Annotated in this window: 39 protein-coding genes, 2 tRNA genes and 1 pseudogene (1 of these 42 running past the window's edge); 23 read left to right on the forward strand and 19 right to left on the reverse strand. The window is 72.3% G+C overall.

Annotation, left to right across the window (positions count from 1 at the left end; translation table 11 throughout):
- Positions 1 to 86: the start of a CU044_2847 family protein gene (locus tag BU197_RS24965; RefSeq protein ID WP_188270560.1), read on the reverse strand. The gene continues 313 nt to the left of window position 1, outside the view; the window shows 86 of its 399 coding nt (coding positions 1-86); the start codon lies at positions 84 to 86; its stop codon lies beyond the left edge, outside the window.
- Between the two features lie 1,049 nt (positions 87 to 1,135).
- Positions 1,136 to 1,212, reverse strand: a tRNA-Pro gene (locus tag BU197_RS24970).
- Positions 1,213 to 1,824: 612 nt separating this feature from the next.
- Between BU197_RS24970 and BU197_RS24975 the strand changes: the two genes are divergently transcribed.
- Positions 1,825 to 2,397 (forward strand): DUF309 domain-containing protein, encoded by a 573-nt coding sequence (locus BU197_RS24975; RefSeq protein ID WP_188270598.1) that lies wholly within the window; start codon positions 1,825 to 1,827, stop codon positions 2,395 to 2,397.
- A gap of 388 nt (positions 2,398 to 2,785) precedes the next feature.
- On the opposite strand, the gene BU197_RS24980 is transcribed toward BU197_RS24975, so the two are convergent.
- Entirely contained in the window at positions 2,786 to 3,151 is a 366-nt protein-coding gene (locus BU197_RS24980) for a DUF488 domain-containing protein (RefSeq protein ID WP_188270561.1), read from the reverse strand.
- A gap of 29 nt (positions 3,152 to 3,180) precedes the next feature.
- Positions 3,181 to 3,783, reverse strand: coding sequence for a TetR/AcrR family transcriptional regulator (locus BU197_RS24985; RefSeq protein WP_188270562.1), 603 nt, complete (start codon positions 3,781 to 3,783; stop codon positions 3,181 to 3,183).
- Positions 3,784 to 3,931: 148 nt separating this feature from the next.
- Between BU197_RS24985 and BU197_RS24990 the strand changes: the two genes are divergently transcribed.
- The 6 genes and pseudogenes from BU197_RS24990 to BU197_RS25020 form a co-directional block, all read left to right on the forward strand.
- Positions 3,932 to 4,747 (forward strand): phosphatase PAP2 family protein, encoded by an 816-nt coding sequence (locus BU197_RS24990; protein ID WP_188270563.1) that lies wholly within the window; start codon positions 3,932 to 3,934, stop codon positions 4,745 to 4,747.
- A complete protein-coding gene (locus BU197_RS24995) occupies positions 4,744 to 5,913 on the forward strand; it encodes a DMT family transporter (protein ID WP_188270564.1) in 1,170 nt (389 codons plus the stop codon). Before BU197_RS24990 ends, BU197_RS24995 begins: the two co-directional genes overlap by 4 nt.
- A 498-nt stretch (positions 5,914 to 6,411) precedes the next feature.
- On the forward strand, positions 6,412 to 7,278 hold the full coding sequence (locus tag BU197_RS25000) for a GNAT family N-acetyltransferase (RefSeq protein ID WP_188270565.1): 867 nt from the start codon (positions 6,412 to 6,414) through the stop codon (positions 7,276 to 7,278).
- Positions 7,279 to 7,895: 617 nt separating this feature from the next.
- Positions 7,896 to 9,587: a S8 family peptidase gene (locus tag BU197_RS25005; RefSeq protein ID WP_223183538.1), complete on the forward strand. Its 1,692-nt coding sequence runs from the start codon at positions 7,896 to 7,898 to the stop codon at positions 9,585 to 9,587.
- Between the two features lie 197 nt (positions 9,588 to 9,784).
- A complete protein-coding gene (locus BU197_RS25015; protein ID WP_317452236.1) occupies positions 9,785 to 13,027 on the forward strand; it encodes an AAA family ATPase in 3,243 nt (1,080 codons plus the stop codon).
- Positions 13,028 to 13,214: 187 nt separating this feature from the next.
- Positions 13,215 to 13,925 (forward strand): annotated as a pseudogene (locus BU197_RS25020) (serine hydrolase domain-containing protein); the annotation flags it as partial.
- 151 nt (positions 13,926 to 14,076) lie between these two features.
- Here BU197_RS25020 and BU197_RS25025 read toward each other — a convergent pair.
- Together BU197_RS25025 and BU197_RS25030 are read right to left on the reverse strand one after the other, a co-directional pair.
- On the reverse strand, positions 14,077 to 14,919 hold the full coding sequence (locus BU197_RS25025; protein ID WP_188270567.1) for a family 1 encapsulin nanocompartment shell protein: 843 nt from the start codon (positions 14,917 to 14,919) through the stop codon (positions 14,077 to 14,079).
- Between the two features lie 6 nt (positions 14,920 to 14,925).
- Positions 14,926 to 15,909 (reverse strand): Dyp-type peroxidase, encoded by a 984-nt coding sequence (locus BU197_RS25030; protein WP_188270568.1) that lies wholly within the window; start codon positions 15,907 to 15,909, stop codon positions 14,926 to 14,928.
- A gap of 244 nt (positions 15,910 to 16,153) precedes the next feature.
- Here BU197_RS25030 and fdhD point away from each other — a divergent pair, with 244 nt between their 5' ends.
- Positions 16,154 to 16,993, forward strand: a complete 840-nt coding sequence (gene fdhD / locus BU197_RS25035; protein ID WP_188270569.1) for a formate dehydrogenase accessory sulfurtransferase FdhD — start codon at positions 16,154 to 16,156, stop codon at positions 16,991 to 16,993.
- A 172-nt stretch (positions 16,994 to 17,165) separates the two neighbouring features.
- Here the strand turns inward: fdhD and BU197_RS25040 are convergent, their stop codons facing one another.
- Positions 17,166 to 19,721 carry an ATP-dependent Clp protease ATP-binding subunit gene (locus BU197_RS25040; protein ID WP_223183520.1) on the reverse strand — a complete coding sequence of 852 codons (2,556 nt, stop codon included), beginning with the start codon at positions 19,719 to 19,721 and terminating at the stop codon, positions 17,166 to 17,168.
- Positions 19,722 to 20,300: 579 nt separating this feature from the next.
- The gene (gene recQ / locus BU197_RS25045) at positions 20,301 to 22,442 is read right to left on the reverse strand and encodes a DNA helicase RecQ (RefSeq protein ID WP_188270570.1); all 2,142 of its coding nucleotides are present in this window, start codon (positions 22,440 to 22,442) and stop codon (positions 20,301 to 20,303) included.
- Between the two features lie 218 nt (positions 22,443 to 22,660).
- Between recQ and BU197_RS25050 the strand changes: the two genes are divergently transcribed.
- The gene (locus tag BU197_RS25050) at positions 22,661 to 22,912 is read left to right on the forward strand and encodes an EF-hand domain-containing protein (RefSeq protein WP_188270571.1); all 252 of its coding nucleotides are present in this window, start codon (positions 22,661 to 22,663) and stop codon (positions 22,910 to 22,912) included.
- Between the two features lie 81 nt (positions 22,913 to 22,993).
- Here BU197_RS25050 and BU197_RS25055 read toward each other — a convergent pair whose 3' ends face one another.
- The gene (locus BU197_RS25055) at positions 22,994 to 23,287 is read right to left on the reverse strand and encodes a hypothetical protein (RefSeq protein WP_188270572.1); all 294 of its coding nucleotides are present in this window, start codon (positions 23,285 to 23,287) and stop codon (positions 22,994 to 22,996) included.
- 275 nt (positions 23,288 to 23,562) lie between these two features.
- Complete coding sequence (locus BU197_RS25060) at positions 23,563 to 24,066, reverse strand: carboxymuconolactone decarboxylase family protein (protein WP_188270599.1); 504 nt, start codon at positions 24,064 to 24,066, stop codon at positions 23,563 to 23,565.
- 114 nt (positions 24,067 to 24,180) lie between these two features.
- Between BU197_RS25060 and BU197_RS25065 the strand changes: the two genes are divergently transcribed.
- The 3 genes from BU197_RS25065 (at position 24,181) to BU197_RS25075 (ending at position 25,992) form a co-directional block, all read left to right on the forward strand.
- Positions 24,181 to 25,104, forward strand: coding sequence for a pirin family protein (locus tag BU197_RS25065; RefSeq protein ID WP_317452237.1), 924 nt, complete (start codon positions 24,181 to 24,183; stop codon positions 25,102 to 25,104).
- Positions 25,105 to 25,187: 83 nt separating this feature from the next.
- On the forward strand, positions 25,188 to 25,529 hold the full coding sequence (locus BU197_RS25070) for a GNAT family N-acetyltransferase (protein ID WP_188270573.1): 342 nt from the start codon (positions 25,188 to 25,190) through the stop codon (positions 25,527 to 25,529).
- A gap of 85 nt (positions 25,530 to 25,614) precedes the next feature.
- Positions 25,615 to 25,992 carry a hypothetical protein gene (locus BU197_RS25075; protein WP_188270574.1) on the forward strand — a complete coding sequence of 126 codons (378 nt, stop codon included), beginning with the start codon at positions 25,615 to 25,617 and terminating at the stop codon, positions 25,990 to 25,992.
- 108 nt (positions 25,993 to 26,100) lie between these two features.
- Here the strand turns inward: BU197_RS25075 and cynR are convergent, their stop codons facing one another.
- On the reverse strand, positions 26,101 to 27,033 hold the full coding sequence (gene cynR / locus BU197_RS25080; RefSeq protein ID WP_188270575.1) for a transcriptional regulator CynR: 933 nt from the start codon (positions 27,031 to 27,033) through the stop codon (positions 26,101 to 26,103).
- Between the two features lie 123 nt (positions 27,034 to 27,156).
- Here cynR and BU197_RS25085 point away from each other — a divergent pair, with 123 nt between their 5' ends.
- From BU197_RS25085 to BU197_RS31380, 6 genes are all read left to right on the forward strand, one after another.
- Complete coding sequence (locus BU197_RS25085) at positions 27,157 to 27,744, forward strand: carbonic anhydrase (protein WP_188270576.1); 588 nt, start codon at positions 27,157 to 27,159, stop codon at positions 27,742 to 27,744.
- A 130-nt stretch (positions 27,745 to 27,874) separates the two neighbouring features.
- Complete coding sequence (gene cynS, locus BU197_RS25090) at positions 27,875 to 28,345, forward strand: cyanase (protein ID WP_188270577.1); 471 nt, start codon at positions 27,875 to 27,877, stop codon at positions 28,343 to 28,345.
- Between the two features lie 107 nt (positions 28,346 to 28,452).
- The gene (locus BU197_RS25095) at positions 28,453 to 28,950 is read left to right on the forward strand and encodes a nucleoside deaminase (protein WP_188270578.1); all 498 of its coding nucleotides are present in this window, start codon (positions 28,453 to 28,455) and stop codon (positions 28,948 to 28,950) included.
- A 512-nt stretch (positions 28,951 to 29,462) separates the two neighbouring features.
- The gene (locus tag BU197_RS31115) at positions 29,463 to 33,809 is read left to right on the forward strand and encodes an AAA family ATPase (protein ID WP_317452238.1); all 4,347 of its coding nucleotides are present in this window, start codon (positions 29,463 to 29,465) and stop codon (positions 33,807 to 33,809) included.
- 163 nt (positions 33,810 to 33,972) lie between these two features.
- Positions 33,973 to 35,487 carry a guanine deaminase gene (gene guaD, locus BU197_RS25105; protein ID WP_188270580.1) on the forward strand — a complete coding sequence of 505 codons (1,515 nt, stop codon included), beginning with the start codon at positions 33,973 to 33,975 and terminating at the stop codon, positions 35,485 to 35,487.
- Positions 35,488 to 35,751: 264 nt separating this feature from the next.
- Complete coding sequence (locus tag BU197_RS31380) at positions 35,752 to 36,816, forward strand: 2,3-butanediol dehydrogenase (protein ID WP_188270581.1); 1,065 nt, start codon at positions 35,752 to 35,754, stop codon at positions 36,814 to 36,816.
- A 183-nt stretch (positions 36,817 to 36,999) separates the two neighbouring features.
- Here the strand turns inward: BU197_RS31380 and BU197_RS25115 are convergent, their stop codons facing one another.
- Together BU197_RS25115 and BU197_RS25120 are read right to left on the reverse strand one after the other, a co-directional pair.
- Positions 37,000 to 37,860, reverse strand: coding sequence for a DMT family transporter (locus BU197_RS25115; protein WP_188270582.1), 861 nt, complete (start codon positions 37,858 to 37,860; stop codon positions 37,000 to 37,002).
- A 379-nt stretch (positions 37,861 to 38,239) separates the two neighbouring features.
- A complete protein-coding gene (locus BU197_RS25120) occupies positions 38,240 to 39,217 on the reverse strand; it encodes a helix-turn-helix transcriptional regulator (RefSeq protein WP_223183540.1) in 978 nt (325 codons plus the stop codon).
- Between the two features lie 376 nt (positions 39,218 to 39,593).
- Here BU197_RS25120 and BU197_RS25125 point away from each other — a divergent pair, with 376 nt between their 5' ends.
- The 5 genes from BU197_RS25125 to BU197_RS25145 all read left to right on the forward strand — a co-directional run bounded on the left by BU197_RS25125 (position 39,594) and on the right by BU197_RS25145 (position 43,221).
- A complete protein-coding gene (locus BU197_RS25125) occupies positions 39,594 to 39,749 on the forward strand; it encodes a hypothetical protein (protein ID WP_188270584.1) in 156 nt (51 codons plus the stop codon).
- Between the two features lie 16 nt (positions 39,750 to 39,765).
- Positions 39,766 to 40,101, forward strand: coding sequence for a hypothetical protein (locus BU197_RS25130; RefSeq protein ID WP_188270585.1), 336 nt, complete (start codon positions 39,766 to 39,768; stop codon positions 40,099 to 40,101).
- Positions 40,102 to 40,286: 185 nt separating this feature from the next.
- The gene (locus tag BU197_RS25135) at positions 40,287 to 40,715 is read left to right on the forward strand and encodes a hypothetical protein (RefSeq protein WP_188270586.1); all 429 of its coding nucleotides are present in this window, start codon (positions 40,287 to 40,289) and stop codon (positions 40,713 to 40,715) included.
- Between the two features lie 234 nt (positions 40,716 to 40,949).
- The gene (locus tag BU197_RS25140) at positions 40,950 to 41,867 is read left to right on the forward strand and encodes a hypothetical protein (RefSeq protein ID WP_188270587.1); all 918 of its coding nucleotides are present in this window, start codon (positions 40,950 to 40,952) and stop codon (positions 41,865 to 41,867) included.
- Between the two features lie 169 nt (positions 41,868 to 42,036).
- Positions 42,037 to 43,221 (forward strand): cytochrome P450, encoded by a 1,185-nt coding sequence (locus tag BU197_RS25145; protein WP_188270588.1) that lies wholly within the window; start codon positions 42,037 to 42,039, stop codon positions 43,219 to 43,221.
- 124 nt (positions 43,222 to 43,345) lie between these two features.
- Here BU197_RS25145 and BU197_RS25150 read toward each other — a convergent pair.
- From BU197_RS25150 to BU197_RS25175, 6 genes are all read right to left on the reverse strand, one after another.
- A tRNA-Pro gene (locus tag BU197_RS25150) sits at positions 43,346 to 43,419 on the reverse strand.
- Between the two features lie 129 nt (positions 43,420 to 43,548).
- Entirely contained in the window at positions 43,549 to 44,127 is a 579-nt protein-coding gene (locus BU197_RS25155; protein WP_188270589.1) for a GAF domain-containing protein, read from the reverse strand.
- Positions 44,124 to 44,747 (reverse strand): GTP-binding protein, encoded by a 624-nt coding sequence (locus BU197_RS25160; RefSeq protein WP_188270590.1) that lies wholly within the window; start codon positions 44,745 to 44,747, stop codon positions 44,124 to 44,126. The genes BU197_RS25155 and BU197_RS25160 overlap by 4 nt, the downstream gene beginning before the upstream one ends.
- Positions 44,725 to 45,096, reverse strand: coding sequence for a DUF742 domain-containing protein (locus BU197_RS25165; RefSeq protein ID WP_188270591.1), 372 nt, complete (start codon positions 45,094 to 45,096; stop codon positions 44,725 to 44,727). The genes BU197_RS25160 and BU197_RS25165 overlap by 23 nt, the downstream gene beginning before the upstream one ends.
- Positions 45,093 to 45,533 carry a roadblock/LC7 domain-containing protein gene (locus BU197_RS25170; RefSeq protein WP_188270592.1) on the reverse strand — a complete coding sequence of 147 codons (441 nt, stop codon included), beginning with the start codon at positions 45,531 to 45,533 and terminating at the stop codon, positions 45,093 to 45,095. Before BU197_RS25170 ends, BU197_RS25165 begins: the two co-directional genes overlap by 4 nt.
- Before the next feature lie 7 nt (positions 45,534 to 45,540).
- Positions 45,541 to 47,712 carry an ATP-binding protein gene (locus BU197_RS25175; RefSeq protein ID WP_188270593.1) on the reverse strand — a complete coding sequence of 724 codons (2,172 nt, stop codon included), beginning with the start codon at positions 47,710 to 47,712 and terminating at the stop codon, positions 45,541 to 45,543.
- Positions 47,713 to 49,096: the final 1,384 nt, after the last annotated feature.

The following is a 49,096-nucleotide window of genomic DNA, read 5'->3' on the forward strand; positions in this document are numbered from 1 at the left end:
TTCACCGGACCCACCGCGGCATCCTCCGCCTCGACGAGAATCGAACCCCCGCCCTCCAACGGCACCCGCGCCAACTGCTGACCCATGCCACCCCTCCCAAACGCCGCCCCATGGCGGCCAGGGCCACACCGTAGTACTCGCATCGGTGTACAGCGAAACCGCGAACCCCCCAACAGACAGGGGTGGTTGGGCCGTTTCGACCGGCCGGTGGAAGAGCCGCACAAACACCACGCAGCGGGAACTTGTGCGCGCAGGCGCACACCGCCCGCATCCGCGTCGCGGCCGAGAACCGCGCGAAGGACAACGCAGTCGTCCTGGAACGGCCCGGCCTCGTCAGGCCACCACGCCTTCGGTCCTGCGGCCAGGAAGCCTTCTTCGAGGGACACGTCCACGTGTGTCGGCGTACTCGCCTATGTGCAGGGCTGCGTACGGATGAACATGCAGAGCAAGGAGACCCGTGAAGCGCGGGCGTCCTGGTTCGAGATGATGGAGCGGCGTCTCTTCGCTCTTTCCATCAGACCGGCTGGACCGCGATTCTCCATGGCACCGGCACCGAGATCGGCCGCATGGTGCGTGTGGAGGGTTGGGACCAAACGTCCGGGACGGCCCTGGTCGTCGATCCCAAGCGTGGTGCCTGCGCCCGGTGACGGACTACGAGGACTTCTCCCACTTGGAGCGAGCTGATCAGGCCGTGGCCGCGATACCTGGCGGACGGTGGCGGGTGCACTGGAAGGACGAGGGCCCCGGGGGGGGGGACGCCGCTGACGGAACAGGTACGGGCCTGGCTCATCGCGTCGCAGGGGCGGGCCACGGCCATCACGGTCGAGGCTCAGGGGCACGTCGACGATCCCGATGGCGCCGACGCTTCATCCCGCCGGGCGAGGACCCGGTGTCCTGATCGCAGCAGCCGGCCAGGCGCCCGGCAGACGGCGGTCCGTACGGACCGGCCCGCGTGGCTGCGACCACCGCGCGACCACCTCCACCGGCTCCGCGCCCTCGCGCCACCCGCCGCCAGTACCCTGGCGAACCGGCCCCGGACCGAGTATGCGACCACACCGCGACCACCACGCCCCCAGACGCACGAAAGGCCGCCCTCTCATAGATGAGAGAACGACCTCCGACCTGCGTTTCCGCGTGGTCGGGACGACAGGATTTGAACCTGCGACCCCTTGACCCCCAGTCAAGTGCGCTACCAAGCTGCGCCACGTCCCGATGCTCGCGTCCGTGGACTCGCGTCCTCGTCGGCTTGCAGGGAAAACATTACCTCACTCCGGAGGGTGCGATGACGCACGGGCTGTCACAGGGTCCGGATGGCCAGGTCCGCGCCACAGGCGATGGCCTGGGAAGTCACTTCGGCGAGGGCGGTCGGGCAGCCGCGTGGTGTGGGCGAGGTCCAGGCGGGCGCGGGCCTCCTCGTAGCGGGAAAGTGAGGCCGGCAGATAGGTGCCGGCCTCGGCGAGGAGCCCTTCGGTCTCTTCCAAGGCGGCGAGATGGTCGAGCGCGCTCTGGAGGAGCCGACAGGTCAGGTGGAACGGAACCTGAGTGACGATCCCGACACCTCATTCGGCCGACACGGTGCACCGGTCCCCGCCGAGACGCCGGATCTTGGCGAGCAGCACGGTCTTGCCCGCGCCCGCCTCACCCTCCCCCTGCCTGCCCGCCTCCCCCCCCTGTAGACGAGGACACTGCCGGTGGGAGTGAGGATGCCGGGTGGGGCGCTCACCACCGGAGACAGGCGAGGCGGAGACAGGCGAGGAGGGGTCCGTGTCCGAGGCCGCGCTCGGGTCCGTATCCGGGTCCATGCTCCAGTCCGTACCCGGGTGCATGCTCGGGACCGCCGGGCCCAGCGGGTCTGACCGTCCCGGGGGCCACAATGGGTGGGTGAACCCCACAGCGAGTGACCGTGGCAGGGACCGGGACGAGACGGGGCGGGCGCGGAGCGCGCGGCCTCGTGACGGTCTGGGCCGGCCGCTGCCCTACGGGTCCCCCGGCGTGCCTCGGCAGCCCGAAGGAGTGGTGCGCGAGCCCGGCGAGACCCTGCGGGAGGCGCAGCGGCTGCTCGACGCGGGGATGCCGTTCCACGCGCACGAGGTCTTCGAGGACGCGTGGAAGTCGGGGCCCGGGGCGGAGCGGGATCTGTGGCAGGGGCTCGCTCAGCTCGCCGTGGGTTTGACGCACGCGGCACGGGGCAACGGGCCCGGCGGGGCGCGGCTGCTGCGCCGTGGCGCCGACCGTCTCGCGAGCGGCCCGGGACGCACGGCCGCCGTGCCGTACGAGGTCGACGTCGAGGGGCTGGTGGCATGGGCCCGCGCCCTGGCGGACCGTGCCGAGGTCGACGCCGCGCCTTCCGTCGATCCGGTCGCCGCCGCGCCTCGGCTCCGCCGCGCTCTTCCCTGAGACGCGGCCGCCCGGCGCGGGGCGCCGTACCTCTCCGCCCCCGTCACCCCCCGACTCCCCAGCCGCACCACACCTTCCCTGAGGCCCGGCCGCCCGGCGAGGCGCCGTACCTCTCCGCCTCCGTCGCCATCCCCACCGCCCCCCCCAGCCGCACCACCCCCTCCCTGAGGCCCGGCTGCCCAGCGAGGCGCCGCGCCTCTCCGCCACCCCCACCGTCTCCCCAGCCGCACCAACCCTCCCTGAGGCCCGGTCACCGGGTGGGCACGACGCCCCGCATCAGTCGCACCACGCCCCCCTGAGGCGCAGTCGTCCAGCGGGAGGGCTACTGCTCCGATCCGCCGCCGCCGCACCACGCACCTTCCCCGAGGCCCGGCCACCCGGCGGGCGGCTACCCCTCCAGTTCCCGCCGCAGGACCGTCGTGTGGCTCACCGACGGGTCCTTGGCCGCCGTCAGGAGGGTGATCGTCCCCTTCGCCGCGAGCGTCCGCAGCCGGTCCAGCGCGGTGGCGGCGTCGGGGGCGGTCAGCTCGGCCTCGTAGCGGCGGCGGAACTCCTCGTACGTGCCCTCCGGGCCGTGGTACCAGCGGCGGAGTTCGGTGGAGGGGGTGAGCGCCTTCGGCCATTCGTCGATGTGGGCGTCGGTCTTGGCTAGTCCGCGCGGCCAGAGCCGGTCGACGAGGACCCGTACGCCGTCGTCGGGTGAGGGGGTCTCGTAGATGCGGCGGACACGGACGTCGTGGCGGTGTGCGGGCATGGTCCCAGGGTGCGGGACGGCCCGGGGTCTCACCCGTCGACGCGCAGTGCCGGAAGGAGGACGGCGTCGACGAAGGCCCTGATGCCCGAGACGTCGGCGAAGCGGTCCTCGAAGAGCCGTTCGACGCGGAGCATGCCCATGAAGCAGGGGGCGATGAAGGCGATGGCGGGATTGTCGGCGGCGACCTCGCCGCGCTCGACTCCCCGGGCCACGATCGTCTCGATGGCGGCGACCTCGGGGGCGATGACGGTCTCGCGGAGCGCGGCCCGCAAGTCGGGATGCTGGATGTACGCCTGGGCGACGGCTTCCATGAGTTCGGCGTCGCGCTCGCGGTGGGAGGCCGCGATGCGGCCGGCCTCGCGGAGGTCCCCGGTGAGGGTGCCGGTGTCGATGCCGCCGAAGACGGAGCAGCGGCTCCGGGCGAGCGCGGCGGTGACGAGCCGGGGCTTGGTGCCCCACTGCCGGTAGAGGGTGGCCTTGCCGCACTTGGTCCGGGCCGCGACGCCCTCCATGGTCACGGAGTCGTATCCGCCCTCGCGCAGGAGGCCGAGCACAGCCTCGTGGATCTCCGACTCGCGCTCCGGCGTGATCTTGCTACGGCGGGCTGCGGCGCTGGCCGCCTCTGTGGACATCGACCCCTCCCGGACACCTCTGTCTGCACATACGAGAGTAGGGGGTGCACAATCGAGACGCAAACGTATCGAGACGCTTGCGTCTCGATGAATTCACCTCTAGGCTCACTCCGTTTATTGACGTTTTGACGGATTAGAGGGCCGCGCGATGACTGGCGGGATACGCGGGATACGAGGACCACGTCCTGCGGGGACAGGGGGGAAGCTCGACGGCACCACCCGGCCGCCCCTCCTGCGCGAGCTGCTGCTCGTCACCACGCTCTTCCTCGTCTACAAGTTCGGCCGGCTCTTCGCCAACGGGCACGAGAGCCTCGCCTTCCGGAACGCCGACCGCGTCTGGGACGCCGAGCGCGCGCTCCACCTGCCGGGCGAGGGCGCGATCCAGCAGCTCCTGCTGCACGGCGAGACCCTGATCCGGACCGCGAACACGTACTACGCGGCCGTGCACTTCCCGGCCACCCTCGCCTTCCTGGTCTGGCTCTATCTGCGCCGCCCCGCCCACTACCTCTGGTCCCGCCGGGTCCTCGCGCTCGTCACCGGCGCCGCCCTCGCCCTGCACCTGCTGATGCCGCTCGCGCCGCCCCGGATGCTGGCCGCCAGCGGTCTCGTCGACACCGCCCGTGTCTACGGCCCCTCCGTCTACGCGGCCACGCCCGAGACCGACTCCATGGCCAACCAGTTCGCCGCCATGCCCTCGCTGCACTTCGGCTGGGCCCTGATGGTCGCGATCGGCCTCATCGCCGCCACCCGCTCGCGCTGGCGCCACCTGTGGCTGCTGCACCCGCTGTTCACGCTGCTCGTCATCGTCGGCACCGCCAACCACTACTGGTTCGACGCGCTCGCCGCCGCCACGCTCCTCGGCCTCGCCCTGCTCGCCGTCCGCGCCCCCGCCCGCAGTACGGCGCCGCCGCCCGTGCCGCACGCCCTCGGCGCGCCCCCCCTCGCGGCCGGAGCCCTCCGATGAGCCCCGCCCTCGGCACCGTCCTCGCGGTGCTCCTCTCGCTCGTCTCCGCCGTCGGGTACGCGCTCGCCGCCGTCGCCCAGTCACGGCTGGCCGCCGCCTCCCCCGTCCAGGACGGGCGCGGGGCGCTGCGCGCGCTGCTCGCCCGGGGCAAGTGGTGGGCGGCCGTCGGCCTGAACGCCGCCGGAGCCCTCGCCCACGTCGCCGCCCTGCACTACGGACCGCTGACCCTGGTCCAGCCGCTCGGCGCGCTGACCCTCGTGGCGGCGCTGCCGCTCGGCGCGTACGCGGCACGGCGCCGGGTGACCAGGACCGAGTGGCGCGGTGCGCTGTGGACCCTGGGCGGCCTGGTCGGCCTGGTCGCCGTGACCGGGCCCACCGCGCCCGGCGAGGCGCTCTCCCTCGTCGAGTGCCTCGTCGTCGCGGCGGCCACCGCGCTCCTCGTCGCCGCGCTGGCCTCGGGCCGGGCCGGGGCTCCCGGGCGGCCCCGGCGCGGCCTCGGCCACGCGACGGCCTCCGGAATCGCCTCCGGCGTCGCCTCCGCCCTCACCCAGACCCTGACGTCCGCGCTCGCGCTCGAACTGCCGGGCCGTGAGCCGACCTGGTGGCAGACCACGCTGCTCGCGGTCCTCATCTCCGGCTTCGCGACGGGCGGCCTGCTGCTCTCCCAGGCCGCCTACCGGGGCGGCCTCGCGGCTCCGCTCGCCGTGGTCAACCTCTCCAACCCGGCCGCCGCCGCCGTGATCGGCGTCGCCCTCCTGGGCGAGACCTTCCGGGCCGGAGTCTGGGGCTGGCTGGTCGCCGCCACGGCCGCGCTGGTCGCCGCACGGGGAGTGATCCTCCTGACGAAGAGCGGCGGCGAGGCGGGGGCCGGTGCGGACGGGTCCACGCGTGCGGACACGGCCACGCGTGCGAGTGAGTCCACGCATGTGGGCGTGGGCGTAGGTAGGGGCCTCGACCTTGACGACCTCGCTGTGGCCGGGCTTACGGATGCGGAGCCGGCCACGGACACGCGTACCGCCTGGCAGGCGCGGGCCGTACCGACGCCCCGCCCGGCCGGTCAAACCGACCCCGACCGGGCGACCGGCGACCGGGGCATCGGCGGCGCGGGCCTCACCGGGCTGATCCTGCCGGACGGGGAACCCGCGCCCGCACCGGTCGGAGGCTGAGCCCTCAAGGACCGGGAGCTTGGGGGCTTCCGGTCCTCAGGGCCTGGTGGCTCGGGCCCCGGATCTCGGGGCTCGGATCTCGTGGCTCGGATCTCGTGCCGCCCGTCCAGGACCTCGGATCTCGGGCCTCGGATCTCGGGTCTCGCGCCCAAGGCCCCGGATCTCGGGGCTCGCGCCGCCCGTCCAGGGCCCCGGATCTCGGGCCTCGGGCCCCTGATCTCGCGCAGCCCGTCCAAGGCCCCGGATCTCGGGCCCAGGGAGGAACCCGGGCGCCTGGACAGTCCCGAGGCTCCGGGGTTCCGGGGTCCTGGACGGATGTCGCGGGATTCCCGGGCCCCCTCCCCGAGGCGGCCGGAATCGTTCGGTCCGAGGCGGGGGCAGGGCTCCACGGCGCTATGCTCGGCGCGCTTTGTCCGGGTTGGGCGTCGGCGGTGCGTGTCGGCCTCGTGTGCCGACCGGACGTCCGCCGCCCGTTCCCGGCTGTCGAAGGAATCCCCCATGGCCTCCGTCTCCTCCGGCTCGTTGTCCGTCTCCCCCGCCACGGTCCAGGACTGGGAACTCGTCCTCTCCTGGGCCGCCGACGAGGGGTGGAACCCCGGCCACTCCGACGCGCGCGCCTTCTTCGCGCAGGACCCGGACGGCTTCTTCCTCGGCCGGCTGGACGGGGAGCCCGTCTCGGCGATCTCGGTCGTCACCTACGACGACGCGTACGCCTTCCTCGGCTTCTACCTCGTCCGCCCCGAACTGCGCGGCCTCGGCCACGGTCTCGCCACCTGGCGGGCGGCGCTCGCGCACGCGGGCGGGCGGTCCGTCGGGCTCGACGGGGTCCCCGCGCAACAGGACAACTACCGGCGCTCCGGCTTCGCCACCGCGTACCGGACGGCGCGTTACGTGGGCGAGGTCCCGGCGCCCGACCGTCCGGCGGCCGGGGTCGTCCCCGCCGAGCGGGTCGATCCGGCCGCCCTCGCCGCGTACGACAACGCCTGTCACCATGCCGACCGGCCGCGTTTCCTCGCCGCCTGGCTCGCGGCACCGGGACACCGCGCGCTCGCGCGGGTGACCGACGGGCGGCTCACGGGGTACGGGGTGGTGCGCGCCGCGCAGGACGAGGCGCGGATCGGGCCGCTGTTCGCGGACACCCCGGGCGACGCGGCGGTGCTGCTCGACGCGCTCGCCGCCGAGGCGCGGGCCCTAGGCTCGGCCCGGATCGCGGTCGACATGCCCGAGTCGAACCCGGCGGCCGCCCGGCTGGCCGAGGAGCGGGGGCTCCTGCCGACCTTCGAGACGGCCCGCATGTACACGGGGCCGGTCCGTCCGGTGGCACGCGAGCGGGTCTTCGGCGTCACCACCCTCGAACTGGGCTGAGCCGACAGCCCTGGGGGACGGGACCGCCGGGGGGGGCGGGGCCGGACCTCCGGGGGCGAGGGGCGAGGGGCAGGGGGCCGAGGCGCAGGGGCGAGGCGATCCAGAGACTCCGGCCCCTGCCCTCGCCCCGCCTCGCCTCGCCTCGCCTCGCCTCGCCTCGCCTCAAGAACCGTCGCCCTCTCCCCTTCCCCCTCCTCCCCCTCCGCGTCCCCCGCGAGTGGACAAGGGTTTTCCCCGTTTCGGGTTGGCCACCCCGTTCCCTACTGTCCTGCGCACCGGCGGATATCATCCCCCGAGCGCACCGTGACAGGTGCATGCGGAGGGTGGTGTCCGCCGGTGACGGCCTTGACCCGGGTCGTCGCGCCGGTGGCGGCGCATGGGCCCCCCAAGCCCAGGGACCTGCGGAGCGTGACCCCATAGCGCCCCGCGCGTCCCGCGCCGCCGCCACCGCACCGCGTCGACGTCGTACTCGAAAGGGCCACACTTTGAACGGTTCCAGGCGGAGAGTCATATCCGTGGTCGCGGGCGCCGCGATCCTCGGTGCCGCTGCCACCACCTCCGGGGCGTCCGCCGTCGCCTCGGGTGCCTCCCCGAAGCCCGTTCCGGCTTCGCAGACGATGCGGGCGCTGCCCCGCGCCCCCGTCGAGAAGGTCATCGTCACCTACAAGAACCGGACCGCCGAGGCCGGTTCCAACACCGCCGCCCAGAGCGACACGGCGGAGAAGGCCACGAAGACGGGCCGGAAACTCTCCTTCGAGCGCCGCCTCTCCGGTGGCGCCTCCCTCGTCCGGCTGGGCGGCGCCGCCACCCCGCAGGACGTGAACAAGGTCATGGCCGCCTTCCGCGCCGACCCGTCCGTCGCCTCCGTCGAGCCCGACATCCGCGCCTACGCGATGGCCGTCGCGCCGAACGACACCGAGTACGCCAAGCAGTGGGACCTCCTGGAGCCCACCGGTGGCATGAACGTTCCTGCGGCCTGGGACAAGACGACCGGCTCCGGAGTCACCGTCGCCGTCATCGACACCGGTTACGCCGCCCACTCGGACCTGGCGGCCAACATCGTCGCCGGGTACGACTTCATCTCCGCCCCCTCCGACGCCCGCGACGGCAACGGTCGCGACGCGGACCCGAAGGACGAGGGCGACTGGACCGCCGTCACGGGCGAGTGCGGCGACGGGGCTCCTCCCTCGCCCTCCTCCTGGCACGGCACCCATGTGGCCGGCACCATCGGCGCCGTCGCGAACAACACCAAGGGCATCGCGGGCATCGCGTACCACGCGAAGATCCAGCCCGTGCGGGTGCTCGGGAAGTGCGGCGGCACGTCCTCCGACATCGCCGACGCCATCACCTGGGCCTCCGGCGGCAGCGTGCCGGGCGTCCCCGCCAACGCGACCCCGGCGAAGGTCATCAACCTGAGCCTGGGCGGCTCCAGCAACACCTGCCCGAGCGTCTACCAGAACGCGATCAACGGCGCCGTCACACGTGGGACCACCGTCGTCGTCGCGGCGGGCAACAGCAACGCCAACACCTCCGGGTTCACCCCCGCCAACTGCGCGAACGTCATCACCGTGGCGTCGACGAGCCGCGAGGGCAACCGGTCGTACTACTCCAACTTCGGCACCGCCGTGGACGTGGCCGCGCCCGGCGGCGAGACCCGCCGCTCCCTCGACACGCCCGGGACCGTCACCACCCCCCAGAACGGCATCCTCTCCACCCTGAACGCGGGGGCGACCACCTCGTCGAGCGAGACCTACAAGCCCTACCAGGGCACCTCGATGGCCGCGCCGCACATCGCCGGGCTCGCGGCGCTGCTCAAGTCGGCCAAGAGTTCCCTCACCCCCGGCCAGATCGAGGCCGCCATCAAGGCCAACGCCCGGCGGATCCCCGGCGCCTGCACCGGGGGCTGCGGAGCGGGCATCGCCGATGCGGCGAAGACGGTCGGCGCCGTCACCTCCCCGTCGACGGGCACCTTCTTCACCAACACCACCGACGTCGAGATCCCGGACAACACCACGGTGACGTCCCCGATCGCCGTCACCGGCCGGCCCGGCAACGCGCCCACCGTCCTCAAGGTCGGCGTGGACATCAAGCACCCCTGGCGCGGGGACCTGGTCGTCGACCTGGTCGCCCCCGACGGCACGGTACGCAACCTCAAGGCGTCCTCCCCCTCGGACAGCGCCGACGACGTCGTCGCCACCTACACGGTCGACGCGTCGGCCTCGGTCGCGGCGGGCACCTGGAAGCTCCAGGTCCGCGATGTGTCCACGGGTGACACCGGCTACATCGACGCGTGGAGCCTCACCTTCTGACCCACCCCCCACACCAGCGTCACCGCTGGTCAGCGACGTGCCCGTGGCCTCTGCCACGGGCACGTCCCGGTTCCGGGACGTTCGGGCGGTCCCACGGGACCGTCCGCATCCCGGACAGAAGGCCTGGACTCCGCCGTCCGGCTCCGTATCCTCTGCCCAGGGCCACGGGCCGGGCCCCGGGGCGGAGGAGATGGACAGTGTCGACAGCTCCGCACCCCGTTGCCCGTCCCGGCGGTACGGCGGCGCGCCCGGCGCCCGTCGGCCGCGAAGAACTCCTCAGCCGCCTCGAACACGCCCTCGCCACCCGGGGCCGGGCCCTGCTCACCGGCCCCGCCGGGGTCGGCAAGACGGAGATCGCGCTCGCCGCCGCCACCCGCGCCGAGGCACGCGGCGAGACGGTGCTGTGGCTGGCGCCCCTGCCGGCCGACCGCGCGATACCCGGGGCGTCGGCCGCCGCGCTCGTCGCCTCGGTCGCCTCGGCGACACCCCCGCCGGGCCCCGCCGAACCCTCAGGGGTCTCCGCCGAACCCTCAGGGATCCTTGCCGCGCTGCCCGGACCCCAGCGCACGGCAGTCGCCATGCTCTGCCGCGAAGCACCCCTCACGCCGGACGGCTGGGACCCGATCGCGCTGCGGCTCGGCATCGCCCAGATCCTGCGCGCCCTGACCTGCCGGGGGCCCGTCCTCCTCGTCGTCGACGGCGTGCAGCACATGGACCCGGAGAGCGCCGACCTGCTGCGGTCCGCCCTCCAACTGACCCCGCCCGGTCTACGGGTGACGGCCGTCGAAACGCCGGAGCCTTACGCGGAAGCCCGCGAGCCGTACGCGAGAGCCCGTGAGCCGCATACGGGAAACCGCGATCCGTACACGGACGTCCCTGAGCCGTACGCGGGGAACCTCACGCCGTACGCGGAAGCCCGCGAGCCGTACGCGGGGAACCAGACGCCGTACGCCGCGAACCCCGAGCCGTGCGCCGCGCACCCCGAGCCGTTCAGCGGGCGCCCCGAGTCGTACGCCGGGGCCCTCATCCTGTACCCCGGGAGCCCCGAGCCCTACGCCGGAACCCGCTCTCCGCGCTCGGAGACCCTGACTCCGTACCCCGGGAACCCCGAGCCGTCCGTAAGGGACCCTCGGGAGAGCCACGCGCCACGCCGCCCCTACCGCGTTCCGCACCGGGCCGAGGACCCGTACGCCTCCCGGCTCTGGGTGCCGTCCGAGGCGGACGTCCTGCTCGTGCCGCCGCTCCAGGCCGATCAGATCGCCGAACTCCTCATCCACCACAGGCTGCCCTCCCGGATGGCCGGCCGCATCCACCGGGCCAGCGGCGGCAACCCCCGGCTGGCGCTGGCCGTGGGGCGCTCGCTCGCCGACGCCAGGACCCCCCTGCACCACGCGGAGGCGCTCACCCTCTCCGGTCGTGCCCGCGACCTCGCCCGGCAGCTCCTCGGCGCCGCGCCGCCCTCCGTACGCGAGACGCTGCTGCTCGCCGCGCTCGCGCTGCGCCCCTCGGCGACCCTGGTGCGCCGGGCCGGGCGGCCCCGCGCCGAGGCGGATCTGACGGCGGCCGAGCGAGCCGGGCTGATCTCACTGGCCGAGGACGGCGCGGTGTCCTTCACCGCCGGGCTGCTGCCCTCCACGCTGACGCACGACGCCTGCTGGGCGGAGCGGAGCGCCGGGCACGCGGCCCTCGCCCGGGTCGTGGACGATCCCGTCGAGGCGGTACGGCACCGGGCGCTCGCCGCCGACGCCCCGGACGAGGAGCTGGCCGCCGAGGTCGCGGCCGCCGCCGACGTGGCCCGGCGGCGGGGAAACAGCGCGCTCGCCGCCGAACTGGCCTTGCTCGCCGCCGAGTCGACCCCGGTACGGCACGGCGCCCGGCGGATCGCCCGACTCGTGGACGCCGCGGAGGAGGCGGCCCGCGCGGCCCGCGCCGACCTCGCCATGCGCGCCGCCACCGATCTGCTCGCCCGGGACGCGGCCCCCTCCGACCGGGTCAGGGCGCGGCTCGCCGTGCTCGACACGGCCGGTCAGGGTCTCACCGGTCTCGACGAGATGTACGCGCACGCCATGGAGGACTCGGAAGGGGACACCGCTCTGCGGGCAGCCGTACAACTGCGGCTCTCGCTCAAGTACGTTCTGGCGGACGGCGATCCGGAGCGTTCCCGTACCGCCGCCGTCGCATCGGCCGCGCTCGCCGCCTCGATGGGCGACTCCCGCCTGACCGCGCAGGCTTTGACCGTTCAGGCGCGAATGGAACGGGCCCTCGGCGCGCCCGAAGCGGAGACGGTCCTCGCCCGCGCCCGCGCACTGGAGTCGGCCGAGGGTCCGCCCGGCATCCACAACGCCGCCCGCATCCTGACGATTCGTCACGCCCTGTACGACGACCGGCTGTCCGAGGCCCGCGACGACATCGGCACGCTGCTTCCGCTGGTGCGGCGGCGCGGTGCGGTGGAGGACGCGATCGAGCTTTCCCGCACCCTCGCCGAGATCGAGTCCAGGACCGGCCCCTGTCCGGCCGCTCTCGCGCACGCCGGACAGTCCCTCGCCCTCACCCTGGAGGCGGGGCTCTCGCCCGGTCCCGCCTGGTACGCGCTGGCGCTCGCCGAGACCGCCGCCGGGAGCTTCGCACGGGCCGCGAGCTATGCCCGCCGCAGCGTCCAGGCATCGGAGGAGGAGGGGGACCGGGTCTTCCTCTCGCGCAGCCGGTACGCGCTCGGCCGGGTGCAGCTCGTCAACGGGGACGTGGCCGCCGCCCTGGAGAACCTGCGTCGCGTCCAGGCCGACGAGCGCGCCCAGTCGACCGTGGACCCGTCGATGCTGCGCTGGCACGAGGAACTGGCCGAGGCGCTGCTCGCCCATGACGCGGGCGACGAGGCCGCGGCCCTGCTCGACGAAGTACGCCCGGTGGCGGCCCGGTTGGGCCGGACGACGGTCCTCCTCGGCTGCGACCGGGTGCACGCGCTGTGCCTCGCGGCGGAGGGGCGTACGGACGAGGCGGCGCGGCTGCTCACCCGTACGGCGGAGCGGTTCGGGGCTGCCGGGCTTCCCCTTGAGCGGGGACGGGCGCTGATCGCGCTGGCCCGGGTGGAGCGGCGCAGACGGCGCAGGTCGGCGGCGCAGAGCGCGCTGCACGAGGCGGCGACCGTGTTCGAGCGGGTGGGGGCGGCGCCGTGGCTGGCCCTCGCGAGCGAGACCCCGGCGGGCACGGCGCCGGAGAGCCCCGGGACCGGCTCCGGTGGCGAGGCGATTCCGTCCGCGCTCGCCGCCCTGACGGAGGCGGAGATACGGCTCGCCCGGCTCGTCGGACAAGGCGCGAGCAACCAAGAGGCGGCGGCGAAGCTGTACTTGAGCGTGAAGACGGTGGAGGCACGGCTCACCCGCATATACCAGAAGCTCGACGTACGCTCACGATCCCAACTGGTGACGGCACTGCGCCCGTGAGGGACGCTCCCGTCCACGCGGGTCGCTCCCGTCCACGCGGGTCGCTCCCGTCCAGGCGGGCCTCTTCACGCGCGGTCTCGATCTTGGCGAGAATCTCCGGCCGTCCGCTCATGCCATGGGACCATCGACCGTCCCTTCCGTACGCACCCCGCTCCGCCCCCTTCCGTCTCCCTGCCGAAGGCCGCCCATGCGCCCCGTTCCCACCTGCGTCCTCGGCAGCGGCAGAGCCCCCCAAGTCCTCTATGGGCACGCTCTCGACGCGTTCGTCCCGATCGGGTCCCTGACGAAGACGCTCACCGGAACCGCCCTCGCGCGGCTGGCCGCCGAAGGGGTACTCCGGTTGGACGACCCCGTGGAGCGGTTCCTGCCCACGCCCCCGGGCACCGGCATCACCCTGAGGCATCTCGCCGAGCACACGTCCGGCCTGCCACGGCTTCCTCCGCGCGTGGGACGGCGCGACCCGTACGCCGCCTTCGACGCCGCCGCCCTCCGTTCCGTCCTGGAAGGGCTGAACGGGCTGGTCACCACCGCCCCCGGCCGTACCGAGCTGTATTCCAACCTCGGGTACGCCGTCCTCGGAGCCGCGCTGACCTCCGCGGCGGGCATGCCCTACCAGGAACTCGTGGACCGCTGTGTCCTCGCCCCTCTGGGCATCACCGAGATATCCGGCGCTCCCCCGGCGGACAGGCGGCTCCACAGCCGCGGGCTGTTCGGCCGGCCGCTTCGTCCCTGGACGATGACGGGCGCGATTCTGCCCGCCGGCGGGCTCTGGGCCACGCCCCGGGCCGCCGCCGACCTGGTGACCGCGCTTCTTGTCGAGCGGAGACTGGGTGAGCCCGCGCTGTCCTGGCAGAACTCCGGCACCCTGTTCTGGCACAACGGCGCCACCGGTCACGCCTCGGTGTTCGCCGGTGCCCTGCCGGACGGTGGTTGGGGGCTGGTCCACCACCTCACCCGGCGATCCGGCTCCGTGACGCCTCCGCCGGGCGGTCGGACGGGCGGGGCAGGCAGGCAGGCGGGGCGGGGCGGGCCGTCGGGTGGCCTGATTCTCAGGGGGCGAGGACCACCACGGCTTCGTCCGTGTAGGGGAGGAAGGTCAGCGTCTCCTGGAAGTAGAGCTGGACGCTGTGTGCGTCGTGGCTCGTGTAGCCGATCGACAGGTCCTGTCCGAGGCGGAGTTCGAAGTCGCCGCCCCGGGTGGAGAGGACGAAGCCGCCGCTGAGCGCCGGGGCCCAGATCGGCGAGCCGTCGAGCATGCGGGCCAGGTGAGCGGCGATCGGGTAGCCGTGGTCGGAGGTCTCGCTCACCGCGCGGTACTCGTCCGGGCCGAGGAGCAGCGCGTACGGCCCGTCGACACCGGCGAGACGCAGCTCGGTCAGCGCCCGGCTCACCGCGTCGGGGTAGTCGCTCGGCTCGGCGGGCAACTGGACCACCGGGTTGGAGGAGCGGGCGCGCAGCCCTTCGATGCCGGCCGCTTCGTAGCCGTCGAAGATCGTCCGGTCCTCGACGAACGCCATCGCGCGGGCCGCGTCCTTGACGGGCTGCCAGTCGGAGTCCTTGGAGCCGCGCTCGACGTCGTCCACGGCGGCCCGGTCGACGGTGAACGGCACCCGGAGTTCGACCAGCGGCTTCGACTCGCGCAGCCGTGCCGTGACACCGGGGGCGGGCGGGGTCATGTCGGCGAGGTGGCCGGTGCCGACGGCGGAGAGCCCGGGTCCCGCCGGGTCGGGGACGTCGACGACCCGGCGCCCCGCGACATGCCGGCGGAAGGTGCGGCGGGCCTCCTCCTCGATCTCGGCCCAGGCCGCGGGGGTGATCGGGGCGAGTTCGCGGTGCAGGTTGTTCGTGGTGAGTCCGTGGTGGACGTGGCTCGTGGCCTCAGGGGGCGTCATGAGGGCTCAGGCTCCTTTCAGGCCGCCGATGCCCAGGGTGTCTCCCTGGGGAGCGGCGGACGGCGGCGCGGCGGGCAGGTCGTCGAGGAGGTCGGCGCTGGGGACGAAGAACAGGCAGCCGGTGACGGCCCGGGAGAAGTCGAGGATGCGATCGGTGTTGCCCGGGGGGCTCCCGAGGAACATGTTCCGCAGCATCTGCTCGGTGATGCCGGGGTTCCGCGCGTACCCGATGAAGTAGGTGCCGTACTCGCCCTGCCCGACCTGGCCGAACGGCATGTTCGCGCGGACGATCTGCTGGGAGACGCCGTCCTCGTCGGTGACGGTGTTCAGGGCGACGTGCGAGTTCGCCGGTTTGACGTCCTCGGGCATCTCGACGTTCGTCGCCTTGGTCCGGCCGATGGCCTGTTCCTGCTGTTCGACGGTGAGCGCGTCCCAGGCCGCCATGTCGTGCAGGTACTTCTGGACGATGACGTAGCTGCCGCCCCGGAAGCCGGGGTCCTCGTCGACGATGTGGACGGCTCCGGTCGCGGCGGCGCCCATCGGGTTCTCGCTGCCGTCGACGAAACCGAGAAGGTCGCGCTCGTCGAAGTAGGTGAAACCGTGCACCTCGTCGACGACGCTCACGGCGCCGCCGAGGCGGTCGACGATCAGCCGGGCCAGCTCGAAGCAGAGGTCCATGCGCCGGGACCGCAGATGGAAGAGAAGGTCACCGGGGGTGGCGGGAGCGCGGTGCCGGGGGCCGTTCAAGGCGGGGAAGGGGTGCAGTCCGCGGGGTCGGGGGCCGCCGACGAGCCGGTCCCAGGCGTCGGAGCCGATCCCGGCGACGCTGACGAGTCCGGCGTCGCGCTGCCGGAAGGAGACGGAGCGGGTCAGACCCGACAGCTCCTGGAGCGCGTCCCGCACCGCGGCCTCGCCGCCGGGGTTGACGGTGAGCACCAGGAACACGGCGGCCTGGGTGGGTGGCGTGATGACGGGCTGAACGGCGACCATGACACTCCCGGGCACATGATGATCAACAAGCACCATAAAAGCATAGAAAGTGACAGAAAGAGACAGGGTCAGCGTAGGCGCGCGGGATCCGGTGTGCAGCCCGGCGGTGAGCCCCGCGAGGGACACCGGCCCCCGTGGCCGGGGTGGGCCGTCGGCGGGCCGCGTGGCAGAGTCGTACGAGGCCGCCGGGAGAGGCACGCCCACCACCACACCCGGGGCAGCGCTCCGAGGAGAGGAGCAGACCATGGGTCGAGTGACCGTACGGCGACGCGTCCTGCGCGTGCGGGCGGGCGAGGCCTCCTACCGCCCGGACACCCTGGCCGCCGAGGAACCGATGGAGATACGCGTCGGCGGACGGGCGCTGACCGTGACGATGCGCACCCCGGGCGACGACTTCGACCTCGCGGTGGGGTTCCTGGTGAGCGAGGGCGTGGTGCACAGGGCCGCCGACGTGGCCGGAATCCGCTACTGCGCGGGCGCCACCGCCGACGGCGGCAACACGTACAACGTCGTCGACGTGGCCCTGGCTCCCGGGGTCGCCGCCCCCGACGCCTCCTTGGAACGCAATTTCTACACGACCTCCTCGTGCGGTCTGTGCGGCAAGGCCAGCCTCGATGCCGTGCGCACCACGGCCGCCTGGTCGGTCGCCGACGACCCGCTGCGGGTCACGGCGGAGACCCTCACCGCCCTCCCGGACCGGCTGCGCGCGGCCCAACGGGTCTTCGACACGACCGGGGGACTCCACGCCGCCGGACTCTTCGACGCCACGGGCGAGCTGCTGTGCCTCCGGGAGGACGTCGGCCGCCACAACGCCGTCGACAAGGTCGTCGGGCACGCCCTGCGCGAGGGCCTGCTGCCGCTGCGCGGATCGGTCCTGATGGTGAGCGGCCGGGCCTCGTTCGAACTCGTACAGAAGGCGGTGATGGCCGGAATCCCTCTGCTCGCGGCCGTCTCCGCACCGTCGTCCCTCGCCGTGGACCTCGCCGAGGAGAGCGGCCTGACCCTGGTGGGCTTCCTGCGCGGAACGTCGATGAACGTGTACGCGGGCGGGGAACGGCTACTCGTGACGGACCCGACGCACTGAGCGGGGGCGGGGCCGGACCCGTATCCGGGTACGGGTCCGGGACCCCTTAGGGGTATGGGTACGGGTGCGGGTGCGGGTGCGGCCCAGGGTCGGGTCCGGCTGCGGCCCGAGCGTCGGACCAGGTGACCGTAGGGGTCCCGGGCTGGTCGGCCAGGGTCCCCTACCGCTCACGTCAGGCCGCCACTCCGCTCTCCGCCGCCTCGCCGCCCTCACCGGCCGCCGCTCCCCCGCCGCCGTCCGTCGGCTCGGGCTTGCGGACCGTGCAGTGCAGCGAGTCGTCGAGGACGTCGGCGACGATGGTGTCCCCGGGATCGGCCTCGCCGCCGAGCAGCAGGGAGGCGACGCGGTTGTCCAGCTCGGTCTGGATCGTGCGGCGCAGCGGACGCGCGCCGAACTCCGGTTGGTGCCCGTGGGCGACGAGCAGCTTCTTCGCCGCCTCGGTGACCTCCAGGGTCATGCCCTGTGCGTGCACCCGGTGCTTGCTGCGCTCAAGGAGGTGATCGACGATCTCCGACAGGTCCGCCTCGGTGAGGCTGTGGAAGACGATGATCTCGTCGATGCGGTTGAGGAACTCGGGCAGGAACCGGCCGCGCAGCTCCTCCATCAGCTCGTCCTTCAGATCGGCGGCGTCGCCCTCGTGCGCGAGGATGCGATGGGCGCCGATGTTGGACGTCATGATGACGACACAGTGCCGGAAGTCGACCGTACGGCCCTGTCCGTCGGTGAGGCGTCCGTCGTCGAGGATCTGGAGCAGCGTGTTGAAGACGTCCGGGTGCGCCTTCTCCACCTCGTCGAAGAGGACGACGCTGTACGGGTTGCGGCGTACTTTCTCGGTCAGCTGCCCTGCCTCCTCGTACCCCACGTATCCGGGAGGCGCACCGACCAGCCGGGCGACCGTGTGCTTCTCCTGGAACTCGCTCATGTCGAACCGGATCATCCGGTCCTCCTCGCCGAAGAGCAGTTCGGCGAGGGTCTTGGCGAGTTCGGTCTTGCCGACGCCGGTCGGCCCGAGGAAGAGGAAGGAGCCGACGGGACGGTTCGGGTCGCCCATGCCCGCGCGGCTGCGGCGGACCGCCTCGGAGACGGCGGTGACGGCCTCGTCCTGACCGACGATCCGCGCGTGCATCTCCTCTTCCAGCCGGAGGAGCTTCTCCTTCTCGCTGGCCGTGAGCTGGGAGACCGGGATGCCGGTCCGCCGGGAGACGATGTCGGCGATGTCGGAGGCGGTGACCGAGACGACGCCCTCCCGGCGCTCCTCGATGCCCGCGAGTTCGCCCTCCACGTCGGCGATGTGCCGCTTCAGTTCGGCCGCCCTGTCGAAGTCCTCGGCGGCGACGGCCTGGTCCTTCTCGCGCCGCAGCTTGGCCAGGCGGTCCTCACGGCTGACGACCTCGGTGGAGCGGCCCGCGCCGCGCAGCCGTACGCGGGCGCCCGCCTGGTCCATCAGGTCGATCGCCTTGTCGGGCAGGAAGCGGTCGCTGATGTACCGGTCGGAGAGTTCGGCCGCAGCCGTCAAGGAGCCGTCGGCGAACCGGACTTGATGGTGGGCCTCGTACGCGTCCCGCAGCCCTTCGAGGATCTGCACGGTCTCCTCGACGGTGGGCTCCGGGATGAGGACGGGCTGGAAGCGGCGCTCCAGGGCCGCGTCCTTCTCGATGTGCTTGCGGTACTCGTCGATCGTGGTGGCGCCGACCACATGCAGCTCCCCGCGCGCGAGGGCCGGTTTGAGCATGTTGCCCGCGTCCATCGAGCCCTCGCCCGTGGCGCCCGCGCCGACGACGGTGTGGAGTTCGTCGATGAAGACGATGATGTCGCCGCCCGCGTTCTGGACGTCCTCGATGACCTTCTTCAGACGTTCCTCGAACTGGCCTCGGTACTGCGCACCGGCCACCATGCCCGACAGGTCGAGGGAGACGACCCGTTTGCCCTTGAGGGTGGCCGGGACCTCGTCGGCGACGATCCGCTGGGCCAGCCCCTCCACGATGGCGGTCTTGCCGACGCCGGGTTCGCCGATGAGGACCGGGTTGTTCTTGGAGCGCCGGGAGAGGATCTCGATGGTCTGCTCGATCTCCTCGGCACGGCCGACGACCGGGTCGAGCTTTCCCGCCCGCGCCTCCTCCGTCAGATCGCGTCCGAACTCGTCGAGGGTGGTGGCCGGTTGCTTCTGTCCGGTCGGGGCGGCGCCCTCGGGGCGGGCGGCCCGGTCCGCGAGGCCGCGGAGCTTCTTCACGTCGTGGTCGTCCGCGCCCAGAAGGCGACCGGCTCCCGAGTCGGAGTCATCGAGGAGCGCGGCGAGGATGTGCTCGGGGCCGATGTACGACACGCCCGCCTGCTGCGAGCGCCCGTAGGCGGCGGCGAGGGTGCGCTTCGCCGCCGGAGTGAGTCCGGGCTCGGATGAGGGTTCGCCGGACTCCCTGGGAAGGACTTCGTCGAGCTGGGCGGCGAGTTCCTCGGGGTCGATGCCGACCTGGGAGAGGAGCCGGCGCGAGGGGTCGACCCGTGTCGCCGCCCACAGCAGGTGCTCGGTGTCGAGATCGGAGGTGCCGTCCTCCGCCGCCTTGCGGGTGGCCAGGCTGAGCAGCTCGCGCGAGGACTCGGTCAGCAGCCGCCCGATGGGGACGCGCTGCACGGCCGGGGGCGACGACGCGGGCGACATCCCGAAGAACCGGTTCAGCATGTCACTAAACGGATCGGACGAACCAAAGGGTGAACCGAACGCCATCGACATGTCTGCTCCAGGGAGGCGGAGGGGGGATCGTACCCACTCAAACCCGGCGAAACGGGCTCCGCAACCGGAATGCCTCCCGGGGGTTTCCCCGGCGTGGGGCCTGGCGGACGGCCCAGCGGGAGGGCGGACGGGAGGGCCGGCGGGGCCCCCTTGAAGCCTTCGGAGGTCTCCTGGAAACCTGCGCCTCCGGGGAGGACACCGAGGTGTTCGGACCATGACCGTGGCGCCAGGGGGGGCACCTCCATGGCGCTCGGACGATGACCGTGGCGCTCGGGAGCACGCCCCAAGGCGCTCGGGAGCACGGCCAAGGCACTCGGACGATGACCATTCCGCCTGGGGCCCCGTCCCTGGCGCCCTGAAGCCCTGAAGCCCTGGCTCCCTGGCTCTACGGGACGACGCGTACCCCGCCCCGCCCGGCCAGCCCAAAGGCCCGACCTGTCTGACCCGCCGCGCCCGCCCGGCGAGACCCGAACACCCGGGCGCCCGGCGGGCCCGGCCCCCTGCCCACCCCGGGCTCCCGGCCCGGTGTGCGGACCAGGCCGCCCGGATCCGCCCCAGAGACGTACCCGCCCCCGGTGGTTACCGCCAGTCGTCCCAGGGCGGCGGCTCCTCCGCCCCGTCCAGGTCGTAGGGCGGCTCCTCGTCGTACGGAACGTCGTCCGGGAAGGCCCCAGATCCGGAGACGGGGGCCGAGGTCCTGCCAGTCGCGGGACCGGCTCCCTGGGCGGCTCCGGAACCGGCGGCGGCTTCCGGAGCCGTCCCGCCGAAGGCGACCCCTGCGGAGGCGACCCCGGCGGAGGCGACCCCTGCGGAGGCGCCGACGGGAGACCCGGCGGAGGCCCCGGCAGAGTCACCCGCGCTCCCCTCGGCACCGAGTTCCGCGAGCGCGCCCAGCACCCCTTCCCCGTACTTGGCGAGCTTCGCCTCGCCGACGCCGCCGACCGTGGCGAGGTCCGCCACCGAGGTGGGGAGCAGCGTCGCGATCTCCCGGAGCGTCGCGTCGTGGAAGACGACGTACGCCGGGACGCCCTGCTCGCGTGCGGTCGCCGCCCGCCAGGTCCGGAGGGCTTCGAAGACCGGCACGGCGGCGGGCGGCAGGTCGACGGGGACACGGGCGCTCTTGCCGGTGCGCGAGCCGGATTCCTTGCGGGCGGAGGCGGCCGGTGCCTTCTCCTTCCGCATGGTGACCGTACGGCGGCCGCCCAGGACCTCGCCGCTGTCGTCGGTGAGGACGAGCGTGCCGTAGTCGCCCTCCACCGCGAGGAGCCCCTGGGCGAGCAGCTGACGGACGACGCCCCGCCACTCGCCGGTCCCCAGCTCCGCGCCGACGCCGAACACGGAGAGCCCGTCGTGGTCGAACTGGATGACCTTCGCGGTCCGCTTGCCCTGGAGGATGTCGATGATCTGACCGGCGCCGAACTTCTGGCGCCGTTCCTTCGCCAGCCGCCACACCGTGGACAGCAGTTTCTGCGCGGCAACCGTGCCGTCCCAGGATTCGGCGGGGGTCAGACAGGTGTCGCAGTTGCCGCAGGGCTTGCCGGTCTGGCCGAAGTAGGCGAGCAGCCGCACCCGGCGGCAGTCGACGGTCTCGCAGAGCGCGAGCATCGCGTCGAGGTGCTGTGCGAGGGAGCGCCGGTGCTGCTCGTCGCCTTCGGAGCCGTCGATCAGCTTGCGCTGCTGGACGACGTCCTGGAGGCCGTACGCGAGCCAGGCGGTGGCCGGTTCGCCGTCGCGTCCCGCGCGGCCGGTCTCCTGGTAGTAGCCCTCGACGGACTTCGGCAGGTCGAGGTGGGCGACGAAGCGCACGTCCGGCTTGTCGATGCCCATGCCGAAGGCGATGGTCGCCACCACGACGATGCCGTCCTCCCGCAGGAACCTGGACTGGTTCGCCGCGCGCGTCCGGGCGTCCATGCCCGCGTGGTAGGGCACCGCCGGGATGCCGTTCTCCACGAGGAGGGCGGCCGTCTTCTCCACCGAGGAGCGGGAGAGGCAGTAGACGACTCCGGCGTCGCCCTCGTGCTCGGTCCTGATCAGTTCGAGCAGCTGCTTCTGCGGGTTGTTCTTGGGGACGATGCGGTACTGGATGTTGGGCCGGTCGAACCCGGCGACGAAGTGCCGGGCGTCCTCCAGACCGAGACGGCCGGAGATCTCCCGGTGGGTGGCTTCGGTGGCCGTCGCCGTCAGCGCGATCCTGGGGACCTTGGGCCAGCGCTCGTGGAGCATGGACAGGGCGAGGTAGTCGGGCCGGAAGTCGTGGCCCCACTGGGCGACGCAGTGGGCCTCGTCGATCGCGAACAGCGACACCTTGCCCCGGTCGAGGAGCCGCTGGGTGCCCTCGGTGCGCAGCCGCTCGGGGGCCAGGTAGAGCAGGTCCAGCTCGTCGGCGAGGAACGCCTGCTCGACGGCCTGCCGCTCGTACGTGTCCTGGGTCGAGTTGAGGAAGCCGGCCCGCACGCCGAGCGCCCTGAGCGCGTCGACCTGGTCCTGCATGAGGGCGATGAGCGGGGAGATCACCACGCCCGTGCCGTCCCTGACGAGCGCCGGGATCTGGTAGCAGAGGGATTTGCCCCCGCCGGTCGGCATCAGGACGAGGGCGTCGCCACCGTCGACGACCTGCTCGATGATCTCCCGCTGCTCCCCTCGGAAGGAGCTGTAGCCGAAGACGCGTTGGAGCACCCGCTCCGCGTCGGAGATCTCGGAGGATTCGTCGGTGAGGACCATTCGTCCAGCCTATAGGCCGCCAAGGACACTCCGGCGGCCTCGCCGAAACCTGTGGAAAACGTCCCGAAGGAACCTGAGGACGACTTCCCGGGGGGCGGCCCTCGGGCCGTTCCGCCGGGCAACCCCTCGGGGTGCGTACGACGTCTTCCTCTCCGGCAGGTCCCGGCCGTGCGGGCCGCCACGACACCCCCTGCCGGGGGAAACAGGAGCAGGAGACCATGAGCGACAAGGCCCGTGTCCTCTTCGACGCGCTCGACCTCGACCAGGACGGCGCTCTGATGCGTACCGAGGTCATCAGCGCTCTCCGGGCCAAGGGCCCGACCCTCGCGGCGCGGGGTGTGATCCCCTTCTGGGGCGTGGGGAGCGAGGACGACTCTTCGGCGCTGTTCGACGAGGCCGATCTGAACGGCGACCGGATGCTGAGCTTCGAGGAGTTCGCGACGCTGGTCGACCGCCGTTTCGGCTGGTGATCCGAACGGCCCCGAGGGGCGGCGCCGCGAGGGTGGCGCCGCCCCTCGGGGCCGACAGGCACGGCCGACGGCCGGGCGGGGTCAGGTGCTGATCGCGGGGAGGAGCCCGGCGACCGGCGCCGCCTGGTCGGTGAGCTGGTGGAGCTGGTGGAGTTCGTGCAGTCGGCTGAGTCCGCCGAGCTGCTGCCGGACCGTGGGGAGCTGCCCGCGCGACTCGGCGGGGATCCCGGTGCTGGTGATCGCGTCGAGTTCGGCGATCGGGCTGATCGGCGGGCCGAGCGGGCTGGTGACGGCCTGCGCCTCGGCGGCGCCTCCGAGGCAGGTGAAGGCGGCGGCCACGGCGAGGAGCGAGGTGATGCGTCGTGTAGAGGTCACACCCTCACAACGGCGCGCCGGGCCGTCGGACACGGCCGCCGCCCGTCCCGACCGCTTGAAAGGACCATCACACCGCATCCCGTAGGGGCCAGGGGCGCCCCGTACGGGTTGCCTTCACGCCCCGCTGGGGGAACACCCGCGCCCCTTACGGGAGGGCCGCGATGCCCCGGGCAAGAGGGTTCCTCCTACGGGGGCCTTCCCACCCCCATGGAGAAAGCCCACCTCCCCTACGGGAGCCCCCCCCGCCCTCCCCGTACGGACGGACGCACACGCCCCTACACGCGCGCCCCCACCTCCCGTACGGGAGCCGCCGTGTCCCGTACGGGGTGCCTGCTGAGGATCGAGACGCGGTTGAAGGCGTTGATGGCGATCGCCACCCAGATGACGGCGGACAGCTCGTCCTCGTCCAGGACCGTGCGGGCCTCCGCGTAGGCGCGGTCCTGCGCGAGGCCGTCCGCCGGGTGGGTGGTGGCCTCCGCCAGGGCCAGTGCCGCCCGTTCCCTGGGGGTGAACAGCTCGGTCTCGCGCCAGGCGGGGAGCACGCCGAGGCGCCGGGTCGTCTCGCCGGCCCGGAGCGCGGCCCTGGTGTGCACGTCGAGGCAGTAGGCGCAGCCGTTCAGCTGGGACACCCGGAGGTTGACCAGCTCGACGAGCACCCGGTCGAGACCGGCCTCCGCGGCGGTGGCGCGGACGGCGTCGGCGGTCCTGACCAGTGCCTGGTAGGCCGCCGGGTTCTGCTTGTCGAGGTAGATCCGGTGGCCGTCGGGGGCCGGTGTCATGTCGCTCACGATGCACTCCTTCGGCGGGCCCGTGCGCTTCACGGGTTCTGGGGCTATGATCCCCCATAATTGTTGAAAACGAAACTACACCGCTTGATGTGAAAGGGGTCGGCCGTGTCCGACACGGAGGTCGAGATCCTCACCGCCCGGGACGTTCCGCTCGGCGGACCGCGCGCCATGACCGTACGCCGCACCCTGCCCCAGCGCTCGCGGACCCTGATCGGCGCGTGGTGCTTCGCCGACCACTACGGCCCCGACCTGGTCTCCGAGTCCGGCGGCATGGACGTGGCGCCGCACCCCCACACCGGTCTACAGACGGTGAGCTGGCTCTTCACCGGGGAGATCGAGCATCGCGACAGCCTGGGCAGCCACGCGATGGTGCGGCCCGGCGAGCTGAACCTCATGACCGGCGGCCACGGCATCAGCCACACCGAGGTCTCCACCCCCGGCACCACCGTCCTGCACGGCGTACAGCTGTGGGTGGCCCTGCCCGACGCGCACCGGCACGCGGACCGCGCCTTCCAGCACCATGCCCCCGGGCCGGTCCGGATCGACGGCGCCGAGCTGCGCGTCTTCCTCGGCAGCCTGGCCGGGGACACCTCCCCCGTCCCCACCTTCACCCCGCTCCTGGGCGCGGAGATCCTGCTCGACGCCGGGGCCACCGTCACCCTGGACGTCGACCCCGCCTTCGAGCACGGTCTGCTCGTCGACGAGGGGACCGTACGCCTCGCCGGGACGGTCGTGAACGCCGCCGAGCTGGGTTACGTCGACACCGGGCGCACCGCGCTGACCCTGACCAACGAGTCCGGCCACCGGGCGCGGGCCGTTCTCCTCGGCGGCACCCCCTTCGGCGAGCGGATCGTCATGTGGTGGAACTTCATCGGCCGCACCCACCAGGACATCGTCGAGGCAAGGGAGGAATGGGAGCGGGAGTCCGACCGTTTCGGCAGTGTCGACGGCTACCCGGGCGACCGGCTCCCCGCCCCCGCCCTCCCGAACGCCTCCCTCGCCCCGCGCGGCAATCCGCCCCGCGCCTGAGCCGCCCCGCCCCCTGCTTTCCCCCACCCCACCCGTTCCCCCCGCGACTCCCCTACGGGTTTCCCCTTACGAAAGGCACCCTCATGAGCGAGCAGACCGGCGCCCCCGTCGTCCGGAACGTCGACGCCCGTCACCGCTACGAGATCCTGGTCGACGAGCAGCGCGCCGGCCTCACCTCGTACCGGGACCGCGACGAGCAGCGGGTCTTCTTCCACACGGAGGTCGACGACGCCTACGCGGGGCAGGGCCTGGCCTCGATCCTGGTCGAGCAGGCGCTGACCGATGTCCGTGCCCTCGGCAAGCGGATCGTCCCGGTCTGCCCCTACGTGGCGAAGTTCCTGAAGAAGCACGAGGAGTTCGCGGACATCACGGACCCGGTGACCCCCGAGATCCTGAAGTGGCTTGAGGAGCGGCTGGCCCGCTGACCCGGCACGGAGGGGAACCCGTAGGGCCCCGATAATGGGCCCCTACGGGTTTCGGCCCGGCCGACCGGGAGGAACGGAAGCACCGATGGCATGGACGGCGGGCCGACGCGTACGGCTGACGAAGGATCTCAGGCTGACCGGCCCGGTCGCCCTGGACGACGGGACGCCCGCCGGATTCCTGGCCCTGGGCGCGGGCGCCGAGGGCGCCGTCGAGCGGGTGCACACCCTCGAACGGCAGCCGAGCGAGGCGGCTCGCGAGTACGAACGCCTCAAGGCCCTTCTCGACTCCTACGGGCAGCAGATGCCGCCGGAGAGCAGGACCCGCCTGGCCGAGCAGGTCACCGCCCTGGAACCCGCGTGGGCCGCCTTCCAGCGCGAGAAGACCCGGGTGACCCTCCGCGTCCGCTTCGACAACGGCTTCGTCCTCGACGAGACCCCGGAGGACGCCTTCACGGCACTCTGACCCGTACGGGCTCCCCCGGCGCCTTCCCGTACGGGCCCCACGGCCTCCCCTACGGGACCCACGACCTCCCCCGTACGGGATCCCGGCCCCCTGCGGCCGTTCGGCCCCTCAGGGCCCGCTCGGGTGGTTCACCGGGGCGGGGCTGTAGCCGCGTTCCCGGACGAGGGCGTGGGTCAGCTCGGTGAAGGCGCGGGCGGCGGCGCTCTCGTAGGCGTCCGCACGCCGCAGAAGAGTGACCGTACGCGTGGGCAGGGGCGGGTCGAGGGGCGCGGGGGTGAGGTGGGGGTGGTCGTGGGCGACGGCGTCGGGCAGGACGGTGGCCAGCGGGGTCCGCTGGACGATCTCGACGAGGGCCTGGACGGAGTTCGCCTCGATGGCGATACGCGGGCTGACGCGGTGCCGCGAGAAATACGCGTCGACGTGACCGCGAGTCGCGAAGTCACCGCTGAGAAGCGCGAGTTGCCGATCGGCGATCTCTCCCACCGGCAGCGGTGACGCCTGGTCGGCGGCGGGCTCGCGGCAGCCGGTGACCAGACCGAGGGTCTCGGTGAACAGCGGGGTGGCGGCGACACCGGGAAGGTGCGGTCCCGCGAAGGCGATGCCGAGATCGAGGTCGTCGGCGAGCAGCGCCGCCTCGATGCGCCCCTGTGTCATCTCCTCCAGGGAGAGGCTGACGCCGGGGTGGCGGGCGTGGAGCCCGGCGGTGAGCGGACCCGCCAGATAGGCGGTGAACGTGGGGGTGATCCCCAGGCGCAGATGGCCGCGCGAGAGGTCCTGGACGTCATGGACGGCCCGTTCGGCGGCGGCCAGATCCCGCAGGGCCCGTTGGGCGTGGTCGACGTAGACGGCACCGGCGTCGGTGAGCCGCACGGAACGGCCGGTGCGGTCCAGGAGCTGCACGCCGAGGGTCCGTTCCAGCTGCTTGATCTGCTGCGAGAGCGTGGGCTGCGAGATGTGCAGCTCCTCGGCGGCGCGGGTGAAGTTGCCGTGATCGGCCACGGCGAGCAGATAGCGCAGGTGACGCAGTTCGATGAGGGCCATGATTCGACTATAGATGGGATCAATAGCTCTTATGCGTAATGACTCTTGGACACTATAGACGCAGGTCATGCATGGTTGTTCTCACCAGCCCGCAGGGGCCGATCACCCCCGAAAGGAGTGACCATGCAGGACCTCACCGATGGCGTCGCCCGCTTCCAGGAGGACGTCTTCCCCGCGAAGGCTGAGCTTTTCGCCCACCTGGCCACACATCACGCCCCGCACACGCTGTTCATCAGCTGTTCCGACGCCCGCGTCGTCCCCGAGCTGATCACCGGCGCCGAGCCGGGCGACCTGTTCGTCATCCGTACGGCCGGGAACCTGGTCCCCGCCTACACGCCCGGCGCCGACGGTGTCGCGGCGAGCATCGAGTACGCGGTCGCCGCGCTCGGCGTGCGGGAGATCGTCGTCTGCGGTCACTCCTCCTGTGGTGCGATGACCGCCCTGGCCGAGGGTCACGACCTCTCCGGCGCCCCGGCGGTCGCCGACTGGCTGCGGCTCGCGGACTCGTCCGCCGCCCGCACCGCCGCGACGGGTGACGTCCTGGCCCTGGTGCGGCAGAACGTCCTCGCCCAGCTGGCGAATCTCGCCACCCACCCGTCGGTCGCCAAGGCCCTCACGGAGGACAAGGTCACCCTCCACGGCTGGGTCTACGACATCCCCACCGGCCGGGTCGAGGACCTCACCGCCACCGGCTCCGCCGTCGCCGCCTGACCACGGCCCTCTACCGCCACCGGACCCGCTCCCCTCCAATGGACGGAACTCCGTCCCCACGGGCAGAGCCCCTTCCCATGGCCGGAGCGGCACCCCATCCGTCACCGACACCACAAAGGAAGCACCGATCATGACGCAGTCGCAGTTCTCGCAGACCGCCCGTGAGGCCCTGGCCGACCAGGCCGTCGCCGCCAAGGCCCGCAAGGGCCTGTCCTGGAAGGAGATCGCGGAGGCCTCCGGCCTCTCGGTCGCCTTCACCACCGCCGCCGTCCTCGGCCAGCACCCGCTGCCCGAGGAGTCCGCCAAGGCCGTCGCCGACCTCCTGGGGCTCGACGACGACGCGGCACTGCTCCTCCAGAGCATCCCGGTCCGCGGCTCGATGCCCAACCGCATCCCCACCGACCCGACGATGTACCGCTTCTACGAGATGCTCCAGGTCTACGGCACCACGCTGAAGGCCCTGGTCCACGAGGAGTTCGGGGACGGAATCATCTCCGCCATCAACTTCAGGCTCGACGTGAAGAAGGTCGCCGACCCCGAGGGCGGCGAGCGAGCCATCATCACTCTCGACGGCAAGTACCTGCCCACCAAGCCTTTCTGACGTCCAGCCAGAAGCGCCACAGCACCGCAGGCGCGGGTGGGCCGGAAACAGCTCCCTCCGGCCCACCCCCTCCCCCGCCCACTCCCTCGCCATCCCGGAGGCTTCCCGTGGACTTCGCCCAGCGCACCATCGACATCGCCCGGCGGAACGTCGCCGAAGGCGGCCGGCCGTTCGCGACCGTCATCGTCAAGGACGGCGAGATCCTGGCCGAGAGCCCGAACCTGGTCGCCCAGACCAACGACCCCACCGCCCACGCGGAGATCCTCGCCATCCGCGAGGCCTGCACCAGGCTCGGCACCGAGCACCTGACCGGCACCACCGTCTACGTACTCGCCCACCCCTGCCCCATGTGCCTGGGTTCGCTGTACTACTGCTCGCCGGACGAGGTCGTCTTCCTCACCACCCGCGACGCCTACGAGCCGCACTACGTCGACGACCGCAAGTACTTCGAACTCGACACCTTCTACACCGAGATCGCCACCCCCTGGCAGGACCGCCGTCTCCCCATGACTTACGAAGCCCGCGACGAGGCCGTCGAGGTCTACCGCTTCTGGCAGGAGCGCAACGGCGGCGAGCGGCACGTGGCGGGCGCGCCCACCAGGTAGGCCCCGCCGAGCCGCGGCCACCACTCCCGTCCGCACGCCACCCGCCCCCATCCGCACCCCATCCGCACCCTCCTCCCCACTGCCAGGCGCCGGTTCGACCGGCGTCGTGGCGTTCCCCGGCCGACCGAGGCAAACCGGCCCACCGGACCGCCGACGGCCCCTTTAATGGGTGGCGTTCGCGTGAACGTGTGATACGCGTCACGATGGCCCGGACAGGATACGGACGTGAAGTGGTCGAGCATCTGACGATGATCCGGTCGCAGCGACGGGCCTCGGCCCTCGTCGGAACAGTGGCCGTATCCCACTACGCGCAACCGGCGGGTGCACGCCGTTTGCTTCCCGACCTCCCCGAAATCGCCCCCGTCCGCGACCGGTTCACCGGCATCGCCCGGGACCGACTCGGGTTCGACGACGCCCTCTCCCTCGACGGGGAGCGTGCGGAGGGCTCGGAGGGAGCGGGGCGCGCGGGGAGCCAGGGGTACACGGGAGGCCAGGGGGGTGCAGGGGGCCAGGTGGGTGCAGGGGGCGCCACCAGCGCGCGGGTGCGGTCGGGGCTCGACGCGTTCCTCTCCCACGGCGCCGAGCGGAAGATCCTTTACTGGGCGGGGCACGGCTACGACCTCGGCCCCCTCGGCTACTTCCTGGCCTGCGAGGACTCCTGTACCGACGGCCGGTTCGATCCGGGGCGCGCGATCGCCCTGACCGAGCTGGTCGACCGACTGCTGAGCCCCGGCGCCTCCTCCCACATCCTGCTGGTCGTCGACATCCGCCTCGCCGCCGGGAAGTTGCCGGGCGCTCTCGACCGCGCCCTCTCGGCCGGCCGGGAGCGCGTCGGCCGTGCACGACGGGACGGAGGGGGCGGATTCGCGGCCGTCGCCACGTGTGGATTGGGCGCGGTGGCACCTGGGAGCCGTTGGGTCGACTGGCTCGAAGAGGCCTTGTCCGTACCGGAGTTCGTCGCGGGGGACCGCTCCCGTCCCTTCGACCCGGCCGCGCCGTACCTGCCGGTGCCGTATCTGCTGGAGGCCCTGGACGGTGCCGCCACGGCCTCCGGCATCGACGAGCCCGACAGGCTCCCCTCGTACCGTGAAGTACGCGCCCTGCCAAACGACTTCCTCGACAACCCCTACCGCGCGGAGCCCCGGCGCGCGGAGCCGACCACGGCGGTCCTGCGCGACCGGTCCCCCTGGTTCGGCGCCGAGCGGTTCGGTCTGGAGGACGACGGCGGTCATCCGCGCCGCCACTTCGCCGGGCGGCAGGGCTCCCTGGACCGGGTGGTGCGCTGGATGGACACCCACCCCCGAGGGCTGCTCGTGGTCACCGGACCCCCGGGCAGCGGCAAGACCGCCCTCCTCGGGCGGCTCGCGCTCACCTCCCTCCCGGCGTGGCGTGACGGTCAGCGGCCGGAGCTGCCGTCGTCCGCCCTCCCGCGCACGGGCACGATCCACGCGGCGCTTTCCTGCCGGGGCCGGTCCCTGCACTCGCTCACGAGCGCCCTGTGGCAGGTGCTCGCCGGGCTCGACGGCATGGCCCCGCCACCGGCGGGCCCGGCGACGCCGGACCGCTGCCACCGCGCGGTGGAGCGGCTCGTCGGCACCTCGGGCTCGCTGAACCTGCTCTTCGACGCCCTCGACGAGGCCCTTCCCGAACAGGCCCACGAGATCGCGCGCCGCCTCCTCAATCCGCTCGCCGCGCTCCGGGGCGTCCGGGTGGTCGTGGCGACCCGCCCCCGGCCACGGCGCCGGGCCACCGTCCAGGGTGCGGAGGAGAGCCTGACCGACGCGCTCGACCAGAGCGTCGCCCCGCTGGTCCTCGGCGACGACGAGGAGGCGGGCGAGAGCATCGCGGGCATGGTGGCATCGGTGCTGGCCGAGGCACCCGCGTACCACCGCGAGGAGGACCGGGCGTGGATCGCCCGGACGGTCGCCGCCCGCAGCCGGGGTTCCTTCCTGGTGGCCCGGCTCGCCGCCCGTTACCTGGCGCGGCGGCGCTGGGCCATGACCGGGACCGAGCTGGCCCGCTGGATGGACGAGGGCCGGATGGACCTCGGCAAGCGGTTCGGCGAGGAGATCGGGCACCTCGCCGGACAGCGCGGTGCCGAGCGGGTCGAGGAGATGCTGCGCCCGCTCGCCGTGGTGCAGGAACCGGGGCTCGCCCGGCGCGGCCCCTGGCTGGCGCTCGCCAACGCCCTGCGAGACGAGGGAAGTTCGGAACTCACCCCGGCCGATCTGCACCGGATCGGGATCGGCGCGGGCGGTGACCTCGTCGCACGGCAGCTGCTGCCCGGCGGCCAGGACGTCTCCTTCCATCTGGCCCACCCGGACTACGGGCCGCAGTTGCTGCGGCGGGCCGGACTCGACCCGGCCGAGGCGCACTCCAAGGCCGTCGCCGCGCTGCGCGAGCGGGCGGCGGAGGGCTGGCGGCACGCGGACACGTACACGCTCGGGCTTCTCGGCGCCCATGCGGCCGAGGCGGGACCCGGTCATCTGCGGGCCCTCTTCGAGGACATGGAGTTCCTGGTACGGACCGACCCCGCCGTCATGGTGCCGCTCGCCTCCGCGCTCGCCCGCGACTGCGACGGGGCGGCGCTCTACGCGCGCGTCGGCGAAGCCTTCCGAGACCTCGGCGTGCCGGAGCGGCGGGCGCTGCTGCGGGCCACCGCGTTCGTGAGCCACCGGGAGACCACGTACGCGCTCCTCGACCGGGACGAGGACTTCCTGCCCTGGCAGGAGTACTGGACCGATCAGCCGCCCGAGCCACTGGAGTGGCGGCTGCCCGCGCCGCTCGGCGGGGCGCACACCCTGAGCTGGACCGCCGACCCGGACGAACAGCGGTCCGGAAACCGTCTCGTGGCAGGCGGTCGCGGTGAAGTCCTGCTCCTGGAGCCGGAGTCGGGACTGCGGCTGCTGACCCGTCGTACGCACGGATCCGAACGGTCCCGGGGCGAAACCCTCGCGGAGGTACGGGAGGTGGGGGCGGGTCCGTACCGGACGACCGTCGCCCGCGACGACCGCGCCGTCCACTTCTGGCGGTCGGACGCGCGGCGGCCCGAGTACGCCTACCGCTGGGGCGGCGCGGTGCGGACGCTCGCGGCGGTCGAGCGGGGCACGGAGACGCTGGTGTGGGCCGCCGACGGGCGGCACCTGTGGATGTGGCGCCGCCGGCACGACTCCCCGGACGGGCAGGACGAGGGCCTGGCCGACATCCGCGTGGCCGACACCGAACGGCTCGCCGCGCTGGTCCTCGGCCGTCGGGTGTTCCTCCTCGCGGCGGGCCGACGGGCCGTGCTGCACGAGGTCGACCTCCGGGTACGGGGCGGCCGGGGGCTGCTGCGTGCCGGTATCGACCTCGGGGCGCTGGCCCATCCGGCGGTGGCGGCGTGCGCGCTCGACGTACCGGCGCCGGACGGGCGCCGGCAGGGCTGGCTCGCGGTGGCGGACGGCGGGCGGGTGTCGGTGTGGCTGTGCGAGACGGACGACCGGGCGGGCGGCGCGCCTCTCGACGCGTCCCCGGTGCACGTCTTCGCCTCGGCGGCCCGGGGGTTGACCTTCGGGCGGTACGGCGACGTGACGCTCCTGGCCGTACAGGAGGGGCCGACCGTCCGGGTCCTCGACCCCGCGGATCCGGACCGCGAGGCCCGGTTCGCGCTGACCGCGCCCCGGATCGGCGCGCTGGCGTTCGAGCCGAACGGGCGGGGGGTGCTCGCGGTGGCCGACGGGCCCCACATCCGCATGCTGGAGGTGGCGTCGGCGCTGGGCACGGGCCGCGGTCTGCCCGGCCCCGGCCATGAGCAGCGGCCGCAGGTCGCACTCGCCGAGGCGGGCGGGGAGGCGCCGCTGCTCTGCCGGGTGCGGGGGAACCGGGTGCTGGCGTCCCGGCCCCGCCGGGGCGCCCCCGCGTCACTGCCCGCCCTCGCCTTGACCCATGTCGACCAGGTGACCGCGGTCCGCGCGGCGCGGTACGCCGGGGGGTGGGTGGTGGTCGCGGCGGCCCGGCGGACGGTCCGGCTGTGGCTGGTGTCCGAGGAGCTTTCCGTACGAGCCGAGCACGATCTCGAACTCGGCGGCGACACCGGGAACATGGTGACCGCGTGGGGCCTGACCGTGGACGCGTCCGCCGGTCGCGTCCGCCTGTACGCCCCCGACCGGCAGGGCGTCGCGTACGCGGAGCTGCCACTGGACGGGGCGCGCGGCTGGCGACGCGGCGGCGCCGTACCCGCGGGACCGCGCGTCTGCGGGGTGGACGCCCGGACCATGACCGACGGCACGACGTGGCTGGCCGCCGACCTGGGACACGCGATCCTGCTGTGGGAGCACGGAGACGAGGGCCTGACGGAGACACGCCGCATCGACTTGCCGGGCCGCGGGGACACGGGCCCGCAGACAGGCAGGTTCACCCTGGGCGAGCGGTACGACCCGGAGAAGGCGAAGTCCGTACCGCTGCTCGCGTGGGCCGACGCGGGGACGGTCGGACTGGCCGGGTGCACAGCGCCGACCGACGACCGAAGAACCCTCCCGGGGGACCCCCGCGCGATCACCTCACTCCTCTTCACCGGCCCCCCGGAGCACCCCCTGCTCCTGATCTGCGACGAACACCACGCACCTGCGGTATGGGACGTACGGGCCGAAAGCTGGCGGGGCGGGGCGGGCGAACGGGGCGTACCGGGTCGCGGCTACCCGGTACGAGCGGTGGACGCGGCGCGGGAGGGGGGCGGCCTGGTGGTGGCGCTCCAGGGCGATCACCGATGCGACCTGATCCGGTTGCCCGAGGGGCTTACGGGAGGGGGTCAGGCCCGTCGTCCCTCCGAGTCCCAGCACAGCCCCGTCCGGTCGCCCGGTACCGCGTGCCGCCCTAGCTGATCACCCGTCAAACCCACCGGCCCCTCCGCCCGCAGGCGGCCGTTCGGCATGCGGTCCCCTCCGGGCCTCGGCGCCCACGCGAGTGGTCCATTGGGATGGTTCGGGCTCGGCTCCAGGGGCTGGGGGCTCAAGTCGTCGTGTCCGGTGGTCCGAGACAACAGGCATGGACAGAGAAGAGCAGGACAGCCGACCGGAGTCCGACGAGCGTGTGACCGGGGAGGACGAGGCCCCGGAGGGGGCTGACGCGGCCTCCCGGCAGCGGGGGACGAAGGTGTTCCTCGGGACCGTTCTGCACTTCACCGATGACCCTTGGGTGCCCGGTCACGAAGGCGAGGACGACCCGGAGGCGTATCACCTCCACGACCCCGGCGCGCTCGTCGTACGCGATGGCCTCGTCGTCTGGGCCGGGGACCTCGACGCGTGCCCCCGGGAGTTCGTCGACCACGGTCACGTCGTCGACCACCGCGGCTGCCTGATCGTGCCCGGCTTCGTCGACCCGCACATCCACAGCGGGCAGGTGGACTCCATCGCCAGCCCCGGAGGTCAACTCCTGCCGTGGCTGCGGGACTACATGTATCCGGCGGAGATGAAGTTCTCCGATCCCGACTACGCCCGCGCCGCCACCGCCTTCTTCCTCGACCGGCTCCTGGAGTCGGGCACCACCACGGCGTGCGTCTTCACCACCACGCATCCACAGGCCACCGACGCCTTCTTCACCGAGGCCCATCTGCGTCGGCTGCGCATGGTCTCCGGCAAGCTGCTGATGGACGACGACAACGGCGGCACGGTGCCCAAGGACTACCTCGATCGCAGCGTGGAGGAGGCCGAGGAGGAGAGCCGCAGGCTCATCGGGAAGTGGCATCACACCGGTCGGCTGCGTTACGCCGTCTCCCCCCGGTTCGCCCTGACGTCCACCGTGGCGGCGCTGCGCATGGCCGGGAACCTCTACCAGGAGGCCAGGCACACGGATCGGCCGCTGTGGGTGCAGTCGCACCTCGCCGAGAACCTCGACGAGGTGAACCGGACGGTGGAGAAGTTCAAGGAGCTGAAGCCCCGTTCCTATCTGGACGTCTACGACAAGTGCGGCCTCGTCGGACCTCGCAACATGTGGGGCCACTCCGTGTGGATCGACGACGCCGACCGTTATCTGCTCGCGGACTCCCAGGCGGGCGTGGCCTTCAATCCGACGTCCAACTTCTTCCTCGGCAGCGGCCTGTTCGACCTGGACCGCGCCGGTCACGCCCGGGTCCGCGTGGGGCTCGGCACCGACGTGGGCGGGGGCACCAGTTACTCCATGCTCCAGACCATGAACGAGGCGTACAAGGTCGTCGCCCTCGCCAACACCTTCCCCAAGCACCTCGAAGAGAAGGACCGCAAGACCCTCACCGCGCTGCGCGCCTTCTACCTGGCCACGCTCAGCGGCGCCCGCGCGCTGCACCTCGACGAGCACATCGGCAGCTTCCAGCGCGGCCGTGAAGCCGACTTCGTCGTCCTCGACTGGGCCGCCACTCCCCTCCTCAAGCGCCGCACCGAGGCGGCACGGACCTTCCGTGAGCGGCTCTTCGCCCTCGCCACCCTCGGGGACGACCGCGCCGTCAAGCAGACCTACGTCCTCGGCGAGCCCGCGCGACCGGGCCGCCAGTCGTCCGACTCGGCGCCGTCCCCATGGGGACGGTGAGTGTCCGCTCCGTCGAACCGTGCCCCCTTCCCCGGTGGCGCATCCTCCGGAGCCGCCTCTTCGGCATCGCTCCGGGGCTCCGTCCCCCCGCAGCCGTACGGCCAGCGGGCCGGCACCCGTGCCACCTGGGGCGGAGGACACCTGCGCGATCCTTTAGGCGTATTGTTTAGTTACCGACGATATGCGCCGTGTGGGGTAGGTGTCCTATTTCGCGGCTCGACTTCAAGCACGGCGCGCACAGGCTGACGAAGGGGTCAGAGCAAAGTGAAGGCTGCGCGCTACTACGACCGTGGTGACATCCGTATCGAAGACGTCCCCGAGCCCACCGTCCAACCGGGCACGGTAGGAATCGACGTCGCGTTCTGCGGGATCTGCGGAACGGACCTGCACGAGTACCTCGACGGGCCGATCTTCGTTCCGCCGGCCGGCCACCCCCATCCCGTATCGGGCGAAGCCGCTCCCGTGACCCTCGGCCACGAGATGTCCGGCACCGTCTACGCGGTGGGCGAAGGCGTCGAGGGGGTCAAGCCGGGCGACCGCGTCGTCGTCGAGCCGTACATCCTCCGCCCCGAGGTCGACACCAGCGAGAACAACCCGACCTACCACATCTCCCCCGACATGAACTTCATCGGGCTCGGCGGTCGCGGCGGCGGTCTCGCCGAGAAGATCGTCGTCGAGCGCCGGTGGGTGCACCCGGTCGGCGACGTCCCGCTGGACCAGGCGGCCCTCATCGAGCCGCTCTCGGTGGGCTACCACGCGTTCCAGCGCTCGGGCGCGAAGGCGGGCGACTTCGCCCTCGTCGGCGGCGCCGGTCCCATCGGGCTGCTCACGTGTGCCGTTCTGAAGGCGATGGGCGTCGAGGTCGCGGTCTCCGAACTGAGCCCGCTGCGTCGGCAGAAGGCCCTGGACGCCAAGGTCGCCGACCATGTCATCGACCCCGCCACCGCCGACGTCGCCGAAGAGGTCCGGCGGCTCACCGACGGCAAGGGCGCGGACGTCGCCTTCGAAGCCACGTCCGTCAACGTCGTCCTCGACACACTGTTCGACGCCGTGAAGGCGGGCGGCGTGATCACGGTCATCTCGATCTGGGGCAAGCCCGCTTCGATCGACATGCAGAAGCTCGTCCTCAAGGAGGTCGACCTGCGCGGCACCATCGCCTACGTGAACTCCCACCCGGAGACCATCAAGCTCGTGCAGGAGGGGCGCATCGACCTGGCGCCGTTCATCACCAAGACGATCGGTCTCGACGACCTGGTGAGCGAGGGCTTCGACACCCTGATCCACCACAACGAGACGGCCGTCAAGATCCTGGTCGACCCCCGCGCCTGACCCAGGGACGGGAAAGCGGCCACGCCCGGAAGCCTCGGGCGTGGCCGCTCGTACGACTCCGAAGAGCGACCGGCTCCGAACCCTTTACCGGGCCGGGCTCGCTACCGGGTCGGCTTCGCTGCCGGATCGCTTGCGCTACCAGCTCGGGCGCGCGACCGGCTCGGATCCGCTTCGCCGTACCCGTCAGGCCGATCCCACGGCCCGGGGGTCCACCCGGGCCAGCTTGAGCGTACTGAGCGCGATCAGGGCGAGGCCCGCGCCGATCGGCACCAACCACCAGCCGGTGCTGACCACTTCCTTGTACAGCGCGACGCCGAGAGCGAGGCTGACGAGCGTGTCGCCGAGCGTCAGCGCGGGCTGGGACGCCGAGATCGGGCCCGCCTGTAGCGCGTTCTCCAGCAGGAGGATGGCCAGGACGCCGCAGAGGGCGAACCCGTAGGTCTGCCACACGGTCAGGAACGCCGTGAACCCGTGCGCGGAGAAGGTGTTCGCCGCCGACTTCATCAGGGCGGCCGTGAGCGCGTTTCCCACCGCCGCCGCCGATCCCAGACAGGCGGCACGCCGTGCACCCGGTGAAAGGCGTCGGGCGACGGCCACCAGACCCGCCATGGCACCCAGGCACAGGACGAGTGCCGGGACCCACGAGACCATCGGCGCCTGGGAGTTGCCGCCGTGCGGACGTGCGGCGATCAGCACCACGGCCAGTCCGGCGACGATCGCCCCGATCGCCCGCCAGCCCACCGGGGGGATGCGTCGGCGGAGTACCCGTGTTCCGATCATCAGGGCGAACGGGAGTTCCAGTACGAAGACGGGTTGGGCCAGTGCGAGAGGTCCGGTGACCAGGGCGAGGGCCTGGAAGACCGCCGCCAGCGCGACCGCTCCGATACCGGCCGCCCACACCGGCTGACGTGCGAGGTCGACGAGGAGCCGGGGGCGGAGGGCATGGTCGGCGGGCGCCCTCAGCGCGGCCTTGCGTTGAAGCACGGTGCCGGTCGCATTGCTCAGCGCGCCGAGAAGCGCGAGCAGAACACAGAGGACGAGCAAGGCGGGGCACCTCCGGGTTTCTTCGACGCGTACCAGAAGAAACGCGACGGTTTCGCGCCGGTCGACCGTCTCCTCCGCCCTGCATACACCCGGACGCCGCCGATGACGGCCTTGTCGAGTTCGGCATCCGTGTGAATGACGATGCCGACGGCAATTTCGGTCCAGAAAGAATGCGGCGGGAATGGATGAGGGCTCTTCGCCTTACGGTTCTCCCCGCATGCGCGCGTCGGCCGGCTCGGACAGGCACACCGGATCGGCCGCGACGCGGGTTTACGCGGACCGGCCGTCAACGGACCATGGACCGACCGCCGACGCCTACCGGCTACCGGCTACCGACCCATGACCGATTGCCCGGGGCCCCCGCCCGAGCGGCTACGGGTCAGAGCCATCCGCGTTGTGCGGCCTTCACACCGGCCGAGAAGCGGCTGTGGGCGTCGAGTCTCTCCATCAGCGCCGCCATCGTGCGGCGGGCGCTGCGGGCGGAGATGTGCAGACGGGATGCCACCGCCTCGTCGGTCAGCCCCTCCCCGGCGAGCTGGAGCACACCGCGTTCGAGGTCGGAAAGGCCCGGCTGGGCGGGCTCGGAATCGGCGCCGAGAGGCGTCGAATAACTCCACACCCGCTCGAACAGCGAACGCAGCGAGGCCACCACACCGGGGCTGGTCAGATAAAGGATTCCGGCTCTGGTGTTCGCCGGATCCAGAGGGACGAGCGCCGCCTGCCGGTCCACCACGATCATGCGGGGAGGAAGTGCGGGGGCGGTACGGAACTCGCCGCCGTGATCGGTCAGCCATCGGGCGTGGTTCAGCGTCGGTTCATGCTGGCGAATGCTTTCCAGCGCGATCGTACGCATGGGAACTCCCCGGGCCAGGACCTGAGCGTCGTTTCGACGGGCCGCCTCAAGAGCCGGGGCGGAATGCCCTCCACCGGGCATGAGCGTAAGGATTTCCACCGAAGCCTGCTCGGCCAGGAGTTCGAGCCGCTGTTGTACGGCGTCCATGCCGGACAGCTTCTCCACCTCGGCCACCGTTCGGGCGGGCTCGGGGGCGAGGGCGATCCGGCTGATCATCCGTGTGACGGCCGCGTGCTGCTCGGCCATCCGCAACTGCTGCCGGGCGAGGTCGTCTTGTTGATGCTGGAGGACGATGCGGAGCAATTCGTCCCGCCCGACCGCCTTCACATGGCCGGGCCGGTCGTAGGAGTCCCGTATCAGACGCAGCTCGAACAACGCGTCCAATGCCGACCGCACTTCGGCTTCGGTGAGACGCAGATGACGGGCGAGATCGATCACCCCCCACGTACTGTGTTCGACCATCGCCTGGTAGACGGACTCATGGACTGCCTGAAGCCCGAGCATGCCGAGCACGGGTCCCCCACTCATCGATGATCCCTCGGAATTCACGCGTGCCGCACCGGCGTGTCGCCTCAATCGACTGCATTCTGCACGGACGGGATGGAGATTGCACGAGGCGAGTTCGGCCGGGGTGGAAGGTGGCCGGATATTTCCGGGACGGCGGGGTGAGGCACCCTGATCGGAAGGCGTGCCGGAGGCCGGTTCGGAAGCCGTGGCGGAAGCGTCCTGGACGCTTCCGCCACGGCTTCGCCTCTGTCCACGGCCGGTTCGGCGAGGCCAAGCTGTGGTCACCGGGACAGCGGTCGGCCGACAGCCGGAAGCGCCGCTCGGACCGGTGTCGTCGTCTTCTTCGTGCGTTGTCCTGACAGGGGGATCCATCATGGCGGTCGTCGGTCGCAACACGGTTCCGGTCTTCTCCGCGGTGACCGTCGCAGGTCCGGCGCGGGCCGTCGGAACCACGGTCGCCAAGGCCCACCAGAGCCTCCTGGCCGGGACCGTCGCCGCAGGCGGCCCCGGCAGCCTCATCTGGGACTGACCGCACCACCACGTCCATGCGCCTGACGCTGCTCGCGATCGCGTACGACGGCCCCCCGCAGCGGCAGGCGCCCTCCCGCACGCAGGTCGTCGCGTCACTGCTCGGGACGCCCGAGAGTGACGCCGGGCCGCTCCCGACGGGCACCGACCACGACACCGACGTGTTCCTTGAGCACGTCAGCGTCAGCATCGGCCCCCGCCGCATCGTCCTCGGCCTCTTCAGCCGAGGCACCGCGAACGCCGCGAACGCGCGGCACACTCTGACGGCCCTGGTCGAACGGGCACTCGCGTCCGGCGAGGCCCTCTCCGGCTGGCGGATCGATCCCGGGGTGTTCCCCGGCGACCTCCCGTAACGGGCCCCGTACATCAGTTCCTCACCGACGGCGACCACTGGGCTTCGGACTTCGGGCTTCGGACTTCCGGCTTCCGGCTTCCGGCCTCCGGCCTCCGGCTTCCGGCTTCCGGCTTCCGGCTTCCGGCTTCACCAGGTCACCCGTACGGCTCTCTCCTCATCGCCCCTTCTCAGACAAGGAGCACCATGAATCTCAGGCATGCCTTCACCGCCGCCGCCCTCGCCGGCGCCGCGACCCTCTCCACGCTCGCCATGGCACCGACGGCCCAGGCCGCCCCGAACAACCCCAACTGTCTTGGGGCGCGGGCCTTCTGCCTCTGGTACAACAGCAACCAGAGCGGCTCGGTCGCCGGTTGGGACCTCAGCACGGGCTTCCGCGGCTTCGCCAACCTCGCCACCGCGGGAGCGTTCCTGACTCCCGGCGCGGGCCAGGGCGTCTCGGTGAAGAACAACGCCGCCTCGGCGACCTACCAGTACCCCGGTGTCTGCTATGGCAACGTCCAGGTCTTCTACAACAGCAACTGGATGGGCGCGTCCGACACCGTCCCGGCCTGCGGAAACATCAACCTGGTGGCGACGAAGAACAACGACGCCTCGTTCCTCGTGAACGGCTGACCGTCAGCCGATGGCCGGGTGGCCGGTGGCCGGTGAAAGCCGACTGGTGACCGCGGAGAGAGGGTCACAGCCCTCTGAACGGTGACCACTGAGCAACGACCACCGAACGCGGACCATCCCGCCGGGCCACCCTCCAGGGGGCCCGGCGCCTGGCACCCGTACGCACAGCCTCCGGATCCCCCCTACCCCACTCACTCCCCTTCCCCCCGCCCGTCCAGCGATCGCGAGGTCCCCATGCTCCGGTTCCGCGCTCCCGTGGCCGTCGTGGCCGCCGCCTTCGCGGGCTGTTTCCTCACCTCCTGCGCCGCTCCGCAGAGCCCCCCGGCACCCTCCGGTTCGGCTGCCGAGGACTCCGTTCCGCGCGCCACCCTGACGGGGCCGCTGGAGGACCCCGGGGTGGCACTGCCACTGGACTCCTACTTCCTTTCCGCCGCCGACAACGCCCTCACCCATCGGGCACTCGACTCCCTGGTGGCAACCTGCATGCGCACGGCCGGACTTCAGGCTCCCGCGACTCGACCGCAGTCCACTCAGCCGCCGCGCCACGCGCGCCGGTACGGCATCGTGGGCACCGGCACCGCGCAGGCGATCGGCTACCACCTCCCCGCAGACCGCTCGTACGCCGATCCCCCGCTGTCGGCCGCCCAACGGGAGGCTCTGGGCGGCACTCCGGGCAGGAAGACCCCCGGTCCCGGCGGCGCGCCGCCCGAGGGCTGCGTCGTGGCGGCCGCACGCCAGATCACCGGCACCGACAGCTACCCGGTGGACGCCGAGGTGGTCCGCCGGATCAATGTCGACTCCTTCGGCGAGTCGCTCGACTCACCCGAGGTCCGTCGCGTCTTCGCGGACTGGTCCCGTTGCATGAAGGCATCCGGATACGGCTATTCCAGCCCCTTGGAGCCCTCGTTCCGTACCGCCGAGGTGTCCCAGGACGAGCGCCGCACCGCGCTCGCCGATGTCTCCTGCAAGAAGAAGACCGACCTCGTACGCCTCTGGAACTCGGTCGAATCCACGTACCAACGGCGGCTCATCAGCCACAACGCCTCGCAGCTCGCCGAAGCCGGCAAGGCCCGGCACCGCATGCTCGACCGCGCGACCGCCGTGCTGGCCCCGGCGGCGGCAGCAGCACCGGCGGCACCGGCCAACCGCTGAGGCGAGCGACGACCGGGGGCGCGCCGGTGGGGCAGAAAGCCCATGCCTTCCACCGGTCGGAGTGAACGGCTGGTTGTGGGTATTCCCGTCGGGGCGTACTGCCGGTACACCTGGAAGGCACTGTTTCGGTGCGTTGGATCCGGCTTGTACGACTCTCGTGGATGGGCTGATGACCGAGCAGGGAACTCCGCTTACGTCCGTTTTCTATCGCCGTGACGGGCTCGATCCAGGACCGGAGCTTCGTGCCGCACAGCGCGAGGAACCGGTCCGCCACGTCCAGGACTTCTGGCTCTACACGACGGGCGAGTACTGGCTCGTCACGCGGCACGCCGACGTACGCCGTGTGCTGGCGGACTCCGAGACGTTCGCCATGCACGACCCGGACCGCTCCCGGATCCTGCCGCCGGAGCTGCTCAACGCGGACGCGCCCGAGCACACCCGTCTGCGCCACGTCCTGGCACCCGAGTTCACCGTGAAGCGGGTACGCGGGCTGGAGCCGATGATCACGGCTGCCGTGGACGGTCTGCTCGACGGCATGGAGTCCACCGGAGCCCCGGCGGATCTGATGAGCGCCTTCGCCCTGCCTCTTCCGGCCATGGTGATCTGCGACCTGCTGGGTGTGCCGGTGGAGGACCGGGAGGACTTCCAGCGCCGGGCCAGGATCTCGCTGGATCTCAGCCTTCCCATGGAGCAGCGGCTCGCGGCGAACCAGCGGTCGCACGACTACATGGCCGTACTGGTCGAGGGGAAGCGGCGGAACCCGGACGAGCGGCTGATCGGCAGGCTCATCCGGGAGCACGACGACGCCGTCTCGGACGACGAGCTGGTCGGCGTCGCGGACATCCTGCTGCTCGCCGGCCACGAGACCGTCTCCAATATGATCGGCCTGGCCACCCTGGCCCTGCTGACCCATCCCGAACAGGCGGCACGGCTGCGCTCCGCCGCCCCGGACGATCCGGTGATCGGCACGGCGGTCGAGGAACTCCTGCGCCATCTGGCCGTCTCCAGCACCGCGCTGGCCCGGACCGCACGACGGGACACCGACATCGCCGGCGTCGCGATCAAGGCCGGTGACCAGGTCGTCTGCCAGCTGCCCGTCGCCAATCGCGACCCGGCGCTCGGCACCGGCATGGACCACCTCGACATCGAACGCGAACCCGTCTCCCACCTGACCTTCGGCCACGGCGTCCACCGCTGCCTGGGCGCGTCACTCGCCCAGGCGGAATTGCGCGTCGCGCTCCCCGCACTCCTGCGCCGCTTCCCCCGCCTCGCCCTCACCTGCGCTCCCGAGGACCTCCCCTACCGGCACAACCACGAGGTCTACGGGCTGTACTCGCTGCCTGTGACCTGGTGATCCACGGCCCGAGGCGGGTGGCGCGTCGGGGGTGAGGGAGCAGGCGTCCCCGACAGCCCAAAAACGATCGAGGGGCTGCTTCGGATCTCTCCGAAGCAGCCCCTCGATCTACGACTCTTTCGAGTCGGGACGACAGGATTTGAACCTGCGACCCCTTGACCCCCAGTCAAGTGCGCTACCAAGCTGCGCCACGTCCCGATGCCCGTCTGACCTGGGGTTTTCCCTGGCCGTTCGTGCATGAGAACAATACCGCACTTTCCCCGGTGGTCACGAACCCCTTTCCGGGAGGCCGGAGCGTGTACGCTCCGTGACGGTTCGGCTTCGGAGTCAGAGCAGGCCGTCTTCGCGGCGGTGGATCTGGTCCATCAGTTCGGCGGCCATCGCCTTGATCGTCTCCAGGCCCATGCGGCCCCAGGCCCGTACCTCGGTGTCGAAGACGCACACGGCGCCGAGCGCGGTGCCCGTGCGGTCGATCAGCGGGGCGCCCATGTACGAGCGGACGCCGATCTCGTCGACCACCGGGTTTCCCGCGAAGCGCGGGTAGTCGCAGACGTCCTCCAGGACCAGGGCCTTGCGCCGTACGACCACGTACGGGCAGTAGCCCCGGTCGCGGGCGAGCGAGCGGCCCAGGTGACCGGCGGCGGCGCCCGCCGCCGCCGCGCCCAGGTCGCTGCCCGAGAGGGTGCCCTCGGGGGTGTGCATGCCCGCGAAGAACTGCCGGTTCTCGTCGATGAAGTTGACCATCGAGAACGGCGCCCCGGTCGCCTCCGCGAGGCGCCGGGCGAACGCGTCGAACGCCGGGTCCGGCCGCTCCCCCAGGCCCAGTTCCCGCAGTCGCCGCGCACGGGCCGAGGCCTCTTTGTCCACCGGGTTCAGCAGGAGGTGGCCCGTCGGGTCGTACGTCATGGCATGGCTCCGTAGCTCGGCACGCCGGCCGGGACATGGGTGAGCAGATACTGGACGAGGGTCAGCAGGGTACGGATGCCCGAGCTGGACATCCGGGCGTCGCAGAGGACGACCGGCACCTCCGGTCTGAGGTCGAGGGCGGCCCGCACCTCGTTGGGCTCGTAGCGGAAGGCGCCGTCGAACTCGTTGACCGCGACCACGAATTGGATGCCTCGCCGCTCGAAGAAGTCCACGGCGGAGAAGCAGTCCTGGAGCCTGCGGGTGTCGACCATCACGACGGCGCCGAGGGCGCCTTCGGAAAGCTCGTCCCACATGAACCAGAAGCGTTCCTGCCCCGGGGTACCGAAGAGGTAGAGGATGTGCCGGGCGTCGAGCGTGATGCGGCCGAAGTCCATCGCGACGGTGGTCGTCGTCTTGGACTCCACGCCCTCCAGGCTGTCGATGCTCGCGCTGACCGAGGTCAGCAGTTCCTCGGTGCTCAGCGGCGCGATCTCGCTGACGGCGCCCACGAAAGTGGTCTTACCCACCCCGAACCCGCCCGCCACCAGGATCTTCAGAGCGGTGGGGAAGGCGTCGGCCGCGGTACCGCCGCGGCGCTCAGAGCCGTCGTCGTAGACCATCGAGCACTGCCTCCAGCAAGGAACGGTCGGTCGGATGGGCGTTGAAGCGCGGTGCGCGGGTGGTGAGCGCCCCGCAGTCCACCAGGTCGGAGAGCAGGATCTTGGTGACCACGGCGGGGAGCCGTAGATGTGCCGCGATCTCGGCCACCGAGGTGGGCCCGTCGCACAGCCCGAGGGCCAGGCTGTGCTCGGGCCCCAGATGCGTCCGGGGCGAGGAGCCGGTCGCCATCACCAGGGACAGCAGGTCCAGTGCGGTGGTCGGCTCGGTCCGGCCGCCGCTGACGGTGTACGGGCGGATCAGCCGCCCTGCCTCGTCGTCGAGCCAGGGTCCTTCGTGAGGGAATGTCACGCGCGCTGCCCGAAGCCGCCCATCACGCCGGCCGGCTGCCGCGCAGGGGTGACCAGGTACGGCCGGACGCTCTTGACGAGCATCGCCATCTCGTACCCGAGGACGGCGGCGTCCGCCTCCCGCCCCGCGAGGACCGCGAGGCAGGTGCCGGAACCGGCCGTGGAGACGAACAGGAGGGTGGAGTCCAGCTCCACGACCACCTGCCGGACCTCGCCGCCGTCGCCGAACCGGGCGCCCGCGCTGCGCCCGAGCGAGTAGAGCCCGGAGGCGAGGGCGGCCATGTGGTCGGCGGCGTCGGGGTCGAGACCGTGGACGGATTTCACCAGCCCGTCGGAGGAGAGCAGAACGGCGTTGCGGGTGTACGGGACCCGCTGGACGAGTCCGCTCAGGAGCCAGTCGAGATCCGAGGAATGGCCTGTCGGTACATGGCTCGCCATGGTGCATCTACTCCTTGTGCGCGTCGCCTGGGTGCGACGGATCGTGGGGGGTGGGCTGGGATTCGGCGAGACCGATGCCCCGCTGGAACGCGGCCATCAGACCGGGGTCGTGCAGGGCGGGCTCCTCGTCGGTGCGGGTCAGGGGCTCCTCGCGCAGCTGGGGTGCGAGGTGTTCCTGGGCGCGTCGCCGGGGAAGCAGGGGCCTGCCACCGGCCTCGGACGCTGTGGGGAGCGGCGTGAGGAGGGAGGCGGGCGGGTCCGTACGCACGTCGTCGGCCGCCCGTGCCGGTGTCACGGGGGTGCTCCCGGTCTCCCCGAATCCGCCGGCCGACGGGGTGGGGGCGGTGGCGGTCGGGTCCGGGTGACGGCGGGGGTCGGGCGTGCGGGTGGGGTGCGGGTAGTCGTGCGACTGGGGGGTGGGGCCGGTGTGACCCGTGAGGCCGGTGGGACTGGCGGAGCCGGTGGGACCGGCGGGACCGGTGGGGATTCCGAAGCCGTTCGATGGGGGGTTGACGCGGCTGGGGTCCTCGTACCCGTTCGACGGAGGGGCCGGGCGGGTCGAGCCCTCGTAGCCGTTCGACGCGGGGGTGGTACGGGTGGGGCTCTCGTAGCCGTTCGAGCCGGAGGTCGTACGGGACCGGTCCTCGTAGCCGCTCGGTGCCGGGGTCGCGCGGGTGGGGCTCTCGTAGCCGTTCGGCGTGAGGGTGGTGCGGGCCGGGTCCTCGTGGCCGTTCGTGCGGGTGGGGGGTGGTGTCGTCGCCGCGTCGGGGCTCGTGGGGGCGGGGCGGGGCCGGGGCGGTACGGGGGTGCCGGCCGGGGGTGTGGACCGGGGTTGCACCGGGGAGGAGAGCGGCGCCTGCGCCTGGTGGGGCACGGGTGCCGGGGTGGTGGTGTGCGTGGGGGTCCGGTGCTCGTGCGGGGTGAGGGTCTCCGGGTCGGCGCCGAGGAGGGCCTGGGGCACGATGAGGACGGCTTGGACCCCGCCGTAGATATTGGACTGGAGGCGGGCGGTGATGCCGTGCCTGCGGGCCAGGGCCGAGACGACGAAGAGGCCGATGCGTCCGTCCTGGAGCAGATGGGCCGCGCTGACCTGTTCGGGGTCGGCGAGCAGGGCGTTCATCTTGGTCTGCTCGGCGGCGGGCATGCCGAGGCCCCGGTCCTCGACCTCGATCGCGAGTCCGGCCGCGACGTACTGCGCGCGGAGCAGCACGGTGGTGTGCGGTGCGGAGAAGAGCGTGGCGTTCTCGACGAGTTCGGCGAGGAGGTGGATGACATCGGCCACGGCGTGGCCGCGGAGGGTGCCGTCGATCGGGGGGACGAGCTTCACCCGGGGGTACTGCTCGACCTCGGCGATGGAGGAGCGCAGCACCTCGGTCATGGAGACGGGGTTCGACCACTGGCGGCGGGAGACGGCGCCACCGAGCACCGCGAGGTTCTCCGCGTGCCGGCGGACGCGGGTGGCCAGGTGGTCGACGTGGAACAGGCCCTTGAGCAGCTCGGGGTCCTCCACCCCGTTCTCCAGCTCGTCGAGGAGCTGGATCTCGCGGTGGACGAGGGACTGGAGGCGCCGGGCGAGGTGGACGAAGACCTCGACCTTCTGCTCGTTCCCGGTGCCGCCGGAGAGCTGTGCCGCCTGGACGACTGCGGCCATGGCGGCCTCGTGGGAACGGGTCAGCTCCCGGGCGAGCAGGTCGAACTCGTCGTCTCCCGAGGTGTTCGCCGGCAGGGTGGAACGGGCCGGGATCTCCTCTCCCTTGCTCAACTGTTCGACGGCGGTGCGGAGTTCGGACTGTGCCCGTGCGCTGGAGCGGCGCAGGGCCTCGCAGCGGTCGCGTACGGCTCTGGCGGCCCGGCACGCACCGAGCGCGGCGGCCGTCACGGCGGCGATGGTGAACGCGCCCGCGCCGCCGAGCGCCGTCCAGAGGTCGCGGGTGATGCCGCCTCCGGTGGAGCGGATGGTGAAGAGGACTACCGCCGCCCAGCCGAGCGCCACCGCGACGGCGGGGAGCACGGAGGCGCGCAGCAGCTGAGGACGTATGCGGGCTTCCGTGATGTGCGGCGCGGTGGGCTGCGTCTGGGGGGTGTCGCCGTTGCCGGAGGTGGAGCGGGCGCCTGACCGGCCGTGCCGCCCACCCTCGCGTCGATCGGAGCGCGGGGAGGGTGCGCGAAGTTGAGACATGAGTGTCCTTGGTACGTGCCCAGGAATCGGCGTTGCGGAGGGGGGTCGCTGGGTGGTTCTGCACGGAATGTACGACAGAGTGCGGTGACCCTACGACCATCACTAACCACACAGTGTAGTCGTCAACCAGTCATGTGCAGCGCTCAGTTGGCAAACTCACCCGTAGGGGCTTGCCTATCTGGTATTGGCGCTCGTACGACATATGAAGAAGCGGCGGCTGAAAGTGCATCACATGGCCGGGAAATGTCGCTGAAAGGAGCGAACTGCGGCAGCCGCGGGGGCCGTCACACCTGCGTCCGCCAGGGACATCGCGCCGGAGCGGGACCCCGGGCGGTGGCCCGGGTCCTTCGACGGGGTCCCGGCACCCGCGATCGTCTTCGATTTCGCCTCGGCCGTCGGCGTGTCGGGGCCCGGATCGTCACCTTGGGTGACGGCCGGGAGCGCCCTGGCCGTCACCGTTGCGCGGCGGTCGCGGCCCGATTCCCGCCGGTCAGACCGGTTCGGACCGCGGCCGTCGGCAGCGGGCCCGTCAGCCGATCCGGTCCGGTCTCCGGTGGGGGTACGGGCCCGGGGCGGGGGTGCCGATGCGGGGCTCGGGGCGCCGTGCCGCCCGGCAGTCCCCGATGAGCCGCCCGCGTGTGGCGGACCGGCTGCGGAGTCCTCCACGACCGGCTCCACGGGGCCGCCGCGCTCGGCCGGGGAGTGGCCGATGGTCATCTCCTCGATGCGGACGTCCGGATCCGCGACATCGACGTCCGGATCCGTGGCTTCGGCCAGGAGGCGGGCCGGTTCACCCGTCTGGTCCCCGACGGACATGCGCACGGCGGTGAACCGGGACGGTTTCCGGCCGTGTTCGCCGGGCGGGCGGCCATGGCCGTTCCCGCCACGGCCCCACAGCCGGGGCTCGCTCCCGGCGATACGGGTGACGCCTCTCAGCCCTTGCTTGGCGAGGCGGGATGCGTCGACCGGGAGACGTCGGCCGGGATGCGTCGGCCGGGATGCGCTCCGGGTACGCCGCCATGAGGCGTCGACCGCGTTGACCGCGTCGACCGCGTCGACCATGCTGATCACCTCGTCCGCATCGAGAGGCGCATCGTCTTGGGGGTTCAACTCGACGCCTCTGGTGGCGCGTTACGCGACCTCGCGTAGTAAGAAGTGTGGCCGCGCCGGAAGGGGCAAGGGGCAGCACAGGCGGCCGAAGGGCGGGTCTCCGCCCCTCCCGCACGGGCGGAAGAGCAGAGACCCGTCCGCGTGGTCACGTGGAGGGTGTTGCTGTCTTGCGTCGGGTTGAGGCGCGGAGTGCGGCGGTGAGGGTGAGGGCCAGGGTGGCGATGGAGATGGCGGTTACCACGTAGAGGCCGGAGTGGTAGCCGGTGAGTGTCGA

Origin of the sequence: Streptomyces sp. CBMA291, assembly GCF_014596525.1 — a bacterium.
Classification (GTDB): domain Bacteria; phylum Actinomycetota; class Actinomycetes; order Streptomycetales; family Streptomycetaceae; genus Streptomyces.

Coding starts and splice junctions, on each gene's coding strand:
- BU197_RS24975 (WP_188270598.1), top strand. CDS start 1,825: ATGCTCGGGACCGCCGGGCCCAGCGGGTCTGACCGTCCCGGGGGCCAC.
- BU197_RS24980 (WP_188270561.1), bottom strand. CDS start 3,151: ATGCCCGCACACCGCCACGACGTCCGTGTCCGCCGCATCTACGAGACC.
- BU197_RS24985 (WP_188270562.1), bottom strand. CDS start 3,783: ATGTCCACAGAGGCGGCCAGCGCCGCAGCCCGCCGTAGCAAGATCACG.
- BU197_RS24990 (WP_188270563.1), top strand. CDS start 3,932: ATGACTGGCGGGATACGCGGGATACGAGGACCACGTCCTGCGGGGACA.
- BU197_RS24995 (WP_188270564.1), top strand. CDS start 4,744: ATGAGCCCCGCCCTCGGCACCGTCCTCGCGGTGCTCCTCTCGCTCGTC.
- BU197_RS25000 (WP_188270565.1), top strand. CDS start 6,412: ATGGCCTCCGTCTCCTCCGGCTCGTTGTCCGTCTCCCCCGCCACGGTC.
- BU197_RS25005 (WP_223183538.1), top strand. CDS start 7,896: ATGCGGGCGCTGCCCCGCGCCCCCGTCGAGAAGGTCATCGTCACCTAC.
- BU197_RS25025 (WP_188270567.1), bottom strand. CDS start 14,919: ATGACGCCCCCTGAGGCCACGAGCCACGTCCACCACGGACTCACCACG.
- BU197_RS25030 (WP_188270568.1), bottom strand. CDS start 15,909: ATGGTCGCCGTTCAGCCCGTCATCACGCCACCCACCCAGGCCGCCGTG.
- fdhD (WP_188270569.1), top strand. CDS start 16,154: ATGGGTCGAGTGACCGTACGGCGACGCGTCCTGCGCGTGCGGGCGGGC.
- BU197_RS25040 (WP_223183520.1), bottom strand. CDS start 19,721: ATGTCGATGGCGTTCGGTTCACCCTTTGGTTCGTCCGATCCGTTTAGT.
- recQ (WP_188270570.1), bottom strand. CDS start 22,442: ATGGTCCTCACCGACGAATCCTCCGAGATCTCCGACGCGGAGCGGGTG.
- BU197_RS25050 (WP_188270571.1), top strand. CDS start 22,661: ATGAGCGACAAGGCCCGTGTCCTCTTCGACGCGCTCGACCTCGACCAG.
- BU197_RS25060 (WP_188270599.1), bottom strand. CDS start 24,066: ATGACACCGGCCCCCGACGGCCACCGGATCTACCTCGACAAGCAGAAC.
- BU197_RS25070 (WP_188270573.1), top strand. CDS start 25,188: ATGAGCGAGCAGACCGGCGCCCCCGTCGTCCGGAACGTCGACGCCCGT.
- BU197_RS25075 (WP_188270574.1), top strand. CDS start 25,615: ATGGCATGGACGGCGGGCCGACGCGTACGGCTGACGAAGGATCTCAGG.
- cynR (WP_188270575.1), bottom strand. CDS start 27,033: ATGGCCCTCATCGAACTGCGTCACCTGCGCTATCTGCTCGCCGTGGCC.
- BU197_RS25085 (WP_188270576.1), top strand. CDS start 27,157: ATGCAGGACCTCACCGATGGCGTCGCCCGCTTCCAGGAGGACGTCTTC.
- cynS (WP_188270577.1), top strand. CDS start 27,875: ATGACGCAGTCGCAGTTCTCGCAGACCGCCCGTGAGGCCCTGGCCGAC.
- guaD (WP_188270580.1), top strand. CDS start 33,973: ATGGACAGAGAAGAGCAGGACAGCCGACCGGAGTCCGACGAGCGTGTG.
- BU197_RS25120 (WP_223183540.1), bottom strand. CDS start 39,217: ATGCTCGGGCTTCAGGCAGTCCATGAGTCCGTCTACCAGGCGATGGTC.
- BU197_RS25125 (WP_188270584.1), top strand. CDS start 39,594: ATGGCGGTCGTCGGTCGCAACACGGTTCCGGTCTTCTCCGCGGTGACC.
- BU197_RS25130 (WP_188270585.1), top strand. CDS start 39,766: ATGCGCCTGACGCTGCTCGCGATCGCGTACGACGGCCCCCCGCAGCGG.
- BU197_RS25135 (WP_188270586.1), top strand. CDS start 40,287: ATGAATCTCAGGCATGCCTTCACCGCCGCCGCCCTCGCCGGCGCCGCG.
- BU197_RS25140 (WP_188270587.1), top strand. CDS start 40,950: ATGCTCCGGTTCCGCGCTCCCGTGGCCGTCGTGGCCGCCGCCTTCGCG.
- BU197_RS25145 (WP_188270588.1), top strand. CDS start 42,037: ATGACCGAGCAGGGAACTCCGCTTACGTCCGTTTTCTATCGCCGTGAC.
- BU197_RS25155 (WP_188270589.1), bottom strand. CDS start 44,127: ATGACGTACGACCCGACGGGCCACCTCCTGCTGAACCCGGTGGACAAA.
- BU197_RS25160 (WP_188270590.1), bottom strand. CDS start 44,747: ATGGTCTACGACGACGGCTCTGAGCGCCGCGGCGGTACCGCGGCCGAC.
- BU197_RS25170 (WP_188270592.1), bottom strand. CDS start 45,533: ATGGCGAGCCATGTACCGACAGGCCATTCCTCGGATCTCGACTGGCTC.
- BU197_RS25175 (WP_188270593.1), bottom strand. CDS start 47,712: ATGTCTCAACTTCGCGCACCCTCCCCGCGCTCCGATCGACGCGAGGGT.